The organism is Planctomycetota bacterium (genome assembly GCA_016872555.1).
In the GTDB taxonomy this organism is placed as follows: Bacteria; Planctomycetota; Planctomycetia; order Pirellulales; family UBA1268; genus F1-20-MAGs016.
The window spans coordinates 1-50,760 of record VGZO01000032.1 but is presented as its reverse complement, the minus strand read 5'-3'; the positions used below and the strand labels follow the sequence as shown (position 1 = coordinate 50,760).

The window sequence follows — 50,760 nt, the reverse complement described above, 5'->3', positions numbered from 1 at the left end:
CGTGTCGAGCATCCCCACCCTGATGGTCTTCCGGGGAGGCCAGCTCGTGCAGCAGATGATGGGCGTCCAGCAGAAGTCCCGGCTCCAGCAGGTGCTCGACGAGGTCAGCGGTGCCTGATCGGCGCCGGGCCGGCGCCCGACGCCCCGCCGCGCGGCCCGGGGCCGCGGCGGGGGCGTCAGGCTCAGCCCCCGGCGGCGGCGACGAGCGCGCCGTGCTCGGCGGTATCCTCGTCGCCGTCCACGCGGACCTCGACCGTCTCGCATCGGCCGATCGTCGCCGCGACTGCGGGGCGCGGCGGACGGCCAGTGTCGGTGAGTTGATCGGGGAGCCGGGCAAGGCGTTCGAGGGCGGCATCGCTGACGAACCCCGCCAGCGCCCCCTGCATCCCCGGCTGCCGCAGCTTTTCGACCGCCTTCGCCTCGATCTGCCTGACGCGCTCGCGCGTCACGCTGAAGATCGTGCCCACTTCCTCGAGCGTGTATGAATAGCCGTCGGCGAGACCGAAGCGCAGCCGGAGGATCTCGCGCTCGCGGTACGTGAGCCCGGACAGCGCCTCGGCGATCGAGTGCCGCAGCGCCTGGTGGTTGGCGTTGCGGAGCGGGTCCTCCTCGCGCGGGTCCTTGAGGAAGTCGGCGTGGCCGGCTTCGTCGTCGTCCGACAGCGGCTGGTCGAGCGACACCGGCTGCCGCGACATCCGCCAGATGCAGGTCGCCTCCTCGACCGACATCCCACCCGCCTCGGCGAGCTCCGCGACCGTCGCCTCGCGCCCGTGCTGCTGCCGGAAAGACCGGGCCACCGCGCGGAGGCGCGACATCGTGTCGATCATGTGCACCGGCACGCGGATCGTGCGGCTCTGGTCGGCGATCGCCCGGGTGATCGCCTGGCGGATCCACCACGTGGCGTAGGTCGAGAACTTGAATCCGCGTGCGTGCTCGAACTTGTCGACGGCGCGCATCAGCCCCGAATTCCCCTCCTGGATGAGGTCGAGGAACGACAGCCCGCGATTCCGGTAGCGCTTGGCGATCGCGACCACGAGCCGGAGATTGCCGGCGGCGAGATCGCGCTTGGCGGCGTCGTACTCGTGCTGCAGCGTGTCGAGCCGGGCCAGCCGGCGGGCGAGGGTGTGGCGGCTTTCACGGGCGAGGAGCAGCAGCCGGCGGCGCTCGCGGACCGCGGCCGGCGTCGCCTCGAGGCCGGCGATCCGGCTCCCCACCTGCCGCAGCTCGCGGAGCAGCGGGTAGAGCTTCTGGATACGGAGGTGCATCTCCTCGACGAGCCGCACCGCCTTGGCGCGGAGCCGCACCAACCGGCGCCAGGCGGCCTGCCGCGCGGCGGCCGGGGCACGGCGCGAGAACGCGACGCGGAACAGCCGGTCCTTCTCCGCCTCGATCCGGTGGAGCGTGTCGAGGTTGGGGCCGAGGCGGCGGAGGAGGCGGCGCTTCTCGGTGGTGTCGGTGACCGAGACCTCGATCGTCCGGTCGAGCCGCACCGTCCCGGCGTGGACACGCTCGAGGAGGCGAAGGGCTCCGGTGAGCACCATGTCGTTGCCCAAGAGCGTCGCGCGGAACTGCCGCCGCCACGACTCGATCCGCCGGGCGTTGGTCACCTCGGTCTCGCGTGACAACAGCGGGATGCCCCCCATCTGCAGCAAGTAGACCCGGACGGGGTCGTCGATCACCGCTGCCCGCCGGGGGGTTGGCCGCGCGGCGCGGCGGGCGACGACCGGGGCTCGGGCGACGGGGGGGCGACCAGCGTGACTCATGGCAGGCTCCACGGCGAGGACCGGTGGCGACGGAGATGTCGCCCCGGTTCCGGGGGAGCAACCGCGGTGCCAGCCGGCGCGGGCGGTGCGGCAACCGCCGAGAAATGCCCTGATTCACCGGGTGAATCGGGAAAAACCGGCCGCCGTCGGCAGCCCGAAGCCTGTCGCACGCCGACGACGCGTCGCCCGGCGTGTCGCCGCCGGACGACGCGCCGGCGGGGGAAATCGGGCTCGCCGCGCGGGTGGGGGAGGGGGCTATACTCGCGCCGCTTCGGACCGACCGGACCGACGGCGTTTTCGTTCCGATTCCCCGGAGGGTGACGCATGACGCTGATCCTGCTGGCCATCGTCGGCGTGGTCTTCCTCCTCGGCGCCATCGCCCTGGGCATCGGCCACAAGGGCTGGAACTGGGGAACGGTGGCCGCCGGCTGGCTGGTCCTGCTCTCGGCCCTCGGGGCGATCTTCCTCATCGCCATGCTCGCCCAACGCGAGCGCAACTGGCGGAGCATCATCACCGGCTACGAGACGAAGATCGCCCGCGAGCGCGACGCCCTGGTGGCCGGCCCCGGGGGAGTGCTCCGCCCCGACCCGGCGCTGAAGTCGGTCGAGTCGCTCGCGGCGGAGCGGTTGCGTTGGCTGCGTGTCCGTGACCGGATCAACACGTGGCGCGGCCGCCACTGGGACAACGCGGCCTTCACGCCGCCGGCGCAGGGGCGGCCGGCGACGCTGTCGATCGAGGGCCTCGAGAGCACCACGCTCAATCCCGGTGCCGAAATCTACCTCTTCGACCGCCGCCCGGTCGAGGAAGGGGGGCGCTACCTCGGTGCGTTCCGCGTCGACTCGGTCGACCGCAACCAGCTCACGATCTCGCCGCTGGCCGTGCCCGACGCCGCCGACGCCAAGCTGTGGGCCGAGCCGCGCGACGCCGTCGACGTCTTCGAGACCCTTCCGGTCGATCGGGCGCTCGCCTTCACGCGGACGTTGCTTCCCCCCGGTGCCGGCGCCGAGCCCGCCGCGGACGGAGCCGGGGGTGACGCCGGAACCGCGCCGGCAGCCGATCCACTCCCGACCGACCCCGGGACCGGCGTGATGCCGGCGCAGCGCCGCATCGACCCCGAGGCACTGCTCCGGCACCTCGAGGAACGCCTCGAGCAGGTGCGCCTCCACGACAAGCCGCTCGGTGCAGCCGGAGACGAGCCGAGCCCCGCCACCCCGCCGGCCGACGCGCTCGCCACCGACGCCACCGCTCCCGAAGCGGAGGCTGCGACCGCACCGGTCGAGGTTCCGGACCCCGCCACCGCTTCCGATCCGCCGCGTGGCGTGCGCTGGGCGCGGGTGACCTTCAACGCCGACCATCGACACGTCTGGCCCGACGGCTCGGCATCGCAATTCCGGAAGGGGGAGACCGTTTCGGCGTTTCCCATCGACCAGCTCGGCGCCCTGCGCACCGCCGGCGTCGACGTGACGGCGGAATGGATCATCCCACCGGGCCTGTACTGGGCGACGGTCACGTTCACGCAGGAGCACACCTTCCCACGGCCGCAGGGCGCGCCATTCACGTTCCCGGTGGGAGCGACGGCGGAGTTCGACCTGGAAACCGCCCGCACGCTCGCCTCCCAGGGAGTCGCCACGATCGGCACGGTGGTGTACCGGCGGCCGCTCGCCGACGGCTACACGGCGCTGCGTGGCGCCGGCACCTACGATGCCGCCGGAGTCGCGCTGCCCGTGGCCGCCCGTGGCTTGATCGTCACCCGCCAGATCCTCCGCGACGACATCGCGTCGATCCGCTCGATGAGCGAACAGCTCGCCAAGGCGCGGACCAATGCCGAGATGGAGTTGGGCATCCGCCGGCAGGAGTTGGCCGATCTCGAGGCCGACCAGACCGAGTGGCGGGCCGACGTGGAGGCGGCGTCACGGGCCGCGGACTCGTTCGAGGCCCGGACCGAGGCGGCTGGCCGCGAGCTGGCCGACGCGGAGCAGGCCATCGTGGCCCTCGGCCGCGAATTGTCGGCTGCCACCCGGACGCTGACCGCGACGATCGACCAGACCGCGCCCCCGCCGGTGGTGCCGGCACTGCCCAACCGCTGACACCCGGCGACTGCGACGCCACTCCCGCGGCGCCGAACCGGGCGCAGGCCGGTGGATCGGGGGCCGGCCCCGATCGGCGCCGTTGCCGTGGTTTTCCGTCGCGTGCGCCGCCGTCACCCCGACAGCCTGCCTGACCGGCACGGTCACGGCTTGGCAATCCCCACACGGCGGGGAAGAGCCAACGGCTCCAATTCGATCCCCCCGGTACACTGGCCGCGGGACCGAAACCGCCACCCAAAGCGTCACACGTGGCCGCGATCCCCACCCCTTCCGCCGGAATCGCACCCATGGCCTCGACGACGACGCAAGCTCCGCTCCCTTCGACGCTCCCGGGCAACCAGGCCCGGCTCCGCAAGGCCGTACACCATCACCGCCTGGCCAGCAAGCGCGGGATGCTCGAGCGGATGTTCACGCTTTGGTTTCGGGGATTCGTCTACAACCAGATCTGGGAGGATCCGCGGGTCGACGCCGAGGCGCTCGGCCTCGGCCCCCACTCGCGCCTCCTGACGATCTCCAGCGGCGGCTGCAACGTCCTCAACTACCTCGTCCACCGCCCGGCGAAGATCGTCGCCGTCGATCTCAACGCCAATCACATGGCGCTGCTGCGGCTCAAGCTCGCCGCGGTCCGCCACCTCCCCGACCACGAGTCGTTCTACAACTTCTTCGGCCACGGCCGGCACGACGACAACGTCGCCAACTACGAACGCTACCTCCGCCCCCATCTCGATCCGCTGACGCGCTCCTTCTGGGAGACGAGCGACTGGCCGGGGAGGAAGATCGGCCCGAAGCGGATCACCTACTTCCACCGGGGCCTGTACAACCAGGCGAAGCTCGGGCAGTTCTTCCGTGTCGTCCACGGACTGGCGCGGACGATCCGCCGCGATCCGTCGCGGCTGCTCACGGCCCGCACCCAGTCCGACCAGGAGCGGATCTTCGACGAGGTCTTCGATCCGCTGTTCCGCAACAGCATCATCCGCTGGCTCGGTCGCCAGCCGGTCGCGGTCTACAGCCTCGGCATTCCGCCCAGCCAGCACGCGGCGATGCTCGAGGAGAGCGGCAACAACGGCGCCCGGCTGTTCGACACCTACCGCGAGCGCGTCAAGCGCCTCGCCTGCGGCTTTCCCCTCGACGACAACTACTTCGCCTGGCAGGCCTTCGGGCGCCGCTACGACCACGAGAACCGCCGCGCCGTCCCCGACTACCTCAAGGCGGAGAACTTCGAGACGCTCCGCGAGACCGTCGACCGCGTCGAGACCCACGTCGCCTCGCTCACCGACTACCTCGGCACCGCGCCCCCGGGCAGCCTCAACGGGTTCATCCTTCTCGACAGCCAAGACTGGATGCCGCCGCGCGTGATCGACGAGCTGTGGGGGGAAATCGCCCGTGTCGGCAGCGACCAGACACGGGTGATCTTCCGCACCGCGGGGGAGAAGTCCCCGGTCGAGACTGCCCTCGAGCCCGCCACGGCCGCCCACTTCGCCTATCGTCCCGAACGCTCGCGCCGCCTTCACGGGCAGGATCGCTCGGCGATCTACGGGATGTTCCACCTCTACGAGAAGGTGCCCGCACCGACGGGAGTTTCATGAGCGGCGTTGCGATCGGCGGAGGGGATGCCCCGCACCGCGCCGACCAGGCCGCGGCGATGGACCGGATGTACCGCATGACGCGGCACGTCTACGACGCCACGCGGCGCTATTACCTGCTCGGCCGTGACCAATTGCTCGCGCGGGTGCCGACCGGCCCGGACACTGCCACGCTCGAAGTCGGCTGCGGCACCGCCCGCAACCTGATCCGTCTGGCGGGGCGCCGGGAACCGGGGCGGCTGTACGGCCTCGATGCCTCGCAGGAAATGCTCGAGACCGCAGCGGCCAGCATCGCCCGCGCCGGACTCGCACAGGGCCCCGGCCGGGAGATCGTCCTCCGGCAGGGTCTCGCCGAGGAACTCGATCCGGCACGCACCTTCGGGCGTCGCGAGCCGTTCGACACCGTGTTCTTCTCCTACTGCCTGTCGATGGTGCCGACCTGGCCCGGGGCGATCGAGGCCGCGCTCGCCGCGCTCCGTCCAGGCGGGCTGATGCTGATCGTCGACTTCTGGGACCAGAAGGAGTTGCCGCGGCTGTTTGCCGCCGGCCTCAAGCGCTGGCTGGCGCTGTTCCACGTCCATTACCGGCCCGAGGTTCACGAGGCCCTGACGGCCCTCGGGCGCGTCGGCCGGGCCGAGGTGACGTTCGAGTCTGTCGCCCGCCGCTACGCCTACATCGCCACCGTCCGCAAGCCCTCTTGAGACGGCCCCGGGTCCGGTTCCACGCCCGGTCAGGGGAGCAGGAACACCAGCCCCGTGACCGTCGCCGCCTGGACGGCGAATCCGCGCGGGCTGATCGGCGGCGCCGGGCAGGTCCACGGGGCGCAGCTCCCCGGCCGGTAGTAGCCGAGCGGATAGACGCATTCCCACGGCAGTTCGACCCCCGCCTTGTAGGGCAGGACGGGGAGGGTGACGAAGAAGTGGGCGGCTGACACGAACGGATCGGCAAGGCAGCCGTAGCTGTGGCCGTAGCGTTCGAGGTTCCAATCCTCGAAGTACAGCGGCTTGTGGCAGACGCCGGTCGCCTTCCAGGTCATCGTCGTCGAAGCGAAGCGACGCGGCTCGAACGATTGCCCCTCCAGCCGGCACTCGCACGGATAATCGTTGCCCGCCTTCCCGCGCACGCGGATGTCGAGGTCGATCGACGCCAGGTCGTCGTCGTGGGCGAGGGCGAGGGCCTCGGCGCAGGCCTTGTCGGCCTCGGCACAGGGATCCTTCTTGGCGTCGCGCTTGGCCTGCTTGGCGTCGCGATTGGCGTCGCGCGGCTGCTCGGTGGTCCCCGCCCGCGCACCGGTCCGTCGGCCGTCCGTCGCGCCTGCCGCGCTCCCGCGCGGGGTGTCGGTGCCGTCGGCCCGCGGGGCCACCCGGTCGGCCGACGTCCGGGCCGTGGTCGCCGGCTCGGGGGAATCGAACAGTGCCGCGGCGGCCAGGGAGGGCAGGCCCGCTGCCAGGGCCACGACCAGCGCCCTGACGTCAGTCCCCCTGCTTGTGCTCCACCGAGTAATTCGGGGCTTCCTGCGTGATCGCGATGTCATGGGGATGGCTTTCGCGGACGGCGGCCGCCGAGACCTGGATGAAGCGCCCGTCGCGCCGGAGTTCTTCGATGTTCCGCGTGCCGCAATACCCCATGCCGGCTCGCAGCCCGCCCACGAGCTGATAGACGAACGAGCTGAGCGGCCCCTTGAAGGGGACGCGTCCCTCGACGCCCTCCGGCACCAGTTTGTCGCGGCCGCGGCCGGTGGCTCGCTGACGGTAGCGCTCGCTCGATCCCTGGACCATCGCTCCGAGCGACCCCATCCCGCGGTAGGCCTTGAAGGTCCGCCCCTGGAAGAGGACGGTCTGCCCCGGGCTTTCCGCGGTACCGGCCAAGAGCCCGCCGATCATGCAGCAGTGGGCTCCGGCCGCGATCGCCTTGGTGATGTCTCCCGAGTAGCGGATCCCTCCGTCGGCGATCACCGGAACCCCGGCGGCGGCCCCCTCCTGCGCCGCTTCCCAGACCGCCGTGATCTGGGGAACGCCGACGCCGGAGATGATCCGCGTGGTACAGATCGACCCGGGACCGATCCCGACTTTGACCCCATCGGCGCCGGCCTGGATCAGGTCGCGACAGCCTTCCCGGGTTGCCACGTTTCCGGCGACGACCTCGATTGCCCAGCGTCTCTTGATCGCCGCGACGGTCTCGATGACGTTGGTCGAATGGCCATGGGCGCTGTCGACGACGACCATGTCGACCCCCTTGGAAATCAGGCTCTCGACGCGCTCGAAGTCGAACACGCCGACCGCGGCCCCGACCCGCAGCCGGCCCTGCCGGTCCTTGCAGGCGTTGGGGAACCGCTTCATCATGTCGATGTCCTTGATCGTGATCAGCCCGGTGAGCAGCCCTCCGCCGTCGACGAGGAGCAGCTTTTCCACCTTGTTGGCCATCAGGATCTTCTCGGCCTCGTCGAGCGACACCGCCCCGGTCGCGGTCACCAGCCCGGTCCGGGTCATGATGTCGGCGATCGGCGTGTCGCCCCGCTCGAGGAAGCGCAGGTCGCGGCGCGTGATGATCCCGACGAGCTTCCGCCCCGCGACGGTGATCGGCACGCCGGAAATGTTGTGCTGATCCATCACCTCCCGGGCCCGGTCGACGGTCGCCTCGGGGGGGAGGGTGACGGGATCGACGATGATCCCGTTGGCACTGCGCTTGACCTTGTCGACCTCCTCCGCCTGCCGCTCGACGGAGAGGTTCTTGTGGATCACCCCGAGGCCGCCTTCCTGGGCGAGGGCGATCGCCATCTCGCTCTCGGTCACCGTGTCCATCGGCGAGCTCACGATCGGGATCGTGAGGCGGATGCCACGGGTGAGGTGGGTGGAGACGTCCACCTCGGCGGGCACGACCGCCGAATGGCGGGGAACGAGGAGGACGTCGTCGAAGGTGATCCCGGTGGCGACGATTTTGCCTTCCATGACGGCGAACCTCCCGGTGGGAAAACCGCGGATTATGCGGCACGGCCACCGCGCGGGGCAACGAGCGGCGGCGGGGTCGGGTGAATCCGCGGCGCATGGCCGCGGAGCGTGTCCTAGGGTTATGCACGGGCGGTCCTCGACCGCCGCCCGCCCCGCTCGTCCGGAGCCGATCATGCCCCTGCCGTCGCCCCTCCTTCCTGCCGGCCTTGCCCCCGACACCGGGTCGGCGGCGCTCGAGGCGCACCTCGCCCGTCGCCGTTACGGTCGGTTCACCCTCACCGACGCGATCCGGCCCGGCTGGCCGCTGGAGGTCGTGCCGCGCGCCGGCTACCGTCACGACCGCTACGTCGATCCCCGTGGCGGGCAGTTGCAGGCCCTCGTGGCGTCGGTCTCGAGCGAAGCGCTGTTCGACACGTTCCTCGACCTTCTCGAGCCGATCGGTGGCGAGTGCGACGTCATCCTCGAGACGTCGCACGACCGGCCGCGGAGCGGCCACGTCGACCTCGTCCGCCACGGGATCGAGCGGACGGTGCTCGAAAGCGTGCTCTGGGAGTACGACGACGTCCTCCTCGACGACGGGTGCACCGGCATCGCCGTGATGCACCCCGAGCACCCCCTCGAGGTTCAGTTCGACGCCCACAAGCTTCTCGTCGTCTACGCCCCGGACACGACGGCGTTCGAGCAGGTGCTCCGCGACCGTCGGGTGCCCGCCGACGAGACGCTGCGGTTCGTGTTCCAAGCGGAGCACGTCCACGCCTCCCACGGCCGCTTCGCCCGCCGTTTCGAGGAGCTCGCGGCCCGACTGGCCGCGGAGTGAGGGGGCTCCGGGCCAACTGGCCTTGAGCCACCGACCCCTTTCCGCGACCCTTCCGCCCCCCGGACCCGATCCGGTCGCGAACGGAGGGGTGGATGCCACGGACGGCGACGATCGCGGTGCTTCTCGCCCTCTCGGTGGCCCTGCCGCGCGGCCTCGACGGCGAGCCGCTTCCTCCGCCGGGGGTGCCGTTCGACCCGCGCGCCCCGCTTCCCCCGGGTACCGTGATCGCCCCCACGGGCCCCGTCGCCTCCGGCCCGCTACCGCCGATCGGTCTCCCGGCCCAGCCCGGCAACTCCGTGGTCATCCCCCCGCTCGACGCCGAGCTGGTGTGGGGAAACCTCGTCGACATCGTCGACGACTATTTCAAGGTCCAGGCCGAGCAGCGCGCGGTGTTCACCGACGGGATCCCGACCGAGGGACGGATCGACACCTACCCCCAGACCGGTGCCACGCTTCTCGAGCCATGGCGGGGTGACTCGATCGGGTTTCGCGAGCGCCTCGAGAGCACGCTGCAGTCGATCCGCCGCGCGGCCACGGTGCGGATGATCCCCGATCCGGCAGGCTGGCGGCTCGAGGTGGTCGTCCTCAAGGAGCTCGAGAACCTGCCGCGGCCGATGCGCGCGACGGCCGGTGGTGCCAGCTTCCGCAACGATTCGTCGCTGTACCGCTACGGGACGCCGCTTCCGACCCTCGGCCAGCAGGTCGGCGACCAGCCGCGCCCCGTCGCCAATCCGACCGCCGCGATCGGCTGGATCCCGATCGGCCGTGATCCGCTCCTCGAGCAGCGCTTGCTCGCGCGCGTCGTCGGCCGGCTCGGCGTGCCGGTGTCGGCCGGTCCCGCCGTCGTCCCGCCGCCGGGCGTGACGCTCGGGCCGGGGCCGCTGCCGGGCCCGGCACCTGCTACGGCGGCTCCACTGCCGCCGCCCGTGTTCGGCGCGCCGATCGCTCCCGAGCAGCTGCCGCCGGGCGCGACGATCGCCCCCGGACCGCCGGTGCCGATCGAGACGCTGCCGGTGCCGCGCTGAGCGCCTCCGGCTCACCCGACCGCAGGCCTCTCAGCCGGCATCGGTGACGCAGCCCGCCGAGGCCGGAGCGACGCAGCGCACGTACTTTCCGAGGATCCCCGTGGTGGCGGTGGGAGGGGGCACGGTCCACGCGGCGCGGCGGCGGGCGAACTCCGCGGCGTCGACCTCGGCATCGAGGGTCGCCGTCTCGGCATCGATGACGACGACGTCGCCGTCACGGAGCAGCGCGATCGGTCCGCCATCCTGCGCTTCGGGCACGACGTGGCCGACGATGAAGCCGTGGGATCCCCCCGAGAATCGGCCGTCGGTGATCAGCGCCACGTCGGCGCCGAGTCCGGCGCCGACCAGGGCCGACGTCGGCGTCAGCATCTCGGGCATCCCGGGCCCCCCCTTGGGCCCCTCGTAGCGGATCACGACGACGTCTCCCCGCGCGATCGCGCCGCGCTCCAGTGCCGCGAGCATCGACTCCTCGCGGTCGAAGACGCGGGCCGGGCCGCGGAACCGGGCCCCTTCCTTGCCGGTGATCTTCGCCACCGCGCTACCGGGGGCGAGGTTGCCGTGGAGGATCGTGATGTGGCCCGTCGGCTTGATCGGGTCTTCGACCGGCCGGATGATTCGCTGCCCGGCCGCCAGCCCGGCACTGCCGGCGAGGTTCTCGCCGAGGGTCCGCCCGGTGACGGTCAGGCAATCACCGTCGAGGAACCCCTTGTCGAGCAGGTACCGCATGCAGCCGCTGGTCCCGCCGACGGCGTGGAGATCCTCCTGGACGTAGCGCCCGCTCGGCTTGAGGTCGGCGAGATACGGCACGCGTCTGGCAACCGCCTGGAAATCGGCCGGTGTCAGATCGATGCCGACGGTCCGGGCCATGGCGATCAGGTGGAGCACGGCGTTGGTCGACCCCCCCAGCGCCATCGTCATCACGATCGCGTTCTCGAACGCCCGGCGCGTCATGATGTCGCGGGGCTTGATGTCGCGCTCGAGGAGCAGCCTGATCGCGGCCCCGGCCCGCCGGCACTCTTCCTCCTTGGCGGGATCCTCCGCGGGGATCGAGGCGCTGTCGGGGAGCGCCATGCCCAGGGCCTCGATCGCCGTCGCCATCGTGTTGGCGGTGTACATGCCACCGCAGGCCCCGGCACCGGGACAGGCATGGCGGACGATGTCGGACCGTCGGGCGTCGTCGATCCTTCCGGAAACGTACTCGCCGTAGCACTGGAAGGCCGACACGATGTCGAGCGGCGTCCCGTCGGCGAGGTGGCCGGCGCGGATCGTGCCGCCGTAGACCATCAGCGCCGGCCGGTTGAGACGCCCCATCGCGATCAGGCAGCCGGGCATGTTCTTGTCGCAGCCCGGAATCGCCACCAAGCCGTCGTACCACTGGGCATGCATCACCGTCTCGATCGAGTCGGCGATCACGTCGCGCGAGGGAAGGGAATAGCTCATCCCCTCCGTGCCCATCGAGATCCCGTCGCTGACCCCGATCGTGTTGAACCGCATCCCGACCATGCCCGCGGCGACGACACCGTCGCGGACCCGGGCGGCGAGACGGTCGAGGTGCATGTTGCAGGTGTTGCCCTCGTACCACATGCTGACGACTCCGATCTGCGGCTTCGCCAGATCGGCGGGCGTCAGGCCGGTGCCCAAGAGCATCGCCTGCGACGCCCCCTGGGAGCGGGGCTGCGTGATCCGAGAGCTGTAGCGATTGAGGATGCTCATGCCGGGCCCCGGGGAGGGAAGACGCCCGGCCTTTCCAGCCGCGGCGGCAGCAGAATAGTCTCTGGCCCCACCGCCGGAAAGCACCCTCACCCACGCCACTCGCCATGCCCCATCTCCGCCGTCCGCAGTTCGTGTTCCTCGACCTCGGCAACGTGATCGCCCTGTTCGACAGGGATCGCGCCCACCGGCAGATGGCCGCGGTCGCGGGAACGACGGTGGCCACCGTCGAAGAAGCGGTCGCCGACGGCCTCCAGGAGCGGCTGGAGAGCGGCGCGCTCGACTGGCCGGGCTACGTCGCCGAGTTCGCGCGGCGGACGGGCACGGACCCCGACCCCGCGGCGCTGGCCCACGCCGCCAGCGACATGTTCTCGCTCAATGCGGCGATGGTGCCGGTGATCGCCGCCCTCCAGCGCGCCCAGTGCCCGATCGGCATCCTCTCCAACACCTGCGCGCCCCACTGGCACCACCTGCTCGGCTGCCGCTGGGCCGTGTTGCCAGGACCGTTCGCCTGTCTCGTCCTCAGCCACGAGGTGGGGGGCATGAAGCCGCGGCCGGGGATTTACGCGACCGCCGCCATCCAGGCCGGCGTCGAGCCGGAGGGGATCTTCTTCACCGACGACATGCCGGCCAACGTCGCCGCCGCGAGGGCGGCCGGCTGGGACGCCGAACCGTTCGAGTCGGCACACCGGCTCGCCGACGACCTGATGCGCCGCGGCGTCGCCCTGTCGCTCTGAAGTATCGTGGGCGGGGCCCACCGGCAGTATCGTGGGCCCGGCCCACCGGCAGCAGGGGGCCGAGCCGGTCACCGCGACGACGGTGCCAACGACCGTGCCACCAGGCCGGGATCGATCCGGCCTTCGGCGACGATCCGGCCGTCGACCTCGATCACCGGCACCCGCGTGCAGAAGGCGGCCACCAAGTCGCCGTGGCCGTCGATGTCGACGGTCGTGAAGGGGACGGCGAGCGCGTCCAGCAGGTCGGCCGCCTCCCGGCACAAGTGGCAGCCACGTCGTGAATACAGCACAATGCTCATCGCAGTCCCTCTCCACCGTACCACGGAAGCGCCGGGGCGGTGTGCCGCCCGCGGTGGGGAGCAGAGCGCCGGATCCGCCGCATGCCCGAGCCGCCGCAGACGATCGACCACCTCCTCCGCCTCGTGCGGGCCAGCGGTCTGGTGGAGGAGCAGCGGCTCCAGCGGTTTCTCGAGCCGTGGCGCGGCTCGTCGGGGCCGATCCCCGACGCCCTCGTGACGGCGCTTGTCGAGGGGGGGCTGCTCACATCCTGGCAGCTGGAGCAACTCCGCCGCGGCAAGCACAAGGGGTTCATCCTCGGCAAGTACCGGCTGCTCCGCCACCTCGGCGCCGGCGGGATGAGCAATGTCTACCTCGCCGAGCACTCGACGCTCCACCACAAGGTGGCGATCAAGGTGCTGCCCAGCGACCGCGTCGACCAGAGCTCGTACCTGGCCCGGTTCGAGCGTGAGGCGCAGGCCTCGGCGCGGCTCAACCATCCCAACATCTGCCGGGCCTTCGATCTCGACAGCTACGGTTCGACCCATTTCATCGTCATGGAGTACATCGAAGGGGTCGATCTCTACGCCAAGGTCAAGCGCGAGGGACCGCTCGAGGTCCGCGAGGCGGTCGATCTCGTCCGCCAGGCCGCCCTCGGGCTGCAATACGCCCACGAGGAAGGGCTGATCCATCGCGACGTCAAACCTGCCAACCTGATGCTCGACAAACGGGGCACGCTCAAGATCCTCGACCTCGGACTGGCGTTGGCCCGCGACGAAGATCGCTCGTCGTTGACGAGGGAACACGACGAGAAGGTCCTCGGCACGGCCGACTACCTCGCACCCGAACAGGCGCGCGACAGTCATCTCGCCGATCGGCGCAGCGACATCTACGCCCTGGGGTGCACGCTCTACTACCTGCTCGTCGGCAAGGCGCCGTTCGCGGCCGGGTCGCTCGCGGAACGGATCCGGGCCCACATGAACCAGCCCGCACCCAATCTCCTCGACCAACGGCCCGACGTCCCGACCGCGATCGTCGAGCTGTACTTCCGGATGATGGAGAAACATCCCGAGGCCCGGCAGCAGACGGCACAGGAAGTGGCCGACGCCCTGGGAAACTGGCTGTCGGGGGGCAGCGTGCCCCGGGCACGGTCCGAACCGCCCCGGCGCGCGGCGCCGCGGCGCGGCGGTGATCCGGTCCGCTCGGTCGAGAGCCCCGCCGCCCCCCGGCGGCCGGCCGCCGCGGCCACCGTCCGCACCCCTTCCGAAAGCGGTCCCCGCGAAGACCGGGACGTCGACCAGGGGAGCGCCGTCCGCCCCGGCGGTCGTGACACGGTACCGGCGTCGGCGACGGCGCACGGGCCCGACCGCGGTGCCGCGACGCAGGCCGGCGACGAATCGCAGATCCTCCTCTCGGGGCTGTCTTTGTCGTCCGCCGGTCATGGAGGCGTCGACTCGAGCGGCCTGCCGCAGATCGACGTCACGACGCCACGCAAGTCGGGCGGGCCGTCGGGATCGGCTGCGTCGTCGCGAGCCGCCGGCGGCAAGGGGTCGGGAGCCCGCGAGAGCGCGGGTCCGGCGGCGGGCAGTGGCTCGTCGAGCCCGGGGAGGGACTCGGCGGCGCGTGCCGAGCCGGTCGTCCCGTTGGCGGAGAGGACGGTCGCCGGTCTCCCGTTGCTCTTCTGGCTGCTGGTCGGAGTCGGGCTCGCGATCGCCGGGGTGTTGCTGGCGAAGAATCTCTCCGCCCAACGCGCCAAGCCGAAGGCTGCCGGCGGCGCATCCGGCGACCGCGAGGCGAAGGGAGCGATCGATCGGGTGTTGGAGGAGAGCCGCGAGAAACCCAAGCCGGTCCAGCCTCCGAAGGGAAGCGCTCCGGCAGCTCCCTCCGGTCCCCCGGGTGGCAAGCCGGACGCGAAGCGCGATCTGAAACAGGAGGGGCGACCGGAGCCCAAACCGGCCTCCCCGGCAGGGGCCAAGCCCGGAGGAAAGCCGGAGTCCAAGACCGACACCAACCCGCCCGAGTCCAAGCCGAAAGCTCCGCCGGACGCGGCGGGACTGAAGGCCACATCACGCCCCGGGGCGTGACGCCGTCGGCGGGTCGATCGGCCACGCGCCGGAGGCCAAAGGGCCGATCGAAGCGCGGTGGGTGAGGTCGTAGTCGAGGGGTGTGAGCGTCACCATGCCGGCTGCCAGCGCGGTGACGTCCGACTCCCCCGGCGACGGCGGGGGGGGCGGGTCGTTGGTCGCCCAGTAGTAGGGGCGCCCACGGGGATCGAGACGGCGCTCGAAGGCTTCGCCGTAGCGCGACGTCCCCATCGGCACCACCCGCAGCGCCGGCGTGCCGGTCAGTGCCCGCGTCGGGATGTTGAGGTTGAACAGGCTCCCCGCCGCCGGCTTCCGGGCGAGCAGTGCGCGGATCACGTCGATCGCAATCTCGGCGGCCCGGTCGAAATCGGCTTGCTCGTCATATTCCAGCGACACGGCGATGCTGGTGACGCCGAAAAACGCCCCTTCGATGGCGGCCGCCACGGTCCCCGAATAGAGGACGTTGATGCCGGCGTTGAGCCCGCCGTTGATGCCGCTGACGACGAGATCGGGCCGCCGGGGGAGGAACTGTCCGATCGCGAGTTTCACGGCGTCCGCCGGACTTCCGTCCACCGCCCAGCCCCGGCTGCGGCTCCCGTCGAACACCTCCTTGGCCGTCAGCGGCGTGAGGAAGGTGATCGCGTGCCCGACGCCACTCTGCTCGGTCGATGGCGCCGCGACGCGGACATCCCCGAGGCGGGGCAGCGCCCGTTCGAGCGCCGCCAACCCGGGGGCGAAGATCCCGTCGTCGTTGGTGAGAAGGATGAGCATCGTCGCGCGCGGTCGGCGACCGCGGATCAGCGGGGGTGGGGCGCGAGCGATCACTATAGCCGCCCCCGGCTCCGCTCGGGGAGCGGGGCGATGGCGCCGCGGCGTTCGGATCGGCTACACTCCGAGGTTTTCCCTCTCGGTCCCGGGCCGCTCCACCCATGCCCCGCCCCGCTCCCCCGCCGGCGTCCGCCGCTCCCCACGCGGCCCGCGCCGAACGGGTGCTGGTCCTCGATTTCGGTTCCCAGTACGCCCAGCTGATCGCCCGTCGGATCCGCGAACAGGAGGTGTACTGCGAGATCGTCCGCCACGACATCACCGCCGCGCGGCTCCGAGAATTGGCGCCGCGCGGGATCGTCCTCTCGGGTGGCCCGGCGAGCGTCTACGAAGCGGGAGCACCGCGCTGCGACCCGGCCGTGTTCGCGCTCGGAATCCCGGTCCTGGGAATCTGCTACGGGATGCAGTTGGCCTGTGACGTCCTCGGCGGCAGGGTGAGCCGCGCCGCGGCACGGGAGTACGGGCGCACCGAGTGCACGCTCGTCGCCGACGATCCGTTGTTCGCGGGGTTTCCGCCGCACGCCGAAGTCTGGATGAGCCACGGCGACCAGGTGGAGCAGATCGCGGCCGACTTCGTGCCCCTCGCGCGGACCCCGACCTGTGGCTTGGCCGCCGTGCGGCACGCGCGGCTGCCGGTCTACGGCCTCCAGTTCCATCCCGAGGTCACCCACACCCCGGCCGGCGCCACGGTCCTGCGAAACTTCGTCCGCACGATCTGTGGCTGTGGTGGGCACTGGCGGATCGGCGATTTCGCCACGGCGACGATCGCGCGGCTTCGCGAGCAGATCGGGGACGAGCGGGTGATCTGCGGTCTCTCGGGGGGGGTCGATTCGGCAGTCGTCGCGGCGCTTCTCTCGCGGGCCATCGGTGACAGGCTGTCATGCATCCTCGTCGACAACGGCCTGCTTCGTGCCAACGAGGCAGCCGCCGTGATCGACGAGTTCACCACCCATTTCCACACCGATCTCCACGTCGTCCACGCCGAAGAGACGTTCCTCACGGCGCTCGCCGGCATCACTGAACCGCAGGAGAAGCGGCGCCGCATCGGTCGGGCGTTCATCGAGTGTTTCAATGCCGAGGCGGCACGGATCGAGGGCGCCCGGTTCCTCGCCCAGGGAACGCTGTACCCCGACGTGATCGAGAGCGGAGCCGTCGCCGACGGACCTGCGGCGACGATCAAGCTCCACCACAACGTCGGAGGGCTGCCCGCCGACCTCAGGTTCGAGCTCGTCGAGCCGCTCCGCGACCTGTTCAAGGACGAGGTCCGGCGCCTGGGGATCGAGCTCGGCCTGCCGGAGCGGCTCGTGTGGCGGCATCCGTTCCCCGGGCCAGGGCTGGCCGTCCGTTGCATCGGCCCCGTCACCACGAGCCGACTGGAGACGCTCCGGGCCGCCGACACGATCGTCCTCGAGGAGCTCGACAGGGCGGGGCTCACCCGCCGGGTGGGGCAGGCATTCGCCGTCCTCCTTCCGGTGCAGAGTGTCGGCGTGATGGGCGACTCACGGACGTACGACGACGTCCTCGCCGTCCGGGCGGTCGACACCGAAGACTTCATGACCGCCGATTGGAGCCATCTCCCCTACGAAGTGCTGGGCCGGATCTCGACACGCGTCATCAACGAGGTGCGCGGCGTCAACCGCGTGGTCTACGACATTTCCAGCAAGCCACCGGCAACGATAGAATGGGAGTGAACGCGACGGACGACCGTCGGCGCCGGCCGATGGTCGCCGCCACGGGTTCACCGGCCGCACGGGCGTGCACCGGGGCGGTTCGACGGGCGCGGGGGAGCGTGGCATGCAGATCGCGATCATCGAAGACGACGCGGTCGTCGCCCGCGCGATCCGCACCGCCGCCGAGGAAGCCGGGCACTCCTGCACCTGTTTCGAGGACGGCGAGCGGGCCACGCAGAGCGCGGCGCTCTTGGGCAGCGACGTCGTCGTGCTCGACATCATGCTCCCCAAACGCCAGGGCCTCGACCTGCTCCGCGAGGCCCGCGCCGGCGGCGTGCGGACGCCGGTGATCGTGCTCACCGCACTGGGAACGGTCCCCGACAAACTCGCGGGATTCGAGGCCGGTGCCGACGACTACCTCGTCAAACCGTTCGCGATGGACGAACTGCTCGCCCGGGTCGAGGCGGTCCACCGCAGGGCGAGCCACCGTCCGGCGATGGAGCTCTGTGTCGGGACTCTCCAGCTCAGCCTCGCCAACAAGCGCGTCGTGATCGACGACCGGACGATCGACCTCACACCGACCGAGTTCAGCATGCTCGAACTGCTGATGCGGTACCACGGTCAGGTCGTGACCCGGAAGATGCTGTGCGAGCACGTCTGGGGATTCGATTGGGACGGCCCGACGAACGTCATCGAGGTCCACATCAACCGCCTCCGCGGGAAGATCGATCGCGGCCGTGGGGAATCGTTCGTGCGCACGATCCGGGGGCGCGGCTATGCGCTGGCGGCCGATTGACGGATTCCGCGCTCTGCCGCTGCGGATCCAGCTGACCGTCGTCAACACGGCTGCAGTCCTCGCCGGCCTGTTGCTCGTGCTCGCCGCCGCGCGGAGCGGCGTGCGGGTGGCGCTGTTCAACGAAGCGGGTGACGTTCTCCTCGGTGAGGTTCGGGCGACGGCCCTGGCGCTCAACGAAGCCTACCCCGATACCGCTCAGGTCGTCGCCGAGTTGCGGCGCACGGCCACGGGGCACGTCGACCGCGGGTGGTTCGTCCACCTCGTGCGCGGTGACCGGGACACGGTCTGGAAGAGCCCGACCTGCCCCGACTACATCGTCTCACGCCCCGTCGACGAGAGCCGCGCCGAGGCGGTGGTGTCGGGCGGAGGGTACGTCTGGGCGCGCCGCCGCATCACGGACCCCGCGGCGACGCCGTTCTACGTGCGGATCGGGATGCCCCGGTCCAAGATCGACGAGCGGGTGTCGGCGGTGACCTCACTGCTGGTCCCGATCGGCCTTGTGGTCGCGTTGTGCACACCGCTGGCCGGCTACTGGCTCGCGCTGCGCGCCACGCGTCCGCTCGCCCACATCCTCGAGGTGGCCGACTCGCTCTCGCCGACGACGCTCGGCGATCGGCTTCACTTGCAGGGCTCGGGAGACGAGCTCGACAGACTGGCGGCGAAGATCAATCGCCTCCTCGACGACGTCGCCCACCATGTCGACCGCCAGGAGCAATTCGTCGCCGACGCGGCCCACGAGATTCGGGGACCACTGACCGCGATCCAGAGCACGCTCGAGGTCGCCGCCACCAAGGAGCGGACGGAGAACGAGTACCGACGGACGATCGAGGACGTGCTGACGGAGTCACGGCATCTCTCCAAACTCGCCAACAACCTCCTGCTGCTCACCGAGGCGACCTCCGCCTCGCCGACGCCGTCACCAGCCGCGATCGACATCGTACCGGTCGTGCAGGCGACCGTCGGGATGTTCGCCGTCGTCGCCGAGGACCGGAGCATCGAACTGGTCGCCGATGTCGCCGGCCCGTGCGCCGTCCGCGTCGAACCCGGTGACATCCGCCAGGTGGTCGCCAACCTCGTCGACAACGCGATTCGCTTCACCGCACCGGGCGGGGCGGTCCGCGTGGTGTTGCGTGTCGGATCGAGTGGTCTGACCTGCGGGCTCGCGATCACCGACAACGGGATCGGCGTCGACGCCCGGCATCTGCCGTTCATTTTCGATCGCTTCTACCAGGTCGACCCGGCACGCGACCGGAGCGACGTCCGACGCGGCGGGGGCCTCGGTCTGGCGATCTGCCGCTCGATCGTGAATCGGTACGGCGGCTCGATCACGATGTCGAGCCGACCGGGTATCGGCACCTCGGTGGTGGTGTCACTGCCGATCGTGAAGGCGGCACGGCAGTCCGGGCACCATGATCTGACCGACCGGATGGAGGTCGCCGCGGCCGGCACGCCGTGATTCCATCCGTCAGGCGACCGGGGCAGGGAGAGACACCGCGGCCGGCGGTCGCGATGGGGATCGTGTTCGCGCTCGACATCGAGGCGGACGGCTTGACGCCCCACGCCCACGATCACGAGGCGCTGCGTACGGCGTCTGGCATCGCCATCCACACCGGCACGATCGGCGGGTGCCGCGTGGCCTGGACCGTGGCCGGGGTCGGCGTCGCGGCGGCAGCCGCCGGCACGGCGCTTCTCGTCGCCGGGCATCGGCCGCGTCTGTTGGTCACTGCCGGCTTCGCCGGCGCGCTTGACCCGGCATTCGAACGCGGCGTGCTGGTCGTGATCGACCGCGTTCTTCGCGCCGGCGAGCCGCCCCGGGAGTTGGCGTCGCTGCCGTTCCTGGCGGAGGCCCGTGGGACGATCCTGACGGTCGACCGGCCGGTCGCCGACCCTGCCGCCAAGCGTACTCTCCGGGAGTCAACCGGAGCGGCCCTGGTCGACATGGAAAGCCACGCGGTCGCCAGCGCTGGTGCCACCCACGGCATCCCCTGCGCCGGGATCCGGGTCGTCTCGGACGGCGCCGACGAGCATCTCCCCCCCGAGGTCGTGGCACTGGTGCGGCCGCAGTCGCCGTGGCGTCGCCTCGGCGCCGCCGTCGGTGGAATCGGCCGCCGACCCGGAGCGGTGGTCGATCTCTGGCGGCTGTGGGAGCACGCGGTGGTCGATTCGCGCCGTCTCGGCTCGGCGCTCGTGGCACTGTGTGGCTTGGTGTCCGACCCCTGACCGTGGCGTGGGGCCCGCTCAGCCGCGGCCGGCGATCATCCGGGTCAACCAGGCGCGCGGCAGCTCGGGCACGGGGGGAGGCAGGGGGGCACCCAGATGGCGGGCCACGGCGACCGCGGCCGTCCGTCCGCTGCGGATCGCCCCCTCCATCGTCGACGGCCACCCGGTAGCGGTCCAATCGCCGGCGAGGAACAGCCCCGGGATCCCCGTCGCGGCCCGCGGCCGGACGGCGTCGACACCGGGTCGGACCGAGAGTACCGCCGTCGGGTCGGTGACCACCCGCGCGTGACGGACCGTGGCGCCGGCGACGTCTGGAAAGACCGCGGCGAGCTCGTCGACGACGGTGTCGACGAGCAGCTGCCGATCACCACCGAGCAGCCCTCGGGACGCGCTGATCACCACCTGGCAATACCCCGGTGCTTCCGCCTCGGCACCCGTGTCAGGGCGGAACACCCACTGGCTCGTCCGCCCGACGAGCACCGCATGGGGGAGGTCGATCACCTCGCGGTCGAACCACAGGTGCACCGCCGTGATCGGCGACCCGGCGAAGTGCTCGGCGACCGCGGGCACGGCATCGGGCACGAGCCGCGCCGCGGCGCGCCACGGGACCGCCGCGACGACCGCCGTGGCGGGATGATCACCGGCCGGGGTCGCCACGGCGCAGGCCGCCCCGGCCCCGTCGCGGTGAACGGCCGTCGCCGGCGCCCCGGTGCGGAGCACCACGCCGCGCGTCACCAGCCAGTCCGCCAACCGCGCGCCGAACAACTCGCCGAGAGGCCGCCGGGGCACGAGCAGCTCGACCGCCTCGCGATGGGCGAGGAAGCCATCGACGATCACCTTGCGCGCCGGCCCGAGCCCGACGAGGTCGAGCGATTCCCCCAGAGCGCTTTCGATGACCGGCTGCCAGAACAGCCGGACCACCCGTTCCCGCTGGCCGATCGCGGCCAACCAGCGGGCGGCGGTGATTCCCTCGGGGTTCGCCAGCGGCCGCGCCAACCGGAGCATCCCCACTGCCAAGCTCGCGCGCTCGGCGAGGCTGAAGTGCTGCATCCCGGCCAGCAGCGGCGCGAGGTGGAGCGGCGCCGGCAGCCAGCGCGCCGGCGTGCACGCCGATCTTCGGCCGTCGGGGCCGATGAACCACAGCGTCCGGTCGGTGCGCACCGCGTCGAGGATCCCGGCCCGCCGGCAAAGATCGCGGAAGTGCGTGCAGCAGCCCATGGCGACGTGCTGACAGGCGTCCACGACGCCGCCCCCGGCCGGATCTTCGAACGAGGCGGCACGGCCGCCGACACCGCGGCGGGCCTCGACGAGCGTCACCGGCACGCCGACGCCGGCCAGGGCGTCGGCCGCCGCCAGTCCGGCGAGGCCGCCGCCGACGACGACGACGCGCCGCTCACCCATGACGGTGTCGCTCCTGCAGTGGCATTGAACGGGCCAGAATCGCCCGGGGACCGATCCCCACGGTGAGCAGCGCCGCCGCCATCACCCGTGCTTTGCCGGTCCGGACACGCTGGCGGAAGATCGCCGCGCCGGCGCGTTCGACCGCGCGGAACAGGCAGCCGTAGACCCCGAACATCGCCCTGAACACCCGGCGCCCGTCGGCCGACAGCAGGCCGTCGAGCTCGGCAGCGCGGAGGAACAAGTCGCGGGCGCGGCGGCACTCGAGCTCCGCCAGCCGCACCAGCCCCGACGAGGGAGCAGCGGCGGTCAACTCCTCCACCGCGCACCCGGCTGCGGCCAGGTCGCTCGCCGGAAGGTAGAGGCGGCCACGGGCCCGGTCCTCGGGGATGTCGCGGAGGATGTTGGTGAGCTGGAAGGCGAGGCCGCAATCGTGGGCCACCTCGAGGGCACGGGGCGAGTGGAAGCCCCAGACGTGGATCGCCGCCAGCCCGACGGCCCCCGCCACCCGGGCGCAGTAGGTGCGCAACTCGTCGAAGGTCTCGTAGCCGGCGTGATCGAGGTCCATGCGGACGCCGGCGAGGATCTCCGCGAGGTGACGGCGGGGGATCGAGAAGCGGCGCACCGTGTCGGCCAGGGCGCGGAGCATCGGATCGGACGACACCCGGCCGGCCAGCGCCTCGTCGACGTCGGCGCCGAAGGCGTCGAGCGCCACCCCGGCGGCGTGCCGGTCGGCGGCGTCGTCGACGATGTCATCGGCCCGTCGGCAGAAGGCGTACAGCGCCGTCGTGCCGCGCCGCTTGGCGGCCGGCAGGAGCCGGATCGGCAGCGTGAAGCTCGAACCGGAACGCGACAACACCTCGGCGCAGTGGCGATGGTCGGCGGCGAGGGTGTCCACGGTCACGCTCCCCGCTCCGTGACGACCGGGCGGCCCCGCCACCACGCCGCCGTAAGCAGTGCCCGCGCCAGGAGCCAGGCTTTGGTCGGCGACGACACCGTCGGCCGCGCCGCAAGCGTGTCGTGCCCGGCACGTTCGATCGCGGTCACCAGCGCCTTCCCGCCGGCACGGAACAAGCCGATCGCCGGGCGCAGGGCGGGCGGCGCGGTGGCTTCGAGCGCCGCGCCGGCGGCGAAGCACTCGTGCACCCAGGCGACGAGCGACGCGACCAGCGCGCGGACCTCCCGCGAGGCCCGCGGTGCGGCGAGGTCGTCGGCCGTGACACCATGGTCGCGGAGGTCCTCCTCGGGCACGTAGACCCTGCCGGCGAGGCGGTCGCGGCGCAGGTCCTGCCAGAAGTTGACCAGCTGCAATCCGGTGCAGATCGCATCGGAGTGGCGTGCTTCCGCCTCGCCGTGGCAGCCGTCGAGACCGAGGACGATCCGCCCCACCGGATCGGCCGACCGGCGGCAGTAGCCCACCAACGCGCGACGGTCGGGATAGCGGACGACGACGCCGTCGCGGTCGAACGCGAGGTCCTCGGCGAAGGCGTCGAGGAGATCGTGAAACGGTCGGGCGTCGAGGCCTCCGCGTCGCGCGGTCGCCGCCAGCGCCACGAATACCGGATGCCCGGGGCGACCGGCGAAGCAGTCGTCGAGCCCTTCGCGCCACCGCGCGAGGGCCTCGAGGCCGGCGGATGGGTCGGGGGCCTCGTCGGCGAGATCGTCGCTCCAGCGGCAGAACGTGTAGACGGTGGCGAAGTCCTGCCGCAGGCGGCGCGGGACCAGCGCCGTGACGACGCTGAAGTTCTCGTAGTGGCGGCCGGCGACCTGCCGGCAGTACGCCTCGGCCGCAGCTCGATCGAGGCTCCTCGGCAGCGGCGCGAGATCCCAGGCGGCCGAGTCGCGGCCGGGCCGGGGGGTGAACTCGGGATGGAAACGCTCGGGGTTCACGGGCGTCGGTCGGCGGGTCGGGGGGAGCGGGCGGATCGGCCGACCTCGTAACTGGCACGGATGGTGACCGCCGGCGAGTCGCCGGGAAACCTTTCGGCCGGCCCCGGGCGTCGTGCGGCACGACCGTGGCATGGCGATCAGCGGCAGCCTGCTAGGATACGCCGGACCGTTTTTCGATGCGATCCGAACGGGACAACGCCGCATGCTCACGATCCTTCTCGCCGGCCCCCGCGGCTTTTGCGCCGGGGTCAACATGGCGATCGAAACCCTGGAAACCGCACTCCGCTGCTACGGCAAGCCGGTCTACGTGTTTCACGAGATCGTCCACAACAAGCACGTCGTGGAACGGTTCACCCGCGAGGGCGTCGTGTTCGTCGACGCGGTCGAGGAGGTTCCGGAGGGGGCGGTGTTGCTGTTCTCGGCGCATGGCGTGGCGCCCGCGGTGAGGCGCTTGGCGGAGGCGCGGCGGCTGACCGCGATCGACGCCACCTGCCCGCTGGTGACGAAGGTCCACCTCGAGGCGGTCCGTTATGCGTCGGCCGGGTACCACATCGTGCTCATCGGCCACGAGGGGCACGACGAGGTGATCGGCACGATGGGTCACGCTCTGGCATCGATCACCTTGGTCGAGACCGAGGCCGACGTCGACCGTTTGCCGTTCACCGCTGCCGACCGGCTCGCCTACCTGACGCAGACGACGCTCTCCGTGGACGACGCTTCCCGGATCATCGGCCGCCTCAAGCAGCGCTTTCCGGCGATCGCCGGTCCGCCGAAGGACGACATCTGCTACGCCACGCAAAACCGCCAGGAGGCGGTCAGGATCCTCGCCGAGGGTGCCGACATCGTCCTCGTCGTCGGCAGCCACAACAGCTCCAACAGCCAGCGGTTGGCCGAACTGGCCCTCGATGTCGGGCGCCGCGCCCATCTCATCGACGGGCCCCACGAGATCGACCCGGCGTGGTTCTCCGGCAACGAGACCGTCGTCGTCACCGCCGGCGCCAGCGCCCCGGAGAACGTCGTGCAGGAATGCGTCGCCTGGCTCCGCGACCGCTTCGGCGCCACCGTCGAAGAGCGCACGATCCGCGAGGAACAGGTCTATTTCCCACTCCCGCGTGAATTGCGTTCGGCCGCCGCGGCCAGGCTGCCGATGGCCTGACCCCGGCCGGACGTGCGGATCAGTGCTGCAGCTTCTTGTAGCGGAAGCGGTGGGGTTCGTCGGCGGCGATGCCGAGCCGCTCGCGCCGACTCCGCTCGTAGACCTCGAAATTGCCCTCGCAGACATGGACGTAACCGTCCCCCTCGAAGGCGATGATGTGGGTCGCGAGGCGGTCGAGGAACCAGCGGTCGTGGGTGATGACGACGACGCTGCCGGCGAACGACGTGATCCCCTCCTCGAGCGACCGGAGCGTGTCGACGTCGAGATCGTTGGTCGGCTCGTCGAGGAGCAGGAGGTTGGCTCCGCCACGCAGCAGTTTGGCGAGATGGACGCGGTTGCGTTCTCCCCCCGACAGCGTCCCGACCTTCTTCTGCTGGTCGGGGCCCATGAAGTTGAACTTCGCCACGTAGCTGCGGGCGTTGACGGTCCGCTTGCCCAGATCGAGCGTGTCGTGGCCCTCGGAAATCTCCTCGAAGACCGTCTTGCCGGGATCGAGGGCGTCGCGGTTCTGGTCGACGTAGCCGATGTCGACGGTCGAACCGATCGTGACCGTCCCTGAATCGGGCTGTTCGGCGCCGACGAGGATCCGGAACAGGGTCGTCTTGCCGGCGCCGTTGGGCCCGATGATGCCGACGATGCCACCGGGCGGGAGCCGGAAGGAGAGGTTCTCGAACAGCACCTTGTCGCCGTAGCCCTTTGAGATCTTCTCGACGTCGATCACCTGGTCGCCGAGCGGGCGGCTGGCGGGGATGAAGATCTCGATGTCCTGGTCGCGGACGGCGGCCTGCTCGGCGGCCAGTTTCTCATAGGCTGCGAGACGCGCCTTGCTCTTCGCCTGCCGCGCCTTCGGCGACATCCGCACCCATTCCAGCTCACGGTCGAGGGTCTTCTGCCGGGCGCTGGCCTGCTTCTCCTCCAACACCAGCCGCGCCTTCTTCTGCTCGAGCCAGGCCGAGTAGTTCCCCTCGAAGGGAATCCCCCGGCCGTGGTCGACTTCGAGGATCCACTTGGCGACGTTGTCGAGGAAGTAGCGGTCGTGGGTCACCGCCACGACGGTCCCCGGATACTCTCCGAGGTGCCGTTCGAGCCAATCGACGCTCTCGGCGTCGAGGTGATTGGTGGGCTCGTCGAGGAGCAGCAGGTCGGGCTTCTCGAGGAGGAGCCGGCACAGTGCCACCCGCCTCCGCTCGCCGCCGGACAGGGTCGCCACACCCCAGTCACCGGGGGGAAGATTCATCGCGTCCATCGCGATCTCCACCTGGCGGTCGAGGTCCCACAGGTTCTTGGCGTCGATCTCGTCCTGGACGGTCGCCTGCTCGGCGAGCAGTTTCTCCATCTCGGCGTCGGCGATCGGCTCGCCGAGACGGGCATTGATCTCCTCGAAGCGGCGGAGCACGGAGCGGGAATGCTCGACGGCCGCCATCACGTTTTCGAACACGGTCTTGGCGGGGTCGAGATTCGGTTCCTGTTCGAGATACCCGACGGTGTAGCCATCGGCGAGCCGGGCCTCGCCGTCGTAGTCGCGGTCGATCCCCGCCATGATCTTCATCAGTGTGCTCTTGCCCGCGCCATTGCGTCCGAGCAACCCGATCTTGGCGCCCGGGTAGAAGGCGAGGTTGATGTTCTTGAGAAGCTCGCGCTGCCCGAACTTCTTGGTGAGATCGGTGATCTGGAAGATGAACGCAGGACCCATCGCATGCACCCGGAGCAGGGCGGAAGAAGCACCGTCGAAGACGACGCTCCGCCGCAGGAATCGGAACCGACTCGCACCGCCACGCGGGCCACGTGCCCGCCGCCACCAAGAGTCCGATCACGGACGGCGTGGTTCCTGTGTTGTAGCCGAACCATGGCGGTCCAACGAGGGACTGCCTCGTTGCAGCCCCCCGGCGATTGGACTACGATTCCCGCGTCGATCGTCCCCGTCGCGCGAGGAGCCTGGATCATGCCCGGTTACGCCCATCCCGAAGTGCTCGTGTCCACCGCGTGGGTGGCCGAACACCTCGACGATCCGCGCGTGCGGATCGTGGAATCGGACGAGGATCGCGGGCTGTACACGATGGGACACGTCCCCGGGGCGGTCGAGATCGACTGGCAGGTCGATCTCCAGGATCCCCTCCAGCGCGACTACATCGACCGCGCCGCGTTCGAGCGCCTCTGCGCCGCCCGCGGGATCGCCAACGACACGACCGTCGTGCTCTACGGCGACAAGAACAACTGGTGGGCGTGTTACACGTTCTGGGTGTTCAAGCTCTACGGGCATGCCGATTGCCGGATCATGGACGGTGGCCGGAAGCGCTGGGAGCTCGATGGCCGCCCCTGGTCGACCGACCGGGTGTCGCCCCCCGCCGCCCGCTACACGGCGAGCGAACAGGACAGCTCGATCCGCGCTCTCCGCGACGAGGTCCTCCGCCACGTCAAGGCCGGCCGCCAACTGCTCGACGTCAGGTCGCCCGAGGAGTACCGCGGCGAGCGGATGCACATGCCCGATTACCCCAATGAGGGCGCGATCCGGGGCGGCCACATTCCCGGCGCGGTCAACGTGCCGTGGGCCCGAGCCTGCAACGACGACGGCACGTTCAAGTCGGTGCGTGACCTCGAGAAGCTGTACCTTCGCGAGGTGAAGCTGAAGCGGCGGTCGCCGACGATCGCCTACTGCCGGATCGGCGAACGCTCGAGCCTCACCTGGTTCGTCCTCACGTACCTGCTCGGTTTCGCGAACGTGAAGAACTACGACGGATCCTGGCTCGAATGGGGCAACGCCGTGCGGGTGCCGATCGCCAAGGGGGAACACCCCGGCGGTGTCGGTCGACCGGCTGCCGTCGGCGGCTCCCCCGATGGGCAATCCTGAACCGGGCCCTGCGGCCGGAACCACGATGGCAGACGAAGCCGCGGTGACGGGCGGGACGGCGGGCGACAGCGTGGCCGAGCGTCTGGCGCGGATCGCAGACGAGTTCGCCGATCTCGACTCCCGTGAGAAACTCGAGTTGCTCGTCGAGTATGCGGCGTCGCTGCCGCCGCTCCCCGCGGCCTACGCCGCCCGGCGTGGCGACTCGCGGGTCCACGAGTGCCAGACGCCGGTGTTCCTCTGGCCCGAGGTGATCGACGGCCGGGCGGGGCTCGTCGCCGAGGTGGCCCCGGAAGCGCCGACCGTCAAAGGATTCGTCGCCGTGCTGGCGGAGGCCGTCGCCGGACGGCCTGCCACCGAAGCCGCCGCCCTCGACGATACGTTCATCGACCGGACCGGCCTCACCGAAGTGCTCGGGATTCTCCGCAGCCGGGGACTCCGCGCGATCCTCGCCCGGGTCCGGAAAAGCCTGCTCGCCGCCGGCGCGGGGTGAACGGGCGCTGGCTGCGGGGACGAGGCCGGTGGCCCGAGGCTGCCGACTCAGGCGACCTGCTCGAGGATCGGTAACTGCGGCAGCGACGCACCGGCGGGCCGGGCGGCTGGTTGGGGATCCACCGAGGTCGGCCCCTGATCGCCCGGCGGACCGAAGAGCACAAGCCGCGCCGTCGCCAGCAAGCCGCCGAGCGAACCGAACGTCGCCTCGACGGCGGCCGGTTCGTAGCCGCAGTGGACCATGCAATTGCCGCACTTCGGATTGCCACTGGCCCGGCCGTAGGCGTCCCAGTCGGTCTCTTCCATCAATTGCCGGAACGTGGTCGCGTACCCCTCCTCGAGCAGGTAGCAGGGGCGCTGCCAACCGAACAGGTTGTAGGTCGGCGTCCCCCACGGCCGGCACTCGAGATCCCATGCCCCCTTGAGAAACTCGAGGAACACGGGCGACTGGTTGAACCGCCAGCGACGGGGCGCGGCTTCGAGAATCCGCCGGAACAGCGCTTCACTGCGGCGCCGGGGGAGGAAATGGTCCTGGTCCGGCGCCTTGGCGTAGGGATAGCCCGGCGAGATCATCATCCCCTCGACGCCGAGGGCCATGACCTCGTCGAAAAACCGCCGGTAGCGCACCGGATCGGCGTCGGTGAACAGCGTCGAGTTCGTGGTCACCCGGAAACCGGCCCTCCGCGCCGCCTTGATGGCCGCCACGGCGACGTCGTACACGCCCTCCCGACAGACGGCGTGGTCGTGTTCCTCGCGCGGTCCGTCGAGGTGGACGGAGAAGGCGAGGTAGGGCGAGGGCCGGAAGCGCGGCAGCATCTCCTCGAGCTTCAACGCGTTGGTGCACAGATAGAGGTACTTCCGCCGGGCGACGATGCCCTCGACGATCCGCTCGATGTCGGGGTGGAGCAGTGGCTCGCCCCCCGGGATCGACACGACCGGTGCCCCGCACTCGTCGACTGCCGCGAGGCACTGCTCGACCGACAGGTGGCGGCGGAGCACGGCCGCGGGATGCTGGATCTTGCCGCACCCTCCGCAGGCGAGATTGCAGCGGAACAACGGCTCGAGCATCAGCACGAGCGGATAGCGGGCGTTGCCGCGGAGCCGCTGCCGCAGCACGTGCCCGACGACGGCGACCATCTGTCCGACAGGCACGCTCATGCACGCGACTCCTCGGGCACCGGCACCGGACCACGGGCGGCGGACGCCGCCACACTGCACCGCGCCAGGGCCAGCAGCGGAAAATAGACGGGGTAGTAGTGGTAGCGCAGGTAGAAGACCTTCGGGAAGCCGGTGCCGGTGAACTCGCGCTGCTCCCAGGCACCGTCCGCCCCCTGGCGCTCGAGCAGCCACTGCACCCCGCGGCGGACGGCACGCGACTCGGCCCGTCCGGCCGCGACCAGCCCAGCCACCGCCCAGGCGGTCTGCGACGCCGTCGTCGGACCGATGCCGGCGAGGGACGGATCGGCGTAGCTCTCGGGCGACTCCCCCCAGCCGCCGTCGGCCTGCTGGCAGCCCGCCAGCCAGTCCGCACCGCGGGTGATCAGCGGATCGGTCCCCGCGACGCCGACTGCCCTCAGCCCCTCGAGCGCTTGCCAGGTACCGTAGACGTAGTTCACGCCCCACCGGCCGAACCACGCCCCGGTCGATTCCTGGGTGCGACGGAGGTACGCCACCGCCCGATCGACTGCCGGATGACCGATGCGGAGCCCGGTCTTGCCGAACGCCTCGAGGACCCGGCCGGCGAGATCCGGCGTGCTCGGGTCGATCATCGCGTTGTGATCGGCGAACGGCACCTCGCACAACAGCGCCAGATCGTTGTCGCGGTCGAACGCACCCCAGCCGCCGTCGGAGTTCTGCATCGCTGCCAGCCACCGGCAGGCGCGGCCGAGCGCCGCGGCCACGCGGTCGAGCCGGCACCGGGCGGCGGGATCGCCCGTCGCGCGGCGTTGGGCGGCATCGCGCCACGTGACCAGCGAGATCACGACCATCGCCGTGTCGTCGACGTCGGGATAGAAGCGATTGGCGTACTGGAAACACCAGCCCGAGGCCTCGATCCCCTCGGCGCCGGGTACTGCCCCGACCCAGTCCCCCTTGATGCGGACCTCGGCATCGAGCAACCAGTCGACGCCCCGATCGACATCCGCGCCGTCGGCGCCGCGCGCCGCCTCGACCAGCGCGATGACGGTGATCGCGGTGTCCCAGACCGGCGAGCGGCAGGGCTCGAGCCGCGTCGTCCCGTCGGGCTCGCGCTCGACGAGGCGGGCGAGTTGCCTCCAGCACTCCTCCACTTCCGGCGCGTCCTCGCGGCATCCCATGGCGCGGAGGGCGACGAGGCTCCACACGATCGGCGGAAAGATCGCACCGAGGCCGTCACTGCCGGCGAAACGATCGAGCATCCAGCGCCGGCAGGCCTGCACCGCCCGGGGACGGAGCGGCACGATCCCGAACCGCTCACAGGCCTTGATGACCTGATCGACGCCGCGGAAAAACCGGGCCCACGGTCCCGACTTGACCGCGGCACCACGTTGCCCGGTGCCGGTGAACAGTTCGCCGATCCCACGCTCCGGCGGGACGGCGCGCACCGGCTTGAACGCCCACATCAGCGACAGCGGCACGATCATCGTGCGCGACCACGCCGATACCCGGTGGAGGTTGACCGGAAACCAGTCGGGGAGCAGCACCATCTCGGGGGGCACCGCCGGGCAGGCTGCGTAGGGAATCTGGCCGAGCAGGGCGAGGTAGAAGCGGGTGAAGCTGTTCACCGCCCATGGTCCACCCGCCCGGTCGATCGCCCGACGGGCGCGTCGCAGCGGCTCCGATGCCGGATCGTGTCCGGTGAGCTTGAGGGCGAAATAGGCCTTCACGCTCGCGCTGACGTCGACGGGACCACCGGGATGGATCGACCAGCCGCCCTGCGGGAGCTGCTCGGCGAGGATCCTCCGGGCGGCTCCCGGGACCTCGGCGCCGTCGAGGCGCCCCGCCCACGCGAGGATCAGCAGGTATTCGCTCTCGAGGATCGTGTCCCCTTCCAGCGGTCCGCGCCAGTGACCGTCGGCCGCCTGCCGCTGACGGAGCCAGTCGGCGGTGAGCCGCATCGCCTGGGGGAGGGAGCGACCGGTTTCGCGGGGCACCGTCGCCCGCTCGCGGTCGATGCCGGCGCCGATCGACCGCAAGGCGTCAGCCGGATGCGTGACGACCGCCACCCGGGGAAAGGACCGACCGCCCACTGGTCCATCGATCGCGCGGTCGAGCGTCGTCGATCCGACGAGCGGCTCCACGATCGCATCCACCGCTCCGTCGGCGGGTCCGGCGATCAGTCTGGCGTGCCTCATGAACGCATCCCTGCAGCGAAACGTCCCGGCGCCCCCGGCGATCCATCGCCGAGCGACTTCCAAACCTCCGGCCGGAGAATAGAGAACGACGGGAATGCGGACAAGGTCGGCCGGCACCCGCGGATCGGCAGTCCGGGCGACCCGGGGAGACGAACGCTCACCGCGCTCGTTGCCCGTCAGACCGCGTGGTCTGGGGGGGCTGTACGGCCGGATCCGCGACTTCCGGCACGCCCAGCCGCAGCGTCACACGGGTGCCCCCGCCGGGTGCCGTGCCGAGCGACAGTTCACCGGCGCACGCCGCCACGAAACGACCGGCCTTCGTCAGCCCGAAGCCGATCCCGCGCCCGGCCTCGCGGCCGCTGTAAAACGGATCGAGTGCCGCCCGGCGGGTTTCGGCATCCATCCCCGGCCCCTCGTCGTCGACGATGACCGCCAGCTCCCGGCCGTGACGGGCGGGTTCCCGGTCGATACCGATCACCACGCGACCGCCACCGGGCATGGCGTCGATGGCATTGACCAGCACGGCGCGGAGCGACTCCTCGACGAGCGTCCGGTCGGCCCATGCCACCACACCGGCGGCAGGCGGGGCGACGATCGTCACGCCGCGCTCCGCCCCCCGGGCCGCGACTGCGGCGACCGCCGCAGAGACGATCGTGGCGACGTCGCACTCGGTGAAACGTGGCTGGGGAGGCCGGCCGAAGAGCATCAACGCACCAATCATGTCCCGGGCCCGGAAGGCTTGGTCGACGATCGTCACCAGACGGCGGCGGCGACGCGGATCGGTCTCGTCGACGAGCAACGCTTGGCCACGGGCGGCGATGTTGGCCAACGGGTTGTTGATCTCGTGTCCGGCCCCGTAGGCGAGCGCCCGGAGCCCCTCGAGCCGCGCCGCCTCCACCTCGGCCGCGAGGCCGTCGGCGACGCGGGCATGCCGTCCCGCCAGGTCGAGCGCCCGGCCGAGGACGACCCCTTCGATCGACAGTGCGTCGGTGCGCGGGGCGACGGGCAACGCGGCCAGCCCGCCGGCGGAGATCCGGGTGCGGAGCTGCCGCCCCCAATCGCGGACGTTCTCGGTGCCGCCGCCCCGCGCCCGGAGCGCGGCTGCGAACGTCTCCCAGGCGATTCGTTCGGGCGACCACTCGGTGCCCCGCGGGAGCGTCGCCGCGGGGGCGCCGACGGCGACAAGATCGCGGCCCAAGGCCTGCAACAGCCCGGCCCCACGCTGATCCGTACCGCCGAGCCAGACCGCCAGCGCCGGATCGTCGATCGCCACCGCGCCCTTGGTGGCACCGGCGTCCCCGTCGCTCCCGGCCGCGGCGAGCACGTCTGCGGCGAGCGCCAGGCAGGCTGCCGGCGTGAGGGGCAGTGCGATCGGTTCGGCGGCGACGCCGCGGACGACCACGGCCACGCCGCTGCCGTGCCCCGCACGACCGGTGCCAAGGGAACCACACACGTCAGCCGCGGAGACGGTCACGGACGACGCCCCATCCACCGACCGCGCGCCGGACACGGGGTCCGGCGCGCGGCGCGGCGGCAGTGGCGACCCCGTCGCGCGGCAGGCCGCGTGACGGATCGCGGGATCAGGAACCGGTCGCGACCGACTCGATGTCGAGCAGCCCACAGATCCGGTCGACGAGCACCTCGGCCTCGAACGGCTTCTGGAGGAACTCGTTGGCACCGGCGGCCTTCAACTCCTCGACCTTGTCGGGCTCGCCCATGCCCGAGATGCAGATGATCCGCACCTCGTCCATCGTCGAATCGCTGCGCACCCGCTGGCAGACTTCCTTGCCGTTGATGTCGGGCAGCATGACGTCGAGGACGATCAGGTCGGGCCTGTAATCCTTGACCATCATCCCGGCATCGAAGCCGTTGTTGACGCTCCGCGTCTCGAAGCGGCCGTCGCGCTCGAGGACGTCGGTGATCAGCTCGACGAGATCCTGGTCGTCGTCGACGACGAGGATCTTCCGGCGCCCGCTCTCGAGGGCGTCGGTGGGGATGCCGTTGTCCCGCATGAACAGGAACAACTGGTCACGGGGAATTCTCCGGAACCGGCTCCCGGGGACGCGGAACCCCTTGAGCTGCCCGGAGTCGAAGCAGCGAATGATCGTCTGCTGGCTCACTTTGCAGATCTTGGCCGCCTCACCGGTCGTGTAGACAGTCTTTTGCATGTGCTCAACCACCCTCTCCCTAGCCGTGGTCCAGCTAGTCAAAACGGCGACCGGTTTCCTCCCCATCCGCGGGGCGGCTCCCGACGCCTAGGCCTCCGTGCAGCGATTGCCTCCCTGAACCATCCCTCCTCGCCGATCCATCGTCTTTCCGCCGGTCCCGGACCGCTCCTTGCCGACGCCGGGACGGGCTCCACGGTCATCACACCGCTCGCTGTGCCGAATTCCGCCCACTCCAGCGGACCGACGGGGCGAATCCTTCGCACAGACTCCTCGGGGCGCTCCGGAACCGGCACCCGCGCCTCTGGCCCGGGGCCGTCACACCGGCTTCGGTGAAAGCTCCATCCTTCACGCGGAACCCGGCTTTCCGAAACTACCCTCAGCCCAACTCTACAGAGAGCTTGCGCAGTGAGTCAATATCGCCACAGTCAGCGCAAACGGCTTCCACCAAACACCTTGGGCAATGTGCCCCGTCTTCGCTCGACCGCCAGTCGCTGCCGTCGGCGGACACCACCCGCGGCGCGCCATCGGGCGACGCCACCGGTCAGCCGACCGCAGGCACCACCGTCTCGAGGAGTTGGACGGCGGGGGCGGCGCTCCCCGACAGCGCGATCTCGGCGACCCGGCCGTAGAGGACGGGCGGGGGCGTCTCGGGGAGGCCGACCAGCGCCGCCAACCGCGCACCGGCATGGAGCTGGAGCAGCGCGACGGCGCGCACGTCGCGGAGCAGGCCGGCCTCGATGAGGACACGCCCCAGCGGTTCGGTGGCGGCGCGGATCCGCCGCGCGGTGTCCGGATCGACCTGCGCCAGATCGATGCGGACGATGCCGTGCTGGACGACCCGTCCGCCCCGATCGACGAGGAGGATCTCGCGCGCGTACCAGTCGTCGACACCGGGGCGCTCGGCGATCCGGGCCACGACGCGCAGCTCGAGCGGCCGGCCGTGGAATCGTTCCATCACCACGGTCATGTGGCTGGCGTGGTCGAGCAGCTCGCGCGCCGGCGACGGGACGACGGCCGCGTCCACGGCGGTGAACGTCGCGAACGCTTCCACCGGCCGGCAGACGAGGGCGACGAGCCGTTCGGCACGGGCCACGGCGTCGTGGGCACGAACCACGCCTCGATCGACGGGACCGGCGGTGCGATCTGTAGCGGCTGGCACTTGGCAGACCCCGTGCAGTCGGAGCGACGTGCGTACGCTCCGTGGCGGAGAGTCTACGGTCGCGCCAGCCGGCGGTGAGCCGTGGATGATCGCCGCCGCACCAGGGCCAGACGCCCTTCGGAACCGGCGGGTCGCGCTCAGCCGGGCACCGCGCCGTCGGGTACGGCCAGATCGAGGAGGAACTCGAGCACGTCCCGGAGCCGCGGCAGCGTGCAGGTGGCGGCCGCGGCCAACGCCGCCGAACGCTCGGCGGCGACGATCGCCGCCGCGCTGTCGAAAACCCCCGCCGCGGCGAACCGCTCACGGGCATCGGCGAGGGCGGCCCCACGTTCGTGGGCATCGCCGCCCCGTGCCCGTGCGAACAGCCCGCTGACCGTGTCGCTGCCGAGGCGTTCGATCGCCAGTGCCCAGAGGACGGTCGGCCGGCCGCCGAGGAGGTCGCCGGCAGCGTCGCGGGCGTTGACCGCGTCCCCTTGCCAATCCTTGAGGTCGTTGAGCACCTGAAACCCGGTGCCGACGTGCAGCGAGTAGCCACGGAGGTCGCCCACCGCGGCGGGATCAGGGCCCGCCAAACGCACCCCCATCGCCAGCGCAGCCTCGAACGCCGGCGACGTCTTGAGCCCGTACAGTTCCAGGGCCTCGGTGGGGAGGAGGCCCTTGCCGGGCGTCTCGCGCCACCATAGCTCGCCCCCTTGGCCGCGTGCCAGGCGCACGTGGGCATCGGCCAACAGGCGCACGACGTCGCGGTGGACGTCGGGGGCCAGGCCGGGGAGCGCCGCCACGATCCGGTAGCCGACGCCGAGCAGCCAGTCGCCGGCGTTGACCGCCAGCGGGATGCCGCGCTCGACATGGAGCGTCGGGCGACCGTAACGCATCGCGTCGTCGTCCTCGATGTCGTCGTGGACGAGCGATGCCTTGTGGAAGATCTCGATCGCCACCGCAGCCGCGCGGACCGCCGACCGGTCGAGATCGCCGACCGGTTCCCCACGCTGCCGGCGGTCGCCGTTCACCGCATCGAACGCCGCCAGCGTGATGAATGGCCGGAGGAACTTCCCCCCGCGGGAGAGGAAATCGCTCGCCATTCCCGCGGTGGCATCGACCGCGGCGACGTCGGCCCGCTCACCGCCGGAGGCCGGCGGGACGGCGGTTCCCAGGCCGGTGCCGAGGCCGAGTTGCTCGTCGATCCGTGCCAGCCCCTGCGCGGTGAACAGGCCGGCCGCCTCGCGGAGAACCGGAAGGTAATCCCCCATCGGCGTTACCGCACCACCGCCGACACCGAGAAGCCCGAGGATCCATGCCGGATCGAGCGCCGCTGCGGAGGCGACCTCCGCGCAGCCCAGGCCCCGCGCGGCCGCTGCCGACGCTGCATCGGCGTCGAACGGCACCGCGGCGATCGGCAGGGCGAAGGCGGGCAGCATCGCGAACGCCTTCTCGAGGTGTGACAACTTCGCGACGCCGAGGATCCCGTCGGTCTGACCGGTGAGCAGTGCGCCGATGCCCCCGAGCGCCGCCGACGTAGGCTTGACCGCCCACCCACTCTCCCGGGCAGCCGCGGCCACGGTGCCGAGCGTGCAGTCCGGGCCGCAGACATGCAGGCCTGCGGAAGCACCGGTACCGCGGTGGGTGGCGACCGGGCAGTCGGGGAGGAGGAGAAGGCGACGGCCGGCGGGCAACGAGGCGAGCCGCTGCCGCCAGTACTCCGACACGATCGTGACCATCGTCCAGCCGACCGTTTCCCGGCCGGCACCAGCCCGGTCGACGAGAGCCTCCGCGTGCCGTCGGAGGGACGCCGCCGACTTGCCTCCGGCCGGGATGCCCTGGCTGCGCCACGGTGCGACGAGATCGGCGGCCATCGCGCGGATCCGGTCGCGAAGAGCCGGCCGCGACGGACATGCCAGGGGGGCCGTCGCGGTTCCGGAAGATCCGACCACCCCGTTCGGCGCGGCAGGGGTGCGGCTGGTTGCGCTCGGGGATCGTGGCACTCTTCGCTCCTCATGGTCGCCCGCTGGCACCGCGGCCTGCGGCGGCGCGATCGACCGTTGGTGATGCCACAAGGGCTCACGTACCGAGCCGGCGAAGCGTTTCGCCAGCCCATGTTGAACTCCGCCAACACCAAGTGAAACCGCAGCCCGGACCCGGCCGTAACCCTGCCGGCCCCACCCCTCGGTAAGGGGATCGTCAGGAGGCTGCCGCCAGCGATTCCCCCTCGAAAAAGCGATGGAGCAGGGCATCCACCATGAGCAATCCGCGGCGCGACATGACCGGTCGCGGCCGAAGCTGGTCGAGGTAGCCCTCCGCCTCGAGACCCGCCCAGACCGGCGCCCAGGCGGCGACGGGATCGACGCCGTACTTCCGCCCGAGGCGGTCGACATCGAGGGTACCCCGCTTGAGACCGAGGACGGTCTCGCGGAGGAGGAGCTCGCGGGGCGTCGGCCGTAGCCCGCGGGCGACGGGAAGTCGGCCGCCGTCGATCGCCCCGAGGTAGTCGTCCCAGTGCGGCGCGTTCTGGTAGTGGAGCCCGGACAGGTGACCGAAGCTGGCGACGCCGAGGGCGACCAGATCACTTCCCTCCCAGAGCATGTCGCGGTAGCGGAACTGGACCCGCGCCGGATCACGGACGAGCGTGTAGGCACTGGAGATCGAGTACCCGCTTTCCAGGGCCCGGTCGAACGCCCAGTCGACCCAGGCGCGCTTCGTCGGCCAGTCGGCGACCGGCACCGCGCCGCCGCTGGCCTTCGCGTCGTGGACGAAGACGGTATTGAGCGGCAACTCCAACTGGTAGATCGTGATGCTGTCGGCACCGAGCGCGAGCGTCCGCTCGACCGTCCTCCGCCAGCTGTCGAACGTCTCGCCGAGCATCCCGGCGATCAGGTCGACGTTGGTGGAGGGGAACCCGGCGGTGCGGATCCACTCCCAGGCGCGGAAGATCTCGGCGGACAGGTGGGCCCGCCCGTTGGCCTCGAGGATCGCGTCGTCGAAGTTCTCGACGCCGAGCGAGATCCGCGTCATCCCCAGGTCGCGCAGCGCCCGCACCTTCGGCTCCGAGAGCGTCCCCGGCTCGCACTCGAACGTCACTTCCTCCGCGGCGTCCCACCCGAGGCTGCCACGGAGCCCGGTGACGAGCCGGTCGAGTTGCCGGGCCGACAGGAACGACGGCGTGCCACCGCCGAAGTAGACGTAGCGCACCGTGCGCCCGGCCACGGCGGGCCGGGAGGCGACGAGCGCCGCCTCGGCGGCGAGGGCCTGCGAGTAGCGCTCGACATCGGCGGCCGAGGTGTCGGTGTAGACCCGGAAGTAGCAGAACTTGCAGCGCTTGCGGCAGAAGGGCACGTGGAGGTAGAGCCCCAGTGCCGCGTCGGTGGGGGGCGCCGCGAAGGCCGCCAGCACCTCGGGCACGGCACCGGCATGCCAGCGGGAGAACGGCGGATAGTTGGCGACGAAGTAGCCGCCTGGTTCGGTGGTTTCGGCCATCCGCAAAGCCCACGCTGGTCAGCGTTCCGCCGGCCGCGGACCGGTCATTTCCGTCCGCGCGCCGCCAGCAGGTCGTCGAAGTCCCGGAGATGGTAGTCGATCCCGGCGCCGTCGAGCACGCGGCACAGCCCGCGGAGCGCGATTCCCATCCCGTCGGGTCCGCTGGTGCCGCCGAACTGCCCACCGCCACGGACGTGCGGCTCGAGGTCGAGGAACACCCCCGGGATCCCGCGGTGCTCGAGCCGGCGGGTCAGGGCCGGCAGCATCGACTTCAGGTCGGCAAGGATCCGCTCGTGCCCGCCGGCGCCACGGTCGGCGGGGACGAAGTGCGCCAGCGCACCTTCGTCGACGTGGCCGTCGCGGGACTTGGCGGTCGGTTTCCGGTAGTCCTTGACGTGGACCCAGCCGAGGCCGGGCTTCATCGCCTCCCACTGCCGGTAGACCTCCGCCGCGGTCATCCCCTGGACGACGAGATTCGCGGCGTCGAACACCAACACCAGCGCCGGATGATTCACGCGGCGGTGGATGTCGGCGAGCAGCTGGCCGGTCTGGCCGACGAGATTCGCCTCGACCTCCAAGCCGAACGTCAGGTCGGAGCGGTGGCAGGCCTCGGCGATCTTCCCGATCCGGTCGGCCGCCTCCTCGAGATGGGCCTCGGGACGGTCGCCGCGCGGATGGTAGAAGGAGAAACCGCGGATCAGCTTGGTCTCGAAGGCGTGGGCCAGTTCGCACGCCCGGGCGACGTCCTTGGCGAGGTACTTGGCGAACGGCACGAACCGATTCTTGGTGCCGTCCTCGACGTCGCGGAGCTTGACCTTCCCGATCGGCGAGGCGATCGAGGTCACGTTGAGACCGTACTCGTCCTCGAGGTGACGGATGCGGCGGATCTCCGGCAGCGTCAGCTGCATGACGTTCTTCACCCCCTTGCCGGCGTCGATGAAGCGGAGGGAGTAGTACTCCAGCCCCAGCGCCGCCAGCGCCGAGAACTGCTCGACTGCCGTGAGGTGGAAGGCCGATTCGTCGGCGAGGGCGGAAAGGATCACCCGGGCTGCCTTGGCCATCGTGCGCGTTCCAGGGGCGGGGGGAGGGCCGGCCGGCGGCCGACGGACCGGAGGGGATTGTCACCGCGGGCGCGGTCGAAGGGAAGGGACGGCGCGGCCGCGGTCCGCGGCATCAGCGGAGCGGCGGCGCTCGGGTAGGCTCGGGGGCATGGAAGAGGTCACCGTCCCCCACGGCGCCGCGCGCCGCACCGTCGTGCTCCTCTCGGGCGGACTCGACTCGGCGACCGTGGCGGCATGGGCCGTACGGCGCGGCGACACCGTCACGGCGCTGTCGGTGGACTACGGCCAGCGCCACGCGGTGGAGCTCGAGGCCGCCGCCCGGATCGCCGCGGCGCTCGGGATCACCGACCACGTCGTCCTCGCCGTCGATCTGGCGGCCTGTGGCGGCAGCGCGCTTGTCGACCGGTCGATCGCCGTGCCGAAAGACCGCCCCGCGGCGGCCCTCGCGGCGGAGATTCCCGTGACCTACGTGCCGGCGCGGAACACGGTCTTCCTGGCGCTGGCACTGGCCGTCGCCGAGACACGCGGCGCGACGGCGATCGCGCTGGGAGTCAACGCCGTCGACTACAGCGGCTACCCCGACTGCCGGCCGGAGTTCATCGCCGCCTTCGCCCGGCTGGCCACGCTGGCGACGAAGGCCGGCGTCGAGGGGACGCCGCTCGAGATCGTCACGCCGCTCCTCCACCTCGGCAAGGCGGACATCGTCCGGCTCGGCATCGAGCTCGGCCTCGACCACGGCCTGACCACGAGCTGCTACGACCCCGCCCCCGACGGCCGTCCCTGCGGCCGCTGCGACTCCTGCCAGATCCGTGCCGCCGGCTTCGCCGCGGCCGGCGCGGTCGATCCGCGGGCGCACACCGGCTGAGCGGCTCCGCCGCGGACAGGAGGCACGGTGCGGATCGCCGAGCTGTTCACGTCGCTGCAAGGGGAAGGGTTGCTGGCCGGCACGCCGAGCGTGTTCGTCCGCGCCAGCGGCTGCAATCTCCGCTGCGCCTGGTGCGACACGCCCTACACGAGCTGGCACCCGGAAGGGGAGGAATGGAGTGTCGCCCGGATCGTCGGAGCCGTCATCGCGACCGGTGCCCGGCACGTCGTCCTCACCGGCGGTGAACCGCTCCTGTTCGCCGACGCCCCGGAGATCGTCGCCCGCTGCCGCGGCGCCGGGCTGCACGTCACCGTCGAGACGGCCGGCACGGTGATCCCGCCCGGGCTGCCGCCGGGGGGCTGGGCCGATCTGGTGAGCATCAGCCCGAAGCTCACCTCCTCGGCACCGGCCGCGGCCGACCACCCCGCCTGGCATCGCCGGCACCTGTCGGCGCGGCGCGCCGACGACGTGCTCCTCCGCCTCCTCGCCGGCGGTCCCTGGCAGCTCAAGTTCGTCGTCGGCGCGGAAGCCGACATCGCCGAGGCGCTCGCCTGGCTCGCCGATCTCGAGCGGGCACACGGCGAGCCGCTCGACCGCTCGCGCGTGTTCCTCATGCCCGAGGGGATCGACGTGGTGACGCTCGAGCGGATCGGAGCCTGGCTGCGCCCCGCCGCTGCCGCCGCCGGGCTCGCCTACGGCCCGCGGCACCACGTGGCGTGGTTCGGCCACCGGCGCGGCACGTGAACGGCGGCCGAGCGTCAGTGCGGCGTCGCGGGAGCCGGGGCCGCGTGCGCCGGGGCGTGGGCGCGCGGCCCGAAGGCGAGCACCGTCGCCGCGCCGGCGGCGACGACGAGCAGCCCGGCAATAAACACCGGGCTCACCGCCTCGGGCCTCGTGTCGGCCATCGCCAGGGTGGTGAACGTGTTGATCACCGGCGCGCACCCGAAGACCACCGGCATCACCGTGAACGGCTTCCCCCCGCAGGCGAAAGCGAGGATCGTGCCGAGCGCCCCGAGGGCGCCGAGCGAACCGGCCGCCAGGCTCCAGAGCAGGCCGCCGGCATGCCACGAACCGGTGTCGCCGGTCGGGCCGAGGAGTGCCAACGGGACGAGGACGGCGATGAGGAAATACGACACCCCGATGCAGATCAGCGGGCGCAGCCGGCTCCCCGCCATCGCCACCTGGCCCTTGTGGAGCACCGGTCCGTAGGCGCCCCACGACAGCATCGCCATCGCCGCAGCCAGGAGCACCCCGACGAAGTTCTCCGCTTTCTTGACCGCCGTGACGGTCTGCGGCTGCCCGGCCGTCGCCGCGACCTCGACGGCTTTCGCGGGCGCCGTGTGCGCCGGCGTCTGCGGCTTGAAGACGAGCACCGTCGCGGCGCCGGTGATGACGAGGATCAGCCCGGCCAGGAACGGCGCCTTGAGTTGGTCGAACGCCTTGTTCATCGTCGCGTTGAGGAGCGTGTTGACCACCGGCGCCCCACCGAACACCAGCGGCATCACGTAGATCGCCTGTCCCCCGAAGACACGCAGCGCCAGGATCACACCCAGTGCGCCCAGCGCCCCGGCCACGCCGGCGACCAGACTCCAGAGGATGCCGGTGCGCGTCCACGCACCCTTCTCGCCGGTCCGGGCGAGGATCGCCGAGGGGACGACGATCGCGATCCCGAAGTAGGCCAACCCGACGCACATGAAGGCCCGGAGGGCCGATCCCAGCAGGCCGCTGCCGACATGGAGCACCGGTCCGTAGACGCCCCAGCAGAAGGCCGTCAGGCCGATGGCGGCGAGCATCGCGAGAGACGACATCATCCGGGGAGCCTCCGGGACGGGACGATCAGGCGACACGGTCGGCGGGCCGCCGCGACCGCTCGAGCAGGTCAACCATGATACGCCCCACCTCAGCCGGCGTGACGAGCTTCATGCAATCGTGGTGACCGAGCGGGCACTCGCGTCTTCCGCACGGGGAGCAGGCGAGGTCGAGGCGCACCTCCTCCAGCCAGCGGTGGTCCGACGCGCCGAGCCGTGGATCCATCGGGCCGTGGAGGACGACGGTCGGCGTGCCGAACGCGGCGGCGACGTGCCGCGGGCCGCTGTCGGTGGTCACCACCACCGCGGCGCGGCGCAGCAGCGCCTTGGAAAGACCGAGCGGCAGGTCGTCGATGTCGGCGAGGCTCGTCACCCGGCGGTCGGCCGCCCGGCGGGCGCAGTCGCGCGCGCCGTCGCGGTCGCCGGGACCGCAGTGGACGACGACGCGGGCGGAGGGGACGCGCTCGACGGTGAGCCGGGCCAGCGCCGCGAACCGGTCGGTTCCCCAGCTCTTCGACGGTCCGTAGGCCCCATTGTCGTTGAACACGACCAGCGGGCCGGCCGACTCGGGGAACAGACGGGCCAGGACCGCGTCAGCCAGCGCCTCCTCGGCCGCGGTCGTCGCCAGCTCGAGCCTCAACGGGCCGCGGGGGACGCCGATCCAGGCACCGAGATCCATCGCGTGCGCCGCGGTCGACACCGGCACGATCCGCCCCCGCTGCCGCGGCGGCTCGAGCGGATCGGTGAGCAACCAGCGCCGGCCGTGCCGCGCGAAGCCGACGCGCCGCTTCGCGCCGGCGAGCCAGGCGAGCAGCCCGGTGGACAGCGAGTTGGGGACGATCAGGGCGACGTCGGGGCGCTCGCGCCGCAGCCGCGCTGCCGCGCCCCGCACCCGCACCGCCGGATCGCGGCCGCGTTTGTCGAAGGGGACGAACGCGTCGATCCAATCGGTTCCGGCAAACAGCGGGATGAACGCCGGCTTCACCGCGGCGCTGATCCGCGCGCCGGGGCCGACGTGGGCGCGGAGGGACCGCAGCAGCGGGGTCGACAGAACGACGTCGCCGAGCCACCTCGGCAGGATCACCAGCACGTGCATGCGCGCCTCCGGGCGGCACGGTACCCGGTCGCGGCCCCGCGCGACAAAGCCAATCCCGCGGGCGCTCCTCACCCCTCCGCCAGGGCGGTGCGCGGGGTGACCCCGCCGGCGCGCCGGGCAGCCGCCCAGCCGGCGACGGCAGCGACCAGCAGCGTGGCCAGGGAGGTGAGGAGGATCCAGCCGAGGGGGGTGCGCGAGGCCCCGCCGGCGACTTCGCGGGGCAGGGCGACGACACCCGCCAGCCCGCCGGCAACCAGGCCCAGCCCGACCATGATCATCGTCTCGGTCACGACCAAGGTGCCGATCCGCCCCCGGCCGAACCCGAGCGCGCCGAGCAGACCGAAGGCCGCGGAGCGTTCGATCACTCCCTGCACCTGAACCGCCGCGACCCCGAGCGTGCCGAGGAGCAGGCCGAGAAACCCGAGCGACTGGAAGCCGGCGAGAAACGTGTTCTGCACCGCCTGCAGCCGGCGCAGCCGAGTGGCTGCCGGTTCGATCGTCACAGCGGCGTCGGCCCATGCCGTGGCGAGCGCATCTTCGAAGGCGCGCCCGTCGACCCCCGGGCGCGGCGCGGCCAGCGCCATGGCGTAGCCGCTGGCGCGGGGAAAGAGCGCGGAGAACGTCCGTTCGGAGACGATCACCGCCCCCTGGAGGATGCCGGGGTCGAGGAGGCCGACGATCCGCAGCGTGACGGGATTGCCGGTCGCATCGGGCAGGGAAAACGTCGCCCCGACGCCGCCGAGCTCGAGCGCCCACTGTGCGGTCGCGGCGTCGAGGATCGCGGGCAGCGGCTCCCCGGGCACGCTCCGCTCGAGCAGCGTCCAGGGGTTGGCGACCGGTTCGGCGACGGCGCTGAAGCGGAAGCCGCCGCGGGCGATGAACCCGGGGCCGACGCCGTGGACGACGGGACGGACGCTGGCGTAGAGGTTGGTGCAGCTGGCGTCGTCGCCGGCGCTCGAGCGCAGCAGGGCGACCTCGCAGCCGGCGAGGGCGTCGGCCTCGGCGGCGTCGAGACCGAGCGTGTCGCGGGTCGCCGGAGCGGAGGGATCGACGGCGGTCGGATTGCCGAACGTGGCCAAGGCCGCCCAGCCGCCGGTCGGCCCCGAGCGGTCGGCCACGGCCGGGTCGCCGAGGCGAAACGCCGACACGGCGACGACGAGAAACTCGGCGACGGCGACCATCGCCGCGACGGCGAAGGCCCGCCCCGGGCCGTGCGCCAAGCCGCGGCCGGCCAGCTGGCCCAGCGACGACAGGCCGCGGCCCCGTCCCGCCGCCAGCCTGCCGAGCCACGCGCGCACCAGCGCCAGCATCCCCACGAGGCAGAGAATCCCCGCGGCGAAGAACAGGCCCACGGCGCGCGATGCGTCGGCACTCCGCGCCCACCAGGCCAAGCCGATCCCGGCGCCGATCGCCGCCAGTGCCACCGGCAAAAGCCACGCCGTCGCCCCCCCTGCCGACGGCGGCTGATCGCCGCCGCGCAGCAACCCGAGGGGATCGCGCCGTGCCGCCGCCCGGGCGGCGAGGACCAGCGCCCCGGCCGAGAGGAGGGTGCTCGCGGCCAGCGCGGCCAGGAGCGTGGCCGGCCCGACACCGGCCGCGGCGGCGAACAGCGGCGTCGACCCGACCGCTACGCTCCCTTCCCAGGCCCGTCCGAGCCAGGCCAGCAGGATCCGGGTCCAGACCGGACCGACGAGCGTGCCGACGGCGCTCCCCACCAGCGCGGCGGGCAGGGCGACCAGCGCGACCAGCGCCGTCACGCGCCGCGGGGCCCAGCCGAGCGCCGCCAGGAGGCCGATGTCGCGCCGGTGCGAGGCGACGAGGAGGCTGAACAACAGCCACTCGAGGATCAGCCCGGCGCCGACGACGAACATCGACAGCGCGAGGAACAGCCCACCGAACGGTGTCGATCCGCGCGCCGCGGCGAGGGCGTCGGCGCGGAGCGGCTCGACGCGGAAGCCGAGCGCCGTCGGGTCGATGGCAGCGGCCAGCTCCGCCTCCAGCGCCGGCAGGGCGGCGGCGGCCGTCGCCGGGAGGTGCCAGGCGGTGGTCCGTCCGAACCGGCTCGCGGCGAGCCGCCGGGCGGTGGCCAGCGACACGAACCCCTTCGGCGCGGCGCCGTGGAGCTTCCAGAAGCGGTCGTCGATGTCGTCGGGGGGCGTCGCCCGGATGCGGCTGCGGTCGAAGGGGAAGGGGGGATCCCAGTCGGCGATCGAGGCCTCGTCGGTCACGCCGCGCACCTCCGGGACGAGGTCGCGCGCCACCGCCGGCCCCGCCATCGCGGCGATCCCGGCGAGGCGCAGCGTCACCGTCGTCTCCTCCACCACGCCGTGGAGCGTCTCGGGCAGGAAGCAGCGGAGGAGGATCGGTGCGCCGGCGGCCAGAGGATGCCCCTGGGCGGCGAGGTCGTCGGCGGCCCAACGCGTCAGCACGATGCCGTCGTCGTCGGGAACGGCGATCGGGCTGCCCGACTCGTCGACGAGGCCGCCGACGGGCAGATCGGCGGAGTCGATGCCGAGGACGGTCGAATAGGGGACGCTCGCCGCGGGGCCGGCGGCATCGGCCGGCGCGGTGAGCGACACGGCGAGGAACGCGAGCGACGGCCGCCCCCCGTGCGGCCCGAGCACGCGCTGGGCGGCGCGATCCGCCTCGTCGGGGATCACCAGCCGCCGGCTCGTGAGTCGCGGCACCGCGGCACCGGTGCCGGTGGTCACCTCGAGACCGAGGTCGGCAAGCGCGGGGCGGACCGCGGTGCGGAGCCGGGCGACGAGCGCGCGCTCGCCGTCGGCGTCGCGCGGCGTTGGCGCGAGGAGCAGGTTGGCGCTCCCCGGACGGCCGACGAGATCCTGCGCCGCCCCGAGGCCGACGATCGCCAGCCCGGCGGTGGCCTGCGTCGGGCGGAGGGCGAACTGCCCGAGGCCCTCCTCCGGCAAGATCTCGGCGACCCGCAACCGCCTCCCGGCCGAGGTGGCGTCGCGCCGCCCGAGCGGCAGGTCGGCCGGCACGTCGGCCGGAACGACGGTGCGGAGCACGACGACGCCGCCGGCACCGACGCCGAGCGAGCGCGCGAGGGGCGCGTTGAGGACCACGCTTCCCGGCGGCACCGGCGCCGGAGCCGCCGCGAAGCCGAGCCGGTCGAGGCCGTCGGCCGCCAGCAGCGTGGCGGGGACGGCGCGGCGGTCGTCGCCGGTGGCCTCGACGGTCACCGCCACCACCAACGCCGGCACCGGTGCCGGATCGAAGGCATCGGCCAGGGCAGCAGAAAAAGGTTCGTCGCCGACGACCGCCGCGGCGATTCCCCCGAGGCGCGACAGCGCCAGGCGTTCCAGCCCGCGCGACAGGCTGTCGCCCACGCCGAGCGCTCCGGCGATCGTCGCGGCGACGACCGCGGCAGCCGCTGCCAGGGCGGCCAGCTGCCGTCGCCAGGCCCATCCCAGGCGCCAGGCCACCGCGACGAGACCCGCGGCGGGCTCCGGCTCGGTGCTCCCGGGCCGACGCGTCGGCACCCCCGCCGTGCCGCTCATGGGAGCAGCCGCCCATCGACGAGCCGGCGCACGGTGCCGATCCGCTCGGCGACGGCGTCGGCATGGGTGACGACGACGAGCATTCCCCCCACCTCACCGGCCAGTTCCACAAGTAGATCGGTGACCGTCGCCGCACCGCGCGAATCGAGCTGCCCGGTCGGCTCGTCGGCGAGCACCACCCGGGGCGCCAGGACCAGCGCCCGCGCCACGGCGACGCGCTGGCGCTCGCCGCCCGACAGCTGGCCGGGCAGGTGGCCATGGCGCCGGTCGAGCCCGACGCGGTCGAGCAACGCGCGGGCGCGATCGACGATCGCCGCCGTCGGCCTCCCCGTGGCCAGTGCCGGGAGAAGGACGTTGTCGAGCGCCGTGCAACCGGCGAGGAGGTGGTGCTCCTGGAAGACGAATCCGACGGTCCGGTTGCGGAACCGGGCCCGCTCCTCGGGCCCGCCGGCAAAGGGGTCGGCGCCATCGACACGCACGCTGCCGGCGGAGGGTTCCTCGAGTGTGCCGAGGATCGACAGCAGCGTGCTCTTCCCCGAGCCACTCGGCCCCATCACCGCCAAGCGCCCACCGTCGGCGATCGCGAAGGAAACGTCGTCGAGCACCTCCAGCCCCCCGCTGGGCGTGGGGTAGGTCTTCGACAGTCCGGCAACCTCGAGCATGGCCGATTCCCGCCCCTCAGGTCACCGCCGGATGGTGTTGCTCGAGCCGCGCCCGGACGGCCGCAGGCAGCTCCGTCGGCACGGGCCGCCCCGTCCCCTCCATCCGGCAGTGGACCGCGACGATCCGCCCGTCGGCGACGACGCGCTCCCCGTCGAGGAAGCGAAAGGCGTAGGTGACGCTCGACCGCCCGAGCGCCGCGACCCAGACGGCGATCGTCATCTCGTCGCCGAACCGCACCGCCGAACGGTAATCGCACGCCGCGCTGACGCGCGGCCAGCTGAGTGTCTCGCCGGAAGCACCCGTGGCCACGACAGGGATGCCGAGGGCCCGGAGCACCTCATGCTCGGCCGACTCCATCCAGGTGAAGAACGCCGAGAAATGGGCGATCCCGGCGGCGTCGGTGTCACGAAACTCGACGCGACGGCGGACGTGGAATGCCACGGACGGAAGCGATGCGCCAGCGCTTGAGTCCGACGCGGTCACCGATCACCTCATGCAGCCGCGGCACGGGCCAGGGGCTGCCACGGGATACACAGGCTGGACACGGCCGCGGGGCCCGGGGCGGCTATCCCCGGGCCCGCGGCCCCGCTCATTCGCCGACGTAGGGCAACAGCGCCATGAACCGGGCGCGCTTGATGGCGCTGGTGACGGCGTGCTGGCTGGCGGCGGTGCAGCCGCTCTTCCGCCGGCCCAGGATCTTGGCCTGCCGGTTCACCATTTTGCCGATCAGTTCCAGGTCCTTGTAATCGACATACATCGGCCGCGGCCGGGCACCGTCGATGAAGATCGGATCCCGCCGCTTCACCTTCGCGCGGGGCTTGGCTTTCTTCTTTGCGGCCTTGGCTGGCTTGGCACTCGGAGGAGGCATGAAAAAACCCGTCGTGGAGGATTGCTGAGGACTACGAACACAGAGAGGACAATTGAATCGCGCCGTGGCCGTGGCATTGCCTCGGGCAGCCACGAGCCCGTCATCATACGCGACCGGCGCCGATTCGCTGGAGCGAACGCCGGTCAAAAAGTGCCGCAGGGGACGGTCGCGGATGGCGACCGTCCCCCGCGTGACAACCCGATTCGTCGTTTCCCGGCCCCGCAGCCGAAGGCGCTGCGGGAGAGCCACTGGATCGATTTCAGTGAAAACGTTCCTGCGGAAGCGGCTTCGAAGTGCGATACACCTCGAAGCGGATCTTCCTGGATCAGGCGAACAGGCTCGGTTTACCAGTCATCCGCCTCGGCACCCGTCACGCCATGCGTGCCGGCGACGAAGCGAACTCACCGAGGGTTTTCAGTAGCGGTCGCCACCGCGGTAGCCGCCGCCACCGCCACCGCGGTAGCCGCCACCACCGCCGCCACCGTAGCCGCCGCCACCACCGCCGTAGCCACGGCCGCCGCCACCCGGACGACCGCCGCCACCGCCGCCGCCACCCGGACGCGGAGTCCGTTCGCGGGCTTCGTTGACGGTCAGCGGGCGGCCGTTCATCTCATGCCCGTTGAGGGCCGAGATCGCCGCCTGCAAACCCTCGTCGGTCTCCATCTCCACGAACCCGAACCCGCGCGACCGTCCGGTCTCGCGGTCCGAGATCACCTCAGCCGAACGCACCGCACCATGAGGCGAAAAAATTGCCTCGAGTTCGGCCGACGTGGTGGACCAGGGCAGGTTCCCCACGTAAATCTTCCGAGCCATAACTCACAACCTCTTAATCCAGGGGCCTTCGCTTCAGGAAATCATCGACTTGATCGACCCTCTTCTTGCGCCCGTCCCGATGCCCCCACAAAACACACGGGCAGAAGAGAGTCCGTCGAACGCCCTGGTTCTACCATCGGCAGTCAAAAGAGACAACCGGAGTAGGACGGGCAGAATCGGTACGACCCTCCTCGGTTCGGGGGCTGGCCAGCCGTTGGCGGCAGCCGGCTGGCGTTCGCGGCGATCGCCATATCCACGGACATCGGGAGCCCGGCGCGGCCGCTATCAGCCGGGGTGCTGGCGGGAGCCATCCGGACGCCGTAGTCTCCGGTTTCGCTCTGGCCGGAGTGGCGGAATGGCAGACGCGGCGGACTCAAAATCCGTTGCCAGCAATGGCGTGTGGGTTCAAGTCCCACCTCCGGCATACTTGGTTTTTAGCCTCCTCAGCAGAATCTGTGGGTGAACACGGGCTCGGGTAATCGGCCGAGCACGTGAAACAGGGCGATTTCGATGCCCTTCGGCGTCCGGAAGCCGAATGCTTTTCTGGTGGTCAGTTTCGCTTTTCCGTTGAATCCCTCGACGACACCCGACGAGATCGTGCCCCGAGCTCGGAACCAGTTGAGGATCAGATGCCGATGACGCCGCAGGCTCCGGGCGATCTTCTTCATCGGGCCGATCCGGCTGCGCATGGTGCGGGTGCACCAGGCATCGAGGAACTTCATGGCCCAATCGGGGCTCGTGTACTCCCAGAACCCGCTGGAAGTCCTCGCGGAGCAGATGAGCCCGGACGCTCTTGAGGTTGTACTGCAGGATCGCATCGACGCCGATGGCCTCGATGCCCGAGAGATCGCGGTGGGCGAGCCCCCATTCGACCGCGTGTTTTACGGAGCGAAACACGTTGTCCCAGGTCGTGTTGAATGCATCCGCCGTCTCCTTCCACGAGAGCCGCTTGGCCCAGCGGGCCAGGAACCAGCGATAGCTGGTCGTGAGATGTTCCTTGCCGTCGCTCCACGGCACCCGTTCGACGGTCACGCCACATGTCGGGCAGTCCACCCGTCGCATCGCGTAGACGAAGAACACCGCGATGTTCCAGAACGGCACGAACTGGAACCGTCGCGGCGAGCCGGTCATACCCGGGCCGCTTCTCGCCGCATCCGGAGCAGATCGCCCGGCTGTTGGCCCGGGGCTCGACATCCACCTCGAGGAACGGCTGGCCCGCGGCGGATTCCACGAGTCGCTGCTCCTTGTAGACGAAACACTTGTGCCGCTCGACGCGGTTGAGATGCATCCTGCGGTGGCTCCGGCAAAGGGGCTGTCCAAGCAACCGCATCTTTACCGCACGACGCCGCAGGATGCTTCTTTCCCTCCATGGCCCGCCCGGCAGGGCGGTGCTTCCAGGCGGCGGAACGCCGCCGCATGCCGGCTACCGGCGCAAAGCGGTGGGCCGCATCACGCCGCAGAGGCGGCGATGCCCTGCCCGAGATCGCCTACCACTCGACGCACCGAGGGCTTGCCATACTGGGCGATGGCCACGCGACTGCCCGCACCTCTCGGAGATCGTGCCGAGGCGTATTCAGAAACCGTTTTTACCCACAGATTCTGCTGAAGAGCC

General features: G+C 71.5%; 41 protein-coding genes, 1 tRNA gene and 1 pseudogene. 17 read left to right on the top strand and 26 right to left on the bottom strand.

Annotated elements, in window-relative coordinates; translation table 11 throughout:
- Window positions 1-182: 182 nt before the first annotated feature.
- On the bottom strand, window positions 183-1,763 hold the full coding sequence (locus FJ309_11630) for a sigma-70 family RNA polymerase sigma factor (GenBank protein ID MBM3955246.1): 1,581 nt from the start codon (window positions 1,761-1,763) through the stop codon (window positions 183-185).
- Window positions 1,764-2,087: 324 nt separating this feature from the next.
- On the opposite strand from FJ309_11630, the gene FJ309_11625 reads away from it, so the two are divergent.
- From FJ309_11625 to FJ309_11615, 3 genes are all read left to right on the top strand, one after another.
- On the top strand, window positions 2,088-3,851 hold the full coding sequence (locus FJ309_11625) for a hypothetical protein (GenBank protein MBM3955245.1): 1,764 nt from the start codon (window positions 2,088-2,090) through the stop codon (window positions 3,849-3,851).
- A 287-nt stretch (window positions 3,852-4,138) separates the two neighbouring features.
- Window positions 4,139-5,437 carry a DUF3419 family protein gene (locus FJ309_11620; GenBank protein ID MBM3955244.1) on the top strand — a complete coding sequence of 433 codons (1,299 nt, stop codon included), beginning with the start codon at window positions 4,139-4,141 and terminating at the stop codon, window positions 5,435-5,437.
- Window positions 5,434-6,135, top strand: coding sequence for a class I SAM-dependent methyltransferase (locus FJ309_11615; GenBank protein MBM3955243.1), 702 nt, complete (start codon window positions 5,434-5,436; stop codon window positions 6,133-6,135). Before FJ309_11620 ends, FJ309_11615 begins: the two co-directional genes overlap by 4 nt.
- A gap of 29 nt (window positions 6,136-6,164) precedes the next feature.
- Here the strand turns inward: FJ309_11615 and FJ309_11610 are convergent, their stop codons facing one another.
- Complete coding sequence (locus tag FJ309_11610) at window positions 6,165-6,890, bottom strand: hypothetical protein (GenBank protein ID MBM3955242.1); 726 nt, start codon at window positions 6,888-6,890, stop codon at window positions 6,165-6,167.
- 16 nt (window positions 6,891-6,906) lie between these two features.
- On the bottom strand, window positions 6,907-8,382 hold the full coding sequence (gene guaB, locus FJ309_11605; protein ID MBM3955241.1) for an IMP dehydrogenase: 1,476 nt from the start codon (window positions 8,380-8,382) through the stop codon (window positions 6,907-6,909).
- 172 nt (window positions 8,383-8,554) lie between these two features.
- Here guaB and FJ309_11600 point away from each other — a divergent pair, with 172 nt between their 5' ends.
- Both FJ309_11600 and FJ309_11595 read left to right on the top strand, forming a co-directional pair.
- Entirely contained in the window at window positions 8,555-9,199 is a 645-nt protein-coding gene (locus tag FJ309_11600) for a hypothetical protein (protein MBM3955240.1), read from the top strand.
- A 92-nt stretch (window positions 9,200-9,291) separates the two neighbouring features.
- Entirely contained in the window at window positions 9,292-10,224 is a 933-nt protein-coding gene (locus FJ309_11595; protein ID MBM3955239.1) for a hypothetical protein, read from the top strand.
- Between the two features lie 30 nt (window positions 10,225-10,254).
- Here FJ309_11595 and ilvD read toward each other — a convergent pair whose 3' ends face one another.
- The gene (gene ilvD, locus FJ309_11590) at window positions 10,255-11,937 is read right to left on the bottom strand and encodes a dihydroxy-acid dehydratase (protein MBM3955238.1); all 1,683 of its coding nucleotides are present in this window, start codon (window positions 11,935-11,937) and stop codon (window positions 10,255-10,257) included.
- Window positions 11,938-12,041: 104 nt separating this feature from the next.
- Between ilvD and FJ309_11585 the strand changes: the two genes are divergently transcribed.
- Window positions 12,042-12,671, top strand: a complete 630-nt coding sequence (locus tag FJ309_11585; protein MBM3955237.1) for an HAD-IA family hydrolase — start codon at window positions 12,042-12,044, stop codon at window positions 12,669-12,671.
- Between the two features lie 68 nt (window positions 12,672-12,739).
- Here the strand turns inward: FJ309_11585 and FJ309_11580 are convergent, their stop codons facing one another.
- Window positions 12,740-12,970: a glutaredoxin family protein gene (locus FJ309_11580; protein ID MBM3955236.1), complete on the bottom strand. Its 231-nt coding sequence runs from the start codon at window positions 12,968-12,970 to the stop codon at window positions 12,740-12,742.
- Window positions 12,971-13,051: 81 nt separating this feature from the next.
- Here FJ309_11580 and FJ309_11575 point away from each other — a divergent pair, with 81 nt between their 5' ends.
- Window positions 13,052-15,031 carry a serine/threonine protein kinase gene (locus FJ309_11575; GenBank protein ID MBM3955235.1) on the top strand — a complete coding sequence of 660 codons (1,980 nt, stop codon included), beginning with the start codon at window positions 13,052-13,054 and terminating at the stop codon, window positions 15,029-15,031.
- Here FJ309_11575 and surE read toward each other — a convergent pair.
- Window positions 15,014-15,802, bottom strand: a complete 789-nt coding sequence (gene surE, locus FJ309_11570) for a 5'/3'-nucleotidase SurE (protein MBM3955234.1) — start codon at window positions 15,800-15,802, stop codon at window positions 15,014-15,016. The two genes, FJ309_11575 and surE, sit on opposite strands and share 18 nt — an antisense overlap.
- A gap of 158 nt (window positions 15,803-15,960) precedes the next feature.
- Between surE and guaA the strand changes: the two genes are divergently transcribed.
- From guaA to FJ309_11550, 4 genes are all read left to right on the top strand, one after another.
- Entirely contained in the window at window positions 15,961-17,547 is a 1,587-nt protein-coding gene (gene guaA / locus FJ309_11565) for a glutamine-hydrolyzing GMP synthase (GenBank protein ID MBM3955233.1), read from the top strand.
- A gap of 103 nt (window positions 17,548-17,650) precedes the next feature.
- On the top strand, window positions 17,651-18,322 hold the full coding sequence (locus FJ309_11560; protein ID MBM3955232.1) for a response regulator transcription factor: 672 nt from the start codon (window positions 17,651-17,653) through the stop codon (window positions 18,320-18,322).
- On the top strand, window positions 18,303-19,778 hold the full coding sequence (locus tag FJ309_11555; GenBank protein MBM3955231.1) for a HAMP domain-containing histidine kinase: 1,476 nt from the start codon (window positions 18,303-18,305) through the stop codon (window positions 19,776-19,778). Before FJ309_11560 ends, FJ309_11555 begins: the two co-directional genes overlap by 20 nt.
- Before the next feature lie 53 nt (window positions 19,779-19,831).
- A complete protein-coding gene (locus FJ309_11550; GenBank protein MBM3955230.1) occupies window positions 19,832-20,542 on the top strand; it encodes a hypothetical protein in 711 nt (236 codons plus the stop codon).
- 18 nt (window positions 20,543-20,560) lie between these two features.
- On the opposite strand, the gene FJ309_11545 is transcribed toward FJ309_11550, so the two are convergent.
- The 3 genes from FJ309_11545 to hpnC are packed head-to-tail and all read right to left on the bottom strand — an operon-like array spanning window position 20,561 to window position 24,085.
- Window positions 20,561-21,943 (bottom strand): hypothetical protein, encoded by a 1,383-nt coding sequence (locus tag FJ309_11545; GenBank protein ID MBM3955229.1) that lies wholly within the window; start codon window positions 21,941-21,943, stop codon window positions 20,561-20,563.
- A complete protein-coding gene (locus tag FJ309_11540; GenBank protein MBM3955228.1) occupies window positions 21,936-23,078 on the bottom strand; it encodes a squalene/phytoene synthase family protein in 1,143 nt (380 codons plus the stop codon). The genes FJ309_11545 and FJ309_11540 overlap by 8 nt, the downstream gene beginning before the upstream one ends.
- The gene (hpnC, locus tag FJ309_11535) at window positions 22,841-24,085 is read right to left on the bottom strand and encodes a squalene synthase HpnC (GenBank protein MBM3955227.1); all 1,245 of its coding nucleotides are present in this window, start codon (window positions 24,083-24,085) and stop codon (window positions 22,841-22,843) included. Before hpnC ends, FJ309_11540 begins: the two co-directional genes overlap by 238 nt.
- Here hpnC and ispH point away from each other — a divergent pair.
- Window positions 24,033-24,986 carry a 4-hydroxy-3-methylbut-2-enyl diphosphate reductase gene (ispH, locus tag FJ309_11530; protein ID MBM3955226.1) on the top strand — a complete coding sequence of 318 codons (954 nt, stop codon included), beginning with the start codon at window positions 24,033-24,035 and terminating at the stop codon, window positions 24,984-24,986. The genes hpnC and ispH overlap by 53 nt on opposite strands.
- A gap of 19 nt (window positions 24,987-25,005) precedes the next feature.
- On the opposite strand, the gene ettA is transcribed toward ispH, so the two are convergent.
- Window positions 25,006-26,679: an energy-dependent translational throttle protein EttA gene (ettA, locus tag FJ309_11525; GenBank protein ID MBM3955225.1), complete on the bottom strand. Its 1,674-nt coding sequence runs from the start codon at window positions 26,677-26,679 to the stop codon at window positions 25,006-25,008.
- A gap of 249 nt (window positions 26,680-26,928) precedes the next feature.
- Between ettA and FJ309_11520 the strand changes: the two genes are divergently transcribed.
- Together FJ309_11520 and FJ309_11515 are read left to right on the top strand one after the other, a co-directional pair.
- Window positions 26,929-27,834, top strand: coding sequence for a sulfurtransferase (locus tag FJ309_11520; GenBank protein MBM3955224.1), 906 nt, complete (start codon window positions 26,929-26,931; stop codon window positions 27,832-27,834).
- Window positions 27,821-28,324, top strand: coding sequence for a SufE family protein (locus FJ309_11515; GenBank protein ID MBM3955223.1), 504 nt, complete (start codon window positions 27,821-27,823; stop codon window positions 28,322-28,324). Before FJ309_11520 ends, FJ309_11515 begins: the two co-directional genes overlap by 14 nt.
- 47 nt (window positions 28,325-28,371) lie before the next feature.
- Here FJ309_11515 and hpnH read toward each other — a convergent pair whose 3' ends face one another.
- From hpnH to FJ309_11475, 8 genes are all read right to left on the bottom strand, one after another.
- Complete coding sequence (gene hpnH / locus FJ309_11510; GenBank protein ID MBM3955222.1) at window positions 28,372-29,481, bottom strand: adenosyl-hopene transferase HpnH; 1,110 nt, start codon at window positions 29,479-29,481, stop codon at window positions 28,372-28,374.
- Window positions 29,478-31,655 (bottom strand): squalene--hopene cyclase, encoded by a 2,178-nt coding sequence (gene shc, locus FJ309_11505; GenBank protein ID MBM3955221.1) that lies wholly within the window; start codon window positions 31,653-31,655, stop codon window positions 29,478-29,480. Before shc ends, hpnH begins: the two co-directional genes overlap by 4 nt.
- A 157-nt stretch (window positions 31,656-31,812) precedes the next feature.
- Entirely contained in the window at window positions 31,813-33,108 is a 1,296-nt protein-coding gene (locus FJ309_11500; GenBank protein MBM3955220.1) for a HAMP domain-containing histidine kinase, read from the bottom strand.
- Between the two features lie 127 nt (window positions 33,109-33,235).
- Window positions 33,236-33,823: a response regulator gene (locus tag FJ309_11495; GenBank protein MBM3955219.1), complete on the bottom strand. Its 588-nt coding sequence runs from the start codon at window positions 33,821-33,823 to the stop codon at window positions 33,236-33,238.
- Between the two features lie 541 nt (window positions 33,824-34,364).
- The gene (locus tag FJ309_11490; GenBank protein MBM3955218.1) at window positions 34,365-34,937 is read right to left on the bottom strand and encodes a hypothetical protein; all 573 of its coding nucleotides are present in this window, start codon (window positions 34,935-34,937) and stop codon (window positions 34,365-34,367) included.
- 182 nt (window positions 34,938-35,119) lie between these two features.
- On the bottom strand, window positions 35,120-36,835 hold the full coding sequence (locus FJ309_11485) for a polyprenyl synthetase family protein (GenBank protein MBM3955217.1): 1,716 nt from the start codon (window positions 36,833-36,835) through the stop codon (window positions 35,120-35,122).
- A gap of 325 nt (window positions 36,836-37,160) precedes the next feature.
- Complete coding sequence (locus FJ309_11480) at window positions 37,161-38,453, bottom strand: coproporphyrinogen III oxidase family protein (GenBank protein MBM3955216.1); 1,293 nt, start codon at window positions 38,451-38,453, stop codon at window positions 37,161-37,163.
- A gap of 44 nt (window positions 38,454-38,497) precedes the next feature.
- Window positions 38,498-39,514, bottom strand: coding sequence for a sugar phosphate isomerase/epimerase (locus tag FJ309_11475; GenBank protein ID MBM3955215.1), 1,017 nt, complete (start codon window positions 39,512-39,514; stop codon window positions 38,498-38,500).
- Window positions 39,515-39,662: 148 nt separating this feature from the next.
- Between FJ309_11475 and queC the strand changes: the two genes are divergently transcribed.
- Both queC and FJ309_11465 read left to right on the top strand, forming a co-directional pair.
- The gene (gene queC, locus FJ309_11470; GenBank protein MBM3955214.1) at window positions 39,663-40,379 is read left to right on the top strand and encodes a 7-cyano-7-deazaguanine synthase QueC; all 717 of its coding nucleotides are present in this window, start codon (window positions 39,663-39,665) and stop codon (window positions 40,377-40,379) included.
- A gap of 27 nt (window positions 40,380-40,406) precedes the next feature.
- The gene (locus FJ309_11465) at window positions 40,407-41,123 is read left to right on the top strand and encodes a 7-carboxy-7-deazaguanine synthase QueE (protein ID MBM3955213.1); all 717 of its coding nucleotides are present in this window, start codon (window positions 40,407-40,409) and stop codon (window positions 41,121-41,123) included.
- 14 nt (window positions 41,124-41,137) lie between these two features.
- On the opposite strand, the gene FJ309_11460 is transcribed toward FJ309_11465, so the two are convergent.
- From FJ309_11460 to FJ309_11430, 7 genes are all read right to left on the bottom strand, one after another.
- Window positions 41,138-42,190, bottom strand: coding sequence for a hypothetical protein (locus FJ309_11460; protein ID MBM3955212.1), 1,053 nt, complete (start codon window positions 42,188-42,190; stop codon window positions 41,138-41,140).
- Window positions 42,191-42,215: 25 nt separating this feature from the next.
- Window positions 42,216-43,283, bottom strand: coding sequence for a lipopolysaccharide heptosyltransferase II (gene waaF, locus FJ309_11455; GenBank protein ID MBM3955211.1), 1,068 nt, complete (start codon window positions 43,281-43,283; stop codon window positions 42,216-42,218).
- A 68-nt stretch (window positions 43,284-43,351) separates the two neighbouring features.
- Window positions 43,352-46,804: an FtsX-like permease family protein gene (locus FJ309_11450; GenBank protein ID MBM3955210.1), complete on the bottom strand. Its 3,453-nt coding sequence runs from the start codon at window positions 46,802-46,804 to the stop codon at window positions 43,352-43,354.
- Complete coding sequence (locus FJ309_11445) at window positions 46,801-47,466, bottom strand: ABC transporter ATP-binding protein (protein MBM3955209.1); 666 nt, start codon at window positions 47,464-47,466, stop codon at window positions 46,801-46,803. Before FJ309_11445 ends, FJ309_11450 begins: the two co-directional genes overlap by 4 nt.
- A gap of 16 nt (window positions 47,467-47,482) precedes the next feature.
- Window positions 47,483-47,950 (bottom strand): acyl-CoA thioesterase, encoded by a 468-nt coding sequence (locus FJ309_11440; GenBank protein ID MBM3955208.1) that lies wholly within the window; start codon window positions 47,948-47,950, stop codon window positions 47,483-47,485.
- Between the two features lie 106 nt (window positions 47,951-48,056).
- On the bottom strand, window positions 48,057-48,224 hold the full coding sequence (gene rpsR, locus FJ309_11435) for a 30S ribosomal protein S18 (GenBank protein MBM3955207.1): 168 nt from the start codon (window positions 48,222-48,224) through the stop codon (window positions 48,057-48,059).
- 525 nt (window positions 48,225-48,749) lie between these two features.
- On the bottom strand, window positions 48,750-49,148 hold the full coding sequence (locus FJ309_11430) for an RNA-binding protein (GenBank protein MBM3955206.1): 399 nt from the start codon (window positions 49,146-49,148) through the stop codon (window positions 48,750-48,752).
- Window positions 49,149-49,489: 341 nt separating this feature from the next.
- Between FJ309_11430 and FJ309_11425 the strand changes: the two genes are divergently transcribed.
- Window positions 49,490-49,572, top strand: a tRNA-Leu gene (locus FJ309_11425).
- A gap of 19 nt (window positions 49,573-49,591) precedes the next feature.
- On the opposite strand, the pseudogene FJ309_11420 reads toward FJ309_11425, so the two are convergent.
- Window positions 49,592-50,436 (bottom strand): annotated as a pseudogene (locus FJ309_11420) (transposase).
- Window positions 50,437-50,760 lie beyond the last annotated feature (324 nt).

What these genes read in the sequence shown, in the direction of transcription:
- FJ309_11630 (MBM3955246.1), bottom strand. Translation starts at nt 1,763, where the DNA reads ATGAGTCACGCTGGTCGCCCCCCCGTCGCCCGAGCCCCGGTCGTCGCC.
- FJ309_11625 (MBM3955245.1), top strand. Translation starts at nt 2,088, where the DNA reads ATGACGCTGATCCTGCTGGCCATCGTCGGCGTGGTCTTCCTCCTCGGC.
- FJ309_11620 (MBM3955244.1), top strand. Translation starts at nt 4,139, where the DNA reads ATGGCCTCGACGACGACGCAAGCTCCGCTCCCTTCGACGCTCCCGGGC.
- FJ309_11615 (MBM3955243.1), top strand. Translation starts at nt 5,434, where the DNA reads ATGAGCGGCGTTGCGATCGGCGGAGGGGATGCCCCGCACCGCGCCGAC.
- guaB (MBM3955241.1), bottom strand. Translation starts at nt 8,382, where the DNA reads ATGGAAGGCAAAATCGTCGCCACCGGGATCACCTTCGACGACGTCCTC.
- FJ309_11600 (MBM3955240.1), top strand. Translation starts at nt 8,555, where the DNA reads ATGCCCCTGCCGTCGCCCCTCCTTCCTGCCGGCCTTGCCCCCGACACC.
- FJ309_11595 (MBM3955239.1), top strand. Translation starts at nt 9,292, where the DNA reads ATGCCACGGACGGCGACGATCGCGGTGCTTCTCGCCCTCTCGGTGGCC.
- ilvD (MBM3955238.1), bottom strand. Translation starts at nt 11,937, where the DNA reads ATGAGCATCCTCAATCGCTACAGCTCTCGGATCACGCAGCCCCGCTCC.
- FJ309_11585 (MBM3955237.1), top strand. Translation starts at nt 12,042, where the DNA reads ATGCCCCATCTCCGCCGTCCGCAGTTCGTGTTCCTCGACCTCGGCAAC.
- FJ309_11580 (MBM3955236.1), bottom strand. Translation starts at nt 12,970, where the DNA reads ATGAGCATTGTGCTGTATTCACGACGTGGCTGCCACTTGTGCCGGGAG.
- FJ309_11575 (MBM3955235.1), top strand. Translation starts at nt 13,052, where the DNA reads ATGCCCGAGCCGCCGCAGACGATCGACCACCTCCTCCGCCTCGTGCGG.
- surE (MBM3955234.1), bottom strand. Translation starts at nt 15,802, where the DNA reads ATGCTCATCCTTCTCACCAACGACGACGGGATCTTCGCCCCCGGGTTG.
- guaA (MBM3955233.1), top strand. Translation starts at nt 15,961, where the DNA reads ATGCCCCGCCCCGCTCCCCCGCCGGCGTCCGCCGCTCCCCACGCGGCC.
- FJ309_11560 (MBM3955232.1), top strand. Translation starts at nt 17,651, where the DNA reads ATGCAGATCGCGATCATCGAAGACGACGCGGTCGTCGCCCGCGCGATC.
- FJ309_11555 (MBM3955231.1), top strand. Translation starts at nt 18,303, where the DNA reads ATGCGCTGGCGGCCGATTGACGGATTCCGCGCTCTGCCGCTGCGGATC.
- FJ309_11550 (MBM3955230.1), top strand. Translation starts at nt 19,832, where the DNA reads ATGGGGATCGTGTTCGCGCTCGACATCGAGGCGGACGGCTTGACGCCC.
- FJ309_11545 (MBM3955229.1), bottom strand. Translation starts at nt 21,943, where the DNA reads ATGGGTGAGCGGCGCGTCGTCGTCGTCGGCGGCGGCCTCGCCGGACTG.
- ispH (MBM3955226.1), top strand. Translation starts at nt 24,033, where the DNA reads ATGCTCACGATCCTTCTCGCCGGCCCCCGCGGCTTTTGCGCCGGGGTC.
- hpnC (MBM3955227.1), bottom strand. Translation starts at nt 24,085, where the DNA reads ATGTTGACCCCGGCGCAAAAGCCGCGGGGGCCGGCGAGAAGGATCGTG.
- ettA (MBM3955225.1), bottom strand. Translation starts at nt 26,679, where the DNA reads ATGGGTCCTGCGTTCATCTTCCAGATCACCGATCTCACCAAGAAGTTC.
- FJ309_11520 (MBM3955224.1), top strand. Translation starts at nt 26,929, where the DNA reads ATGCCCGGTTACGCCCATCCCGAAGTGCTCGTGTCCACCGCGTGGGTG.
- FJ309_11515 (MBM3955223.1), top strand. Translation starts at nt 27,821, where the DNA reads ATGGGCAATCCTGAACCGGGCCCTGCGGCCGGAACCACGATGGCAGAC.
- hpnH (MBM3955222.1), bottom strand. Translation starts at nt 29,481, where the DNA reads ATGAGCGTGCCTGTCGGACAGATGGTCGCCGTCGTCGGGCACGTGCTG.
- shc (MBM3955221.1), bottom strand. Translation starts at nt 31,655, where the DNA reads ATGAGGCACGCCAGACTGATCGCCGGACCCGCCGACGGAGCGGTGGAT.
- FJ309_11495 (MBM3955219.1), bottom strand. Translation starts at nt 33,823, where the DNA reads ATGCAAAAGACTGTCTACACGACCGGTGAGGCGGCCAAGATCTGCAAA.
- FJ309_11485 (MBM3955217.1), bottom strand. Translation starts at nt 36,835, where the DNA reads ATGGCCGCCGATCTCGTCGCACCGTGGCGCAGCCAGGGCATCCCGGCC.
- FJ309_11480 (MBM3955216.1), bottom strand. Translation starts at nt 38,453, where the DNA reads ATGGCCGAAACCACCGAACCAGGCGGCTACTTCGTCGCCAACTATCCG.
- FJ309_11475 (MBM3955215.1), bottom strand. Translation starts at nt 39,514, where the DNA reads ATGGCCAAGGCAGCCCGGGTGATCCTTTCCGCCCTCGCCGACGAATCG.
- queC (MBM3955214.1), top strand. Translation starts at nt 39,663, where the DNA reads ATGGAAGAGGTCACCGTCCCCCACGGCGCCGCGCGCCGCACCGTCGTG.
- FJ309_11460 (MBM3955212.1), bottom strand. Translation starts at nt 42,190, where the DNA reads ATGATGTCGTCTCTCGCGATGCTCGCCGCCATCGGCCTGACGGCCTTC.
- waaF (MBM3955211.1), bottom strand. Translation starts at nt 43,283, where the DNA reads ATGCACGTGCTGGTGATCCTGCCGAGGTGGCTCGGCGACGTCGTTCTG.
- FJ309_11450 (MBM3955210.1), bottom strand. Translation starts at nt 46,804, where the DNA reads ATGAGCGGCACGGCGGGGGTGCCGACGCGTCGGCCCGGGAGCACCGAG.
- FJ309_11445 (MBM3955209.1), bottom strand. Translation starts at nt 47,466, where the DNA reads ATGCTCGAGGTTGCCGGACTGTCGAAGACCTACCCCACGCCCAGCGGG.
- rpsR (MBM3955207.1), bottom strand. Translation starts at nt 48,224, where the DNA reads ATGTATGTCGATTACAAGGACCTGGAACTGATCGGCAAAATGGTGAAC.
- FJ309_11430 (MBM3955206.1), bottom strand. Translation starts at nt 49,148, where the DNA reads ATGGCTCGGAAGATTTACGTGGGGAACCTGCCCTGGTCCACCACGTCG.